Origin of the sequence: Candidatus Methanoperedens sp., from assembly GCA_012026795.1 — an archaeon.
Lineage (GTDB): Archaea > Halobacteriota > Methanosarcinia > Methanosarcinales > Methanoperedenaceae > Methanoperedens.
Window position 1 is genome coordinate 1 of the sequence record VEPM01000020.1, and the last position, 57671, is coordinate 57671.

At 41.2% G+C, this 57671-nt stretch carries 62 protein-coding genes; 37 read left to right on the plus strand and 25 right to left on the minus strand.

Annotation, left to right across the window (positions count from 1 at the left end):
• Positions 1-377 precede the first annotated feature (377 nt).
• On the plus strand, positions 378-1373 hold the full coding sequence (locus tag FIB07_10770) for a hypothetical protein (GenBank protein NJD53336.1): 996 nt from the start codon (positions 378-380) through the stop codon (positions 1371-1373).
• A gap of 164 nt (positions 1374-1537) precedes the next feature.
• Here the strand turns inward: FIB07_10770 and fabG are convergent, their stop codons facing one another.
• The gene (gene fabG / locus FIB07_10775; GenBank protein NJD53337.1) at positions 1538-2275 is read right to left on the minus strand and encodes a 3-oxoacyl-ACP reductase FabG; all 738 of its coding nucleotides are present in this window, start codon (positions 2273-2275) and stop codon (positions 1538-1540) included.
• 152 nt (positions 2276-2427) lie between these two features.
• Here fabG and FIB07_10780 point away from each other — a divergent pair, with 152 nt between their 5' ends.
• The 10 genes from FIB07_10780 (at position 2428) to FIB07_10825 (ending at position 10444) form a co-directional block, all read left to right on the plus strand.
• Positions 2428-2580: a lmo0937 family membrane protein gene (locus FIB07_10780; GenBank protein ID NJD53338.1), complete on the plus strand. Its 153-nt coding sequence runs from the start codon at positions 2428-2430 to the stop codon at positions 2578-2580.
• Positions 2581-2601: 21 nt separating this feature from the next.
• The gene (locus FIB07_10785; GenBank protein NJD53339.1) at positions 2602-2838 is read left to right on the plus strand and encodes a hypothetical protein; all 237 of its coding nucleotides are present in this window, start codon (positions 2602-2604) and stop codon (positions 2836-2838) included.
• Positions 2838-3122, plus strand: a complete 285-nt coding sequence (locus FIB07_10790) for a hypothetical protein (protein ID NJD53340.1) — start codon at positions 2838-2840, stop codon at positions 3120-3122. The genes FIB07_10785 and FIB07_10790 overlap by 1 nt, the downstream gene beginning before the upstream one ends.
• A 17-nt stretch (positions 3123-3139) precedes the next feature.
• Positions 3140-3373, plus strand: coding sequence for a hypothetical protein (locus FIB07_10795; GenBank protein NJD53341.1), 234 nt, complete (start codon positions 3140-3142; stop codon positions 3371-3373).
• Between the two features lie 9 nt (positions 3374-3382).
• Complete coding sequence (gene merA, locus FIB07_10800; GenBank protein ID NJD53342.1) at positions 3383-4774, plus strand: mercury(II) reductase; 1392 nt, start codon at positions 3383-3385, stop codon at positions 4772-4774.
• A 183-nt stretch (positions 4775-4957) separates the two neighbouring features.
• Positions 4958-6715, plus strand: a complete 1758-nt coding sequence (kaiC, locus tag FIB07_10805; GenBank protein ID NJD53343.1) for a circadian clock protein KaiC — start codon at positions 4958-4960, stop codon at positions 6713-6715.
• A complete protein-coding gene (locus FIB07_10810; protein NJD53344.1) occupies positions 6712-7020 on the plus strand; it encodes a circadian clock protein KaiB in 309 nt (102 codons plus the stop codon). The genes kaiC and FIB07_10810 overlap by 4 nt, the downstream gene beginning before the upstream one ends.
• A 46-nt stretch (positions 7021-7066) precedes the next feature.
• Positions 7067-7408 carry a thiol-disulfide isomerase gene (locus FIB07_10815; GenBank protein NJD53345.1) on the plus strand — a complete coding sequence of 114 codons (342 nt, stop codon included), beginning with the start codon at positions 7067-7069 and terminating at the stop codon, positions 7406-7408.
• A 4-nt stretch (positions 7409-7412) separates the two neighbouring features.
• On the plus strand, positions 7413-10028 hold the full coding sequence (locus tag FIB07_10820) for a PAS domain S-box protein (protein NJD53346.1): 2616 nt from the start codon (positions 7413-7415) through the stop codon (positions 10026-10028).
• A gap of 29 nt (positions 10029-10057) precedes the next feature.
• On the plus strand, positions 10058-10444 hold the full coding sequence (locus tag FIB07_10825) for a response regulator (protein ID NJD53347.1): 387 nt from the start codon (positions 10058-10060) through the stop codon (positions 10442-10444).
• Between the two features lie 10 nt (positions 10445-10454).
• On the opposite strand, the gene FIB07_10830 is transcribed toward FIB07_10825, so the two are convergent.
• Complete coding sequence (locus tag FIB07_10830; GenBank protein ID NJD53348.1) at positions 10455-11618, minus strand: PAS domain-containing sensor histidine kinase; 1164 nt, start codon at positions 11616-11618, stop codon at positions 10455-10457.
• A gap of 448 nt (positions 11619-12066) precedes the next feature.
• On the opposite strand from FIB07_10830, the gene FIB07_10835 reads away from it, so the two are divergent.
• The gene (locus FIB07_10835) at positions 12067-12249 is read left to right on the plus strand and encodes a hypothetical protein (protein ID NJD53349.1); all 183 of its coding nucleotides are present in this window, start codon (positions 12067-12069) and stop codon (positions 12247-12249) included.
• A gap of 19 nt (positions 12250-12268) precedes the next feature.
• On the opposite strand, the gene FIB07_10840 is transcribed toward FIB07_10835, so the two are convergent.
• From FIB07_10840 to FIB07_10850, 3 genes are all read right to left on the minus strand, one after another.
• Positions 12269-12850: a response regulator gene (locus FIB07_10840; GenBank protein NJD53350.1), complete on the minus strand. Its 582-nt coding sequence runs from the start codon at positions 12848-12850 to the stop codon at positions 12269-12271.
• A 188-nt stretch (positions 12851-13038) separates the two neighbouring features.
• The gene (locus tag FIB07_10845; protein NJD53351.1) at positions 13039-13218 is read right to left on the minus strand and encodes a CsbD family protein; all 180 of its coding nucleotides are present in this window, start codon (positions 13216-13218) and stop codon (positions 13039-13041) included.
• Positions 13219-13270: 52 nt separating this feature from the next.
• Positions 13271-13543, minus strand: a complete 273-nt coding sequence (locus tag FIB07_10850; GenBank protein ID NJD53352.1) for a hypothetical protein — start codon at positions 13541-13543, stop codon at positions 13271-13273.
• A gap of 340 nt (positions 13544-13883) precedes the next feature.
• On the opposite strand from FIB07_10850, the gene FIB07_10855 reads away from it, so the two are divergent.
• From FIB07_10855 to FIB07_10875, 5 genes are all read left to right on the plus strand, one after another.
• A complete protein-coding gene (locus tag FIB07_10855; protein NJD53353.1) occupies positions 13884-14273 on the plus strand; it encodes a winged helix-turn-helix transcriptional regulator in 390 nt (129 codons plus the stop codon).
• A gap of 545 nt (positions 14274-14818) precedes the next feature.
• A complete protein-coding gene (arsB, locus tag FIB07_10860; GenBank protein ID NJD53354.1) occupies positions 14819-15940 on the plus strand; it encodes an ACR3 family arsenite efflux transporter in 1122 nt (373 codons plus the stop codon).
• Positions 15941-15943: 3 nt separating this feature from the next.
• On the plus strand, positions 15944-16231 hold the full coding sequence (locus FIB07_10865) for a carboxymuconolactone decarboxylase family protein (protein ID NJD53355.1): 288 nt from the start codon (positions 15944-15946) through the stop codon (positions 16229-16231).
• A gap of 35 nt (positions 16232-16266) precedes the next feature.
• Positions 16267-16599 carry an arsenic metallochaperone ArsD family protein gene (locus tag FIB07_10870; GenBank protein NJD53356.1) on the plus strand — a complete coding sequence of 111 codons (333 nt, stop codon included), beginning with the start codon at positions 16267-16269 and terminating at the stop codon, positions 16597-16599.
• A 28-nt stretch (positions 16600-16627) separates the two neighbouring features.
• A complete protein-coding gene (locus tag FIB07_10875) occupies positions 16628-18535 on the plus strand; it encodes an arsenic-transporting ATPase (protein NJD53357.1) in 1908 nt (635 codons plus the stop codon).
• Here the strand turns inward: FIB07_10875 and mtrH are convergent.
• Genes mtrH through FIB07_10915 form a run of 8 tightly spaced genes read right to left on the minus strand, consistent with a single transcriptional unit; the run spans position 18492 to position 23454 of the window.
• Entirely contained in the window at positions 18492-19442 is a 951-nt protein-coding gene (gene mtrH, locus FIB07_10880) for a tetrahydromethanopterin S-methyltransferase subunit H (protein ID NJD53358.1), read from the minus strand. The genes FIB07_10875 and mtrH overlap by 44 nt on opposite strands.
• Positions 19443-19459: 17 nt before the next feature.
• Positions 19460-19729 (minus strand): tetrahydromethanopterin S-methyltransferase subunit G, encoded by a 270-nt coding sequence (locus FIB07_10885; GenBank protein NJD53359.1) that lies wholly within the window; start codon positions 19727-19729, stop codon positions 19460-19462.
• Positions 19730-19733: 4 nt separating this feature from the next.
• Positions 19734-19958 carry a tetrahydromethanopterin S-methyltransferase subunit F gene (locus FIB07_10890; protein ID NJD53360.1) on the minus strand — a complete coding sequence of 75 codons (225 nt, stop codon included), beginning with the start codon at positions 19956-19958 and terminating at the stop codon, positions 19734-19736.
• A gap of 1 nt (position 19959) precedes the next feature.
• Positions 19960-20685, minus strand: a complete 726-nt coding sequence (locus tag FIB07_10895; GenBank protein ID NJD53361.1) for a tetrahydromethanopterin S-methyltransferase subunit A — start codon at positions 20683-20685, stop codon at positions 19960-19962.
• Positions 20686-20997: a tetrahydromethanopterin S-methyltransferase subunit B gene (locus tag FIB07_10900; protein NJD53362.1), complete on the minus strand. Its 312-nt coding sequence runs from the start codon at positions 20995-20997 to the stop codon at positions 20686-20688.
• Positions 20998-20999: 2 nt separating this feature from the next.
• Positions 21000-21827 carry a tetrahydromethanopterin S-methyltransferase subunit C gene (locus FIB07_10905; protein ID NJD53363.1) on the minus strand — a complete coding sequence of 276 codons (828 nt, stop codon included), beginning with the start codon at positions 21825-21827 and terminating at the stop codon, positions 21000-21002.
• Positions 21824-22552: a tetrahydromethanopterin S-methyltransferase subunit D gene (locus tag FIB07_10910; GenBank protein NJD53364.1), complete on the minus strand. Its 729-nt coding sequence runs from the start codon at positions 22550-22552 to the stop codon at positions 21824-21826. The genes FIB07_10905 and FIB07_10910 overlap by 4 nt, the downstream gene beginning before the upstream one ends.
• Positions 22552-23454 carry a tetrahydromethanopterin S-methyltransferase subunit E gene (locus FIB07_10915; protein ID NJD53365.1) on the minus strand — a complete coding sequence of 301 codons (903 nt, stop codon included), beginning with the start codon at positions 23452-23454 and terminating at the stop codon, positions 22552-22554. Before FIB07_10915 ends, FIB07_10910 begins: the two co-directional genes overlap by 1 nt.
• A gap of 486 nt (positions 23455-23940) precedes the next feature.
• Here FIB07_10915 and FIB07_10920 point away from each other — a divergent pair, with 486 nt between their 5' ends.
• Entirely contained in the window at positions 23941-24471 is a 531-nt protein-coding gene (locus FIB07_10920; protein NJD53366.1) for a transcriptional regulator, read from the plus strand.
• 231 nt (positions 24472-24702) lie between these two features.
• On the opposite strand, the gene FIB07_10925 is transcribed toward FIB07_10920, so the two are convergent.
• From FIB07_10925 to FIB07_10940, 4 genes are all read right to left on the minus strand, one after another.
• Positions 24703-25551, minus strand: coding sequence for a DUF2099 family protein (locus FIB07_10925; protein ID NJD53367.1), 849 nt, complete (start codon positions 25549-25551; stop codon positions 24703-24705).
• A 128-nt stretch (positions 25552-25679) separates the two neighbouring features.
• Positions 25680-26927, minus strand: coding sequence for a peptide chain release factor 1 (prf1, locus tag FIB07_10930; protein NJD53368.1), 1248 nt, complete (start codon positions 26925-26927; stop codon positions 25680-25682).
• 147 nt (positions 26928-27074) lie between these two features.
• Positions 27075-27428 carry a DUF4870 domain-containing protein gene (locus tag FIB07_10935; GenBank protein ID NJD53369.1) on the minus strand — a complete coding sequence of 118 codons (354 nt, stop codon included), beginning with the start codon at positions 27426-27428 and terminating at the stop codon, positions 27075-27077.
• Positions 27429-27455: 27 nt separating this feature from the next.
• Positions 27456-27854, minus strand: coding sequence for a hypothetical protein (locus tag FIB07_10940; GenBank protein NJD53370.1), 399 nt, complete (start codon positions 27852-27854; stop codon positions 27456-27458).
• 254 nt (positions 27855-28108) lie between these two features.
• Here FIB07_10940 and FIB07_10945 point away from each other — a divergent pair, with 254 nt between their 5' ends.
• The 7 genes from FIB07_10945 (at position 28109) to FIB07_10975 (ending at position 33600) form a co-directional block, all read left to right on the plus strand.
• Positions 28109-28441, plus strand: a complete 333-nt coding sequence (locus FIB07_10945) for a hypothetical protein (protein NJD53371.1) — start codon at positions 28109-28111, stop codon at positions 28439-28441.
• 10 nt (positions 28442-28451) lie between these two features.
• On the plus strand, positions 28452-28655 hold the full coding sequence (locus FIB07_10950) for a hypothetical protein (protein ID NJD53372.1): 204 nt from the start codon (positions 28452-28454) through the stop codon (positions 28653-28655).
• Positions 28656-28723: 68 nt separating this feature from the next.
• Entirely contained in the window at positions 28724-29491 is a 768-nt protein-coding gene (locus FIB07_10955; GenBank protein NJD53373.1) for a circadian clock protein KaiC, read from the plus strand.
• A 16-nt stretch (positions 29492-29507) separates the two neighbouring features.
• Positions 29508-30665 (plus strand): acetylornithine transaminase, encoded by a 1158-nt coding sequence (locus FIB07_10960; GenBank protein NJD53374.1) that lies wholly within the window; start codon positions 29508-29510, stop codon positions 30663-30665.
• Complete coding sequence (locus FIB07_10965) at positions 30655-31797, plus strand: histidinol-phosphate transaminase (protein ID NJD53375.1); 1143 nt, start codon at positions 30655-30657, stop codon at positions 31795-31797. The genes FIB07_10960 and FIB07_10965 overlap by 11 nt, the downstream gene beginning before the upstream one ends.
• A 55-nt stretch (positions 31798-31852) precedes the next feature.
• Entirely contained in the window at positions 31853-33040 is a 1188-nt protein-coding gene (locus FIB07_10970; GenBank protein ID NJD53376.1) for an IS200/IS605 family element transposase accessory protein TnpB, read from the plus strand.
• Entirely contained in the window at positions 33037-33600 is a 564-nt protein-coding gene (locus FIB07_10975) for an AAA family ATPase (GenBank protein NJD53377.1), read from the plus strand. The genes FIB07_10970 and FIB07_10975 overlap by 4 nt, the downstream gene beginning before the upstream one ends.
• Positions 33601-33683: 83 nt before the next feature.
• Here the strand turns inward: FIB07_10975 and FIB07_10980 are convergent, their stop codons facing one another.
• Positions 33684-34202 (minus strand): nitroreductase family protein, encoded by a 519-nt coding sequence (locus FIB07_10980; protein ID NJD53378.1) that lies wholly within the window; start codon positions 34200-34202, stop codon positions 33684-33686.
• Positions 34203-34222: 20 nt separating this feature from the next.
• Between FIB07_10980 and FIB07_10985 the strand changes: the two genes are divergently transcribed.
• Positions 34223-35041 carry a methyltransferase domain-containing protein gene (locus FIB07_10985; GenBank protein ID NJD53379.1) on the plus strand — a complete coding sequence of 273 codons (819 nt, stop codon included), beginning with the start codon at positions 34223-34225 and terminating at the stop codon, positions 35039-35041.
• Here FIB07_10985 and FIB07_10990 read toward each other — a convergent pair.
• Positions 35022-36338, minus strand: a complete 1317-nt coding sequence (locus tag FIB07_10990; GenBank protein NJD53380.1) for a tetratricopeptide repeat protein — start codon at positions 36336-36338, stop codon at positions 35022-35024. The two genes, FIB07_10985 and FIB07_10990, sit on opposite strands and share 20 nt — an antisense overlap.
• Positions 36339-36465: 127 nt before the next feature.
• Here FIB07_10990 and FIB07_10995 point away from each other — a divergent pair, with 127 nt between their 5' ends.
• Positions 36466-37374, plus strand: a complete 909-nt coding sequence (locus FIB07_10995; GenBank protein ID NJD53381.1) for a DUF475 domain-containing protein — start codon at positions 36466-36468, stop codon at positions 37372-37374.
• Between the two features lie 26 nt (positions 37375-37400).
• Positions 37401-38603, plus strand: coding sequence for a nickel pincer cofactor biosynthesis protein LarC (gene larC / locus FIB07_11000; GenBank protein ID NJD53382.1), 1203 nt, complete (start codon positions 37401-37403; stop codon positions 38601-38603).
• Here larC and FIB07_11005 read toward each other — a convergent pair.
• The 5 genes from FIB07_11005 to FIB07_11025 all read right to left on the minus strand — a co-directional run bounded on the left by FIB07_11005 (position 38557) and on the right by FIB07_11025 (position 45770).
• Positions 38557-39357 carry a lipoate--protein ligase family protein gene (locus FIB07_11005; protein ID NJD53383.1) on the minus strand — a complete coding sequence of 267 codons (801 nt, stop codon included), beginning with the start codon at positions 39355-39357 and terminating at the stop codon, positions 38557-38559. The two genes, larC and FIB07_11005, sit on opposite strands and share 47 nt — an antisense overlap.
• Positions 39354-40154: a class I SAM-dependent methyltransferase gene (locus FIB07_11010; GenBank protein ID NJD53384.1), complete on the minus strand. Its 801-nt coding sequence runs from the start codon at positions 40152-40154 to the stop codon at positions 39354-39356. Before FIB07_11010 ends, FIB07_11005 begins: the two co-directional genes overlap by 4 nt.
• Before the next feature lie 106 nt (positions 40155-40260).
• On the minus strand, positions 40261-42330 hold the full coding sequence (locus tag FIB07_11015; GenBank protein NJD53385.1) for a PGF-CTERM sorting domain-containing protein: 2070 nt from the start codon (positions 42328-42330) through the stop codon (positions 40261-40263).
• Positions 42331-42717: 387 nt separating this feature from the next.
• Positions 42718-43887 carry a PGF-pre-PGF domain-containing protein gene (locus FIB07_11020; protein NJD53386.1) on the minus strand — a complete coding sequence of 390 codons (1170 nt, stop codon included), beginning with the start codon at positions 43885-43887 and terminating at the stop codon, positions 42718-42720.
• The gene (locus FIB07_11025; protein NJD53387.1) at positions 43884-45770 is read right to left on the minus strand and encodes a hypothetical protein; all 1887 of its coding nucleotides are present in this window, start codon (positions 45768-45770) and stop codon (positions 43884-43886) included. Before FIB07_11025 ends, FIB07_11020 begins: the two co-directional genes overlap by 4 nt.
• Before the next feature lie 599 nt (positions 45771-46369).
• On the opposite strand from FIB07_11025, the gene FIB07_11030 reads away from it, so the two are divergent.
• The 9 genes from FIB07_11030 to FIB07_11070 all read left to right on the plus strand — a co-directional run bounded on the left by FIB07_11030 (position 46370) and on the right by FIB07_11070 (position 56132).
• Complete coding sequence (locus FIB07_11030) at positions 46370-47806, plus strand: hypothetical protein (GenBank protein ID NJD53388.1); 1437 nt, start codon at positions 46370-46372, stop codon at positions 47804-47806.
• Between the two features lie 29 nt (positions 47807-47835).
• Positions 47836-48696, plus strand: a complete 861-nt coding sequence (locus FIB07_11035; GenBank protein NJD53389.1) for a hypothetical protein — start codon at positions 47836-47838, stop codon at positions 48694-48696.
• Positions 48697-48698: 2 nt separating this feature from the next.
• On the plus strand, positions 48699-49523 hold the full coding sequence (locus FIB07_11040) for a cytochrome b/b6 domain-containing protein (GenBank protein ID NJD53390.1): 825 nt from the start codon (positions 48699-48701) through the stop codon (positions 49521-49523).
• A 145-nt stretch (positions 49524-49668) separates the two neighbouring features.
• Complete coding sequence (locus tag FIB07_11045) at positions 49669-51111, plus strand: hypothetical protein (GenBank protein NJD53391.1); 1443 nt, start codon at positions 49669-49671, stop codon at positions 51109-51111.
• A 174-nt stretch (positions 51112-51285) separates the two neighbouring features.
• Positions 51286-51567 (plus strand): hypothetical protein, encoded by a 282-nt coding sequence (locus FIB07_11050; protein NJD53392.1) that lies wholly within the window; start codon positions 51286-51288, stop codon positions 51565-51567.
• A 31-nt stretch (positions 51568-51598) separates the two neighbouring features.
• Entirely contained in the window at positions 51599-53041 is a 1443-nt protein-coding gene (locus FIB07_11055) for a hypothetical protein (protein NJD53393.1), read from the plus strand.
• Positions 53042-53122: 81 nt separating this feature from the next.
• Positions 53123-53929, plus strand: coding sequence for a hypothetical protein (locus FIB07_11060; protein NJD53394.1), 807 nt, complete (start codon positions 53123-53125; stop codon positions 53927-53929).
• A 6-nt stretch (positions 53930-53935) separates the two neighbouring features.
• Positions 53936-54871, plus strand: coding sequence for a 4Fe-4S dicluster domain-containing protein (locus FIB07_11065; protein ID NJD53395.1), 936 nt, complete (start codon positions 53936-53938; stop codon positions 54869-54871).
• The gene (locus FIB07_11070) at positions 54864-56132 is read left to right on the plus strand and encodes a hypothetical protein (GenBank protein ID NJD53396.1); all 1269 of its coding nucleotides are present in this window, start codon (positions 54864-54866) and stop codon (positions 56130-56132) included. The genes FIB07_11065 and FIB07_11070 overlap by 8 nt, the downstream gene beginning before the upstream one ends.
• A gap of 81 nt (positions 56133-56213) precedes the next feature.
• Here the strand turns inward: FIB07_11070 and FIB07_11075 are convergent, their stop codons facing one another.
• Positions 56214-57533 carry an HlyC/CorC family transporter gene (locus FIB07_11075; protein NJD53397.1) on the minus strand — a complete coding sequence of 440 codons (1320 nt, stop codon included), beginning with the start codon at positions 57531-57533 and terminating at the stop codon, positions 56214-56216.
• Between the last annotated feature and the right edge of the window lie 138 nt (positions 57534-57671).

The window sequence follows — 57671 nt, forward strand, 5'->3', positions numbered from 1 at the left end:
GTTAGTTTCTCCATTGTGTTCTTATCCTAACAGATTGTTTGATTTAGACTGTCAAATTTCTCCATATTGTCCTGAGGGCTTTATACCCCAGCATTACTACCGACGCATACCCCAGTAGGATTACCCCAAACGGAAGGGGCAGCACGAGGCAATTTATGATGTAACTTCTTGTCACAAAGGATTTACAGGATCTACAGGATGGAAACTAATCCTGTCCATCCTGTAAATCCTGTCCCGAATTAATGTTCAGATATGCTCTGAGAGCTTGTCTGAATATTTTTTATTAACTGGAAGCTATGAATTGTTCTGTTTTAATATTTAGGAAAGCATTAAATATTAACGATGTGTTTTAAAACATCATAGAAGGAGATTTTTGATTGGAAGAAAAAAGTGGAAAATCCCATAGTTTTGAAGAAATTACTCTGGCAATAACAATACTAACTGGATTGTCATTTTTTTTATTTAAAATAGCTGATTATTTTAACAATAATATTGTTAGATATAGTCCAGACCTGCAACTAATGATTGGTTTTTTAGTGATAGGATTATTAATTGAGATGACGATAATATCTTCATTTTTAATATTAAAAGGACATGCAATATCTTTAGGAAAGAAAGAAGAATGTTCAATATATGGAACTAACTGGACGAAATGGCTGTTTAAATTATTTTTTAAAGGCTTAATCGGATTATCTGCCTTTTCATTTGCATTAGTACTTGTGATAGTTTTAAACAATGTATATAAAAATATCACTATACCTATTATAAATTATAATATTAGTACCATTATAACGTCTATTATAATTATTTTTATTCTATACCGACTATCAATTTCAATTGGTCTCAAAGGAAAAATTTGGAGTTCGATAAAGAAATTTTTTTATCTTTTTAAAGAATCAAAACATAAGGTACTCCTCTCAATAGTCTTTGTACTGTATACGATAGCTCCCATATATGTGTTAATGGGCTCTTATTCGATAGATGTTTTTCCACAATCAAACGTAAATGATGATATTCTAACATTTACAGTAAAAGAAACTGGACTACCTTATAACAATATTTATATATACCTATATAAACTCAATTCCAGTAGTGACTTTTTTTGGTTGGTCGATAATGTTACAATAAATAACACTAAAGAAGCTTTATCGAACAGGACATTCATGCTCGGAAAAAATTATGATGGTGTATGGTACTTAAACATTAATACATCAAAATTACAACATGGAAATTACCTGTTACATGCCGAAATAACAGATGATTTATTCAAAAGATTCTTAGGAGTAGGGATTTCTAAAAAACAAGATGATAAACTGTTCTATATTCCACCAAATGGCGTAAATAACTCTGTTAACTCTACACGAGCATCATAATGTTTCCGGTTCATTATAATAGGTCTCTATTTACTATACATCAAATTTTCAGACAAGCTTTGAGACAAGAAAAATAATACTTGCCTGACCTATCCGGTTACAGGCCGACTTTTCCATCAAGACTTCCTTTTTGCTATTTAGCTATCCTCTATTTTATATTACTTTTATATTACCAATCCGCCATCCACAGAAAGCACCGCTCCGTTTACAAAATTCGCATCATCCGAAGCAAGGTATAAATATGCATTCGCAATATCTTTTGGTTCACCAAGCCTTTTTAACGGTGTTTTCTCTTTCATCATGTCAAGGATCTTTTCAGGCACAGCCGATGTCATGGGAGTTGCAATAAATCCGGGGGCAACTGCATTTACCCGTATCCCTTTTTTTCCAAGTTCCTTTGCCAGGGTCTTTGTCATGCCAATCAAACCTGCTTTGGTTGCAGCATAATTGACCTGGCCGACATTGCCGTTTAATCCTACTATTGAGGATGTATTGATGATTACACCGGATCCCTGGTTCATCATGACTTCAACAACAGCCTGGATACAGTTGAATACTCCTTTAAGATTGATGTCAATAACCTTATCCCATTGTTGCTCTGTCATTTTTGATACGAAAGCATCCTGGACAATTCCTGCATTATTTATTAAAATGTCTATCCTGCCGTATTTTTCGAGAGTGGCTTTAGCCATCTGTTGTGTTTGTTCCCTGTCGGATACATCAAGTTTAACAAAAAACCCCTCTCCATTTTCCCTGATCCGGGCAGCAGTTTCTTCGCCACCTTTTTCATTGACATCGGCAACTACTACTTTTGCGCCTTCCTTTGCGAACAGGAGCGCGGTCTCTTTACCAATGCCGCTCCCTGCTCCTGTGATAATTACAACTTTATTTTCAAGTTTCATTTGTATTCACCTCTGAATCGCGGTTCTTTCTACTATATCCTGCTGTTATTGTGGGAAATATATATATAGCCAGGGCATCCGTTACATAATCATAAAATTAAGCAAAAAGATTATATACAGTGAGTACAAATATATCATTGGAGGTTAGTTGTATGGACTTATTAACGACAATAGTTGTAATTTTGTTGCTGCTGTGGCTGTTGGGATTTGGGTTCGGTTTTCTTGGTAGCTTAATCCATATATTGCTGGTGGCTGCTATTATTGTAATACTGATAAGAATCATCCAGGGACGCAATCCGGTATAATATTCGTTGGGAGGTTAATTTATGCAAGAAGAACAACAAGGACAAGAAGAAATAAAAGATATAAAACATCAGCTCGCTGAGCTGACTGCCAAATATGAAGACAAATATAATGAACTATCTGAATCAATAGGGAAAAAGGTCATGGAGAAAAAAGAATCTGCTGAAGCAAAAGTTAATGAAAATCCTCTTGCTTATATGGCAGGGGCATTCGTGGGCGGGGCTCTCGTAGGTTATCTGCTCGGCAGGGGAAAAGACTAGTGCAGCAAAGCATAACGGATTTTCTTTCCGGCCTTTCAAACTCGATAAGCCAGGGACTTATCGATCATGGTGGAATCGGCAATTCCATAGAAGAAGGCATAAAGAAATCCAAAAAAAAGTTATTTTTTACCGGGGTTGCGATCTCACTTGCAGCCACGGGGTTTTTCCTGACCTTCTGGGGGATTGCATCTGCAATTGATGCAATGTTCACTATGCGGGGCCTTGGTTTTGTATTAACAGGTCTAATCGGGATACTTGCCGGGGCGCTTGTATATAAGAAATAGAAAGAGAAGGTAATTTTATGAAAGAATTAGAACTAAAAGAGATGAAGCGTGCAATCCGCGAACTGACCGCCAGATTTGATGAACTGTCCAGATCAGTCGGAAAAATAATCAGGAAGCAACAAGAATTTACTGAAATGAAAGTTAATAAAAATCCCCTTGCTTATATGGCAGGAGCATTCGTGGGCGGGCTTATCGTGGGTCACCTGCTGGGCAGGGGAAAAGGTTCGTGCAGCAGACCGGATTTTTCATAACACCCACGTATGGAAAGATATGATCTGATCATCCTGGGCAGCGGCACTGCTGCTTTTGGGGCAGCGATAAAGGCTGTGGAGCTTGGAGCAAAGGTAGCGATGATCGAGAAAGGCACGATCGGCGGTACATGCGTCAATGTTGGTTGCATGCCAACCAAGCACCTTTTGCTCGTGGGAGAGCTCAATTACTACGGGAATCATGGTCATACAGGGCTGGATGTCAGTACCACCATTGACTTTGCGGGAATAATAAATGAAAAAAGAGAGATCATTGAATGTTTGAGGAATAACAGGTATATCAATGTTATCGACTCACTGGATATAACCCTGGTAAGAGGGAGGGCTGCTTTTGTTTCAAATAACGAAATAAAAGTGAACGGAAAGATTTTTCAGGCGGAAAAGTTCATCATAGCCACAGGCTCTTCACCGAACATTATTCCTGTAGAAGGAATTGAAAAGGTTGATTATCTCACCAATGTCGAAGCTATGGAGTTATCTGAACGTCCGGAATCAATGGTTATACTGGGCGGAAGGTCTGTTGGTCTGGAATTTGCCCAGATGTTTGCGCATTTCGGGACTAAAGTAACAGTATTGCAGAGAAATCCAAGGATAATACCCCGGGAAGAAGGTATAATCTCGGACTATCTCAAAGATTATCTTGAAGAAGAGGGAATAAATATACAAACAAATACAAGTTTAAAAAGCGTCAGGCAAGAGAAGGGCAGCATCGTGGTTACTGCTCTTTCTGGAAAAGATAACAGGGAATTCAAAGCTGAAAAACTCCTGGTAGCAACAGGAAGGATACCCAATACTAAAAGCCTGGGTCTGGAAAAAGCAGGTGTCGCCGTTGGGAAGAATGGCGCAGTAATCGTGGATGATGAGATGAAGACTTCTGCAATCAACATCTGGGCAGCAGGTGATGTCACAGGCGAACCCATGCTTGTGACTGCGGCTGGCAGGGGAGGCTCAATTGCTGCCCAGAATGCTATCGCAGGTAAAGGAAGAATGATAGACTTAAAATCTATGCCTCATGCTATATTCACCAATCCCCAGGTAGCAAGCGTTGGCCTGACAGAAAAGGGGGCGCAGGAGAAAGGCATACAATGCAGTTGCAGCACAATTCCGATGGAACTTGTACCTAAAGCGATCCTGGCAAAAGATACACGCGGACTTATAAAAATGGTTATCGATGAAAGAACAGAGCGCGTTCTTGGAGTCCATATACTGGCTTCGCTTGCAGCAGACATGATCCATGAAGGAGTGCTTGCTGTGAAATATGGGATGACTATTGATGATATTATGGATACTGTGCACGTTTTTCCAACAATGACCGAAGCAGTAAGACTTGTTGCAAAATCTTTTAGAAAGGACATCAGCAAGATCAGCAGCTGCGCGCAGTAGCAGGCTGGGAATTGGTATCATCGAAAATATATGGCCGCCATGTATAAATAAGACCATATTATTGATAATAACCTATCGAAAGTGAAAATCCAATTCATAATCGCGATATATTGAAAGTAGGAAACCTAATTTATAATCACGACATACATGGAAGCAGAAATTATTGTGAATGGGAGCCAGCCAATGACTAAAGAAAAAATTAATGTAAAGCTCATGCAGAACCTGCCAAAATGCCAGACAGGGATCAGGGGACTTGATGAAATAACTGATGGGGGATTACCAAAAGGGCGTCCATCTCTGGTATGCGGCAGTGCAGGATGCGGTAAAACATTGTTAGCGATGGAATTTCTTGTTCGCGGCGCAGTTCAATATAACGAACCCGGCATCTTCATGTCATTTGAGGAATCCCCTGAAGAACTTGCTCAGAATGTTGCATCTTTAGGGTTTGACCTGAACGACCTTGCAGCAAGGAAAAAGATATATCTTGACCACGTTCGCATCGAGCGAAGTGAAATCGAAGAGACAGGTGAATACGATCTCGAAGGGCTGTTCATCCGCCTCAATTACGCTATCGATTCAATCGGTGCAAAGCGGGTAGTGCTTGATACCATAGAATCGCTCTATGGCGGATTATCCAATGAGGGCATACTTCGCGCCGAGCTTCGAAGGTTATTCCGCTGGCTGAAAGAAAAAGGTGTTACTGCAATTGTTACAGGAGAAAGGGGCGAAGGTACCCTGACGCGGCACGGGCTGGAAGAATACGTCTCGGATTGCGTTATCCTTCTTGATAACAGGGTGGAAGGACAGATTACCACCCGGCGTTTGCGTGTCGTCAAATACCGCGGCTCAGTGCATGGCACAAACGAGTATCCATTCCTGATAGATGAAAAGGGGATTTCAGTGCTGCCTATTACATCAATCGGATTGCAGCACGATGTATCCACTGAACGGATATCTTCAGGCATCCCCCGCCTTGATACTATGCTCGCAGGAAAGGGATACTACCGCGGAAGCAGTATTCTCATTTCAGGTACGGCCGGGACAGGTAAAACAAGTGCTGCTGTCAGCTTTGTTGATGCCGCATGTAAGCGCAGTGAACGATGTCTCTATTTTGCATTTGAGGAAGCTCCGAACCAGATTATCCGCAATATGCGCTCAATAGGCATTGACCTTGAACCCTGGATAAAGAAAGGTCTTCTGGAAATTTACGCGGTGCGCCCCACGATTTACGGCCTGGAAATGCATCTTGTAAAGATGGCAAAGATGATTGATGAATTTAAGCCGGGAGTCGTTGTCATCGATCCGATTACAAATTTAATCGCTATAGGTAGTGAAAATGAGGTAAAATCAATGCTGGCGCGTCTTGTTGATTACCTGAAAGGGAAACAGGTCACGGCTCTCTTTACGAACCTGTCGCACGCCGGAGTTTCTCTTGAAATGGCAGAGTTCGGTATCTCATCCCTGATGGATACGTGGGTTTTGCTGCGGGATATTGAGATCGGGGGTGAACGTAACCGCGGATTATATATACTGAAGTCACGCGGCATGGCCCACTCCAACCAGATACGTGAATTCCTGTTGACCGATAAAGGTATAGACCTGGTAGATGTATATCTTGGTCCCTCAGGCGTGCTGACAGGTTCTGCGAGGGCCGCGGTTGAGGCACAGGACAAGATATCAGATCTTATGCGCAAAGAAGAAATTGAACTCAAAAAGCGTGAACTTGAGCGCCAGCGTAAAGCGATAGAAGTGCAAATCGCAGTACTTCGTACAGAGTTTGAAGGTAAGGAAGAAGAAGAAAAAATGCTTATCAAGAAAGAAAAACTGCAAGAAGAGACCCGGATAGAAGACCGCAAAGAAATGGCGCATATTCGCAAGGCGGATATTAATAAGGACGCAATGAGCCAACCGAAAAAAGCAGGCAGAAGGAATATCAAATGAATGATACAACCGAAACAGAACCTGAATCATGGGAACTCAGACTGTACGTAGCCGGACAGACGCCTAAATCGATAACAGCATTTAACAATCTTAAAAAATTATGTGAAGAGCATCTTGCTGGCAAATACAAAATCGAGATAATCGACCTGCTGAAAAACCCGCAACTTGCGCAGGGCGACCAGATCTTTGCCATCCCCACCCTTGTGCGAAAACTTCCCCAGCCTTTGAAGAAGATCATCGGGGACCTATCAAATACAGAGCGTGTCCTCGTAGGACTTGACCTGCGCCCGCTCAGAGAAAAGTGAAAATGGAACACATATACTTAAGAAGCTTACTGAATATCCAGGAATTATGGACAATGAAGAGATAAAATATACACAAAAGGAATTTGAGGAATCAATTGAAAAATTGGGGGAGGAAAAATATATCCTGCGTTTATATATTACCGGCATTACTCCAAAATCCACAAGTGCTATCCTGAATGTAAAAAAAATATGCGAAGAAAATCTCAAAGGCCACTATGAACTTGAGGTAATCGATATATACCAGCAGCCTGTTCTTGCTAAAGATGAGCAGATAATCGCAGCGCCAACACTTATCAAGAAACTTCCTCTTCCTTTGAGGAGACTTATCGGTGATATGTCAGATAAAGAACGCATCCTTGTAGGGCTGGATTTGCGCCCCAAGAAATAAGAATATGAAGAAAAATAAAACGAAAGAAGAACTTTTACGCGAAAACCAGGAGCTTGGGGCACGGCTTGAGGAGGCTGAAGAGACCCTGCGTGCCATCCGCAGCGGTGAGGTCGATGCACTGATCGTATCAACAAAAGAAGGCGACAGGGTTTTCACACTAAAAGGCGCTGAGAAGCCCTACCGTATCCTTATCGAGGAAATGAAGGAAGGTGCTGTTACACTGACAGAAGACGATACCATTCTTTATTGTAACATGGGTTTTGCAAAGATGTTCAAATCGTCTCTTGAAAAAATGATCGGCACCGCAATTTCACAATTTGTTTTGCCTGCCAGCAGGCCGATATTCGATGAACTGCTGCGCCGGGGCAAAAAAGGGGGCAGCAAAGGAGAAGTCACATTCCTGGCAGGGGATGGGACTACTGTGCCGGCGCATATCTCTATCAATGCCATGCAACTGAACGGGGTATCGACTGTTTACCTTGTTGCTACAGATATAACGGAACTCAAACGTGCTGAGGAGGCATTGCAAAAGGCACATGATGAATTGGAAATAAAAGTAGAGGAAAGAACCGCAGAGCTTGCAAACACTAATGAAGAATTGAAGGCTGAAATGGCCGAGCGCGAACGGGCGGAAGAGGCATTGCAGAAAAGCGAGCAGCTCTGGGCTACCACCCTGGCCAGTATCGGCGATGCTGTCATTTCAACTGATATCGAAGGCCGGATCACCTTCATGAACGCTGTGGCGGAAGAAGTGACCGGCTGGACACTGGCTGATGCAGCGACAAAACCAGTGAAGGAGATTTTCAACATTATCAACGAGTACACCCGTGCTGAAGTTGAAGACCCTGTCACCAGGGTGCTTCATGATGGGAACATTATCGGTCTTGCCAACCACACGATCCTTGTGAGAAAGGACGGGACTGAAATCCCGATCGATGACAGCGGCGCACCGATAAGATGCGGGGACGGCAGGATCATGGGAGTGGTACTGGTCTTTCGCGACATTACCTCGAGCAAGCAGTACGAGGAGGCGCTGCATAAAGCGCGCGATGAGTTAGAATTACGGGTACAGGAAAGGACAGCACAGCTAAAAGAAGCAAACAAAGCATTAGTAGAAAGTGAAGCAAGCTACCGGCGGCTTACTGAAAGCATTAACGACCTGTTCTATGCGATGGATAGGGATTTAAAATATACCTACTGGAATAAGGCATCTGAAGTTCTTACAGGGATTTCGGCAAAAGATGCTATTGGAAAATCCCTCTTTGAAATTTTCCCTGATATAAACAAGACAAAAATCGGGCAGTTCTATATTGAATCATTAAAAACACAGCAACCCGGACGTTTAGAGAGTGCGTTCAAGGTTAGGGATAAGAATCTTATCTTTGAAATTAATGTTTATCCAGCTGAGACCGGTCTCTCTGTTATTGCCAAGGATATCACTGAGAAGAAAATGCTTGAAGCGCAGCTATTACGCGCGCAGCGGATGGAGAGCATAGGCACTCTTGCAGGCGGCATAGCGCATGACCTTAACAATGTGCTGACGCCGATTATGCTATCGCTGCAACTGTTAAATGAAAAATCCAGAGATGGACAGGATCGGAAATTGCTTACAATGCTTGAGCAGAACTGCCAGCGCGGAGCTAATTTAATAAAGCAGGTTCTATCTTTTGCAAGAGGAGTAGAAGGTGAGCGCAATCCTCTTGCTGCAAAACACGTTATCAATGAGATCGAGAAGGTTGCTAAAGAGACATTCCCAAGAAATATCGATATCCAGGTGAATATACAGAAAGATCTCTTTACCATCTCAGGAGATGCCACACAATTGCACCAGGTTATAATGAATTTGTGCGTGAATGCCCGTGATGTTATGCCGGATGGCGGTATATTAAGCATCACAGCTTTGAATTTTTTCATTGATGAGAATTATGTCCGGATTCATAAAGAGGCAAAAGTCGGTTCTTACGTTATCATTTCAGTTTCAGATACCGGAGCTGGTATCCCTTCCAGGATAATGGATAGGATTTTTGAACCGTTTTTCACAACAAAGGAATTCGGTAAAGGGACCGGACTTGGCCTGTCAACAGCACTTGCAATTGTGAGGAGCCACAATGGATTTATAAATGTGTATAGTGAAGTTGGAAAAGGAACGACGTTTAAGGTATATCTGCCAGCGGTCAAAACCGAAGTTCAAGAAGTAGAAGAACAGAATAAATTATACATGGGGCATGGAGAGTTGATTCTCGTTGCTGAAGACGAAGGCTCAATCCGTGAAATTACTTCCTCGACATTGGAAATATATGGGTATAAAGTCATTACATCCAGGGATGGCGCGGAGGCTGTGGCAATGTATGCCCGGAACAAGGATAAAGTTAAAGTTGTTCTTATGGATATGATGATGCCTGTTATGGATGGTTATGCAAGCATCCGGGCGATTCACAAAATTAACCATGATGTTAAAGTTATTGCAGTTAGCGGATTAGCAGAGAAGGATAAAATTGCAAAAATCGGAAGTTCTCATGCAAAAGCCTTTTTACCAAAACCCTACACTACTGAAAGATTGCTAAGAACAATACACGATGTCATAAACATGGAACAGGATAGTAATGAAACCTTTAAATAATATAAAAGACAGACAAAACATGGGGGGGTATGCAGATCAAAATACTGGTTGTAGATGATGAGAGATGTATAGTCAACGCATTAAAGATCTCTCTTGAATCTGATAATTACAAAGTTATTGAAGCGTATACTGGCGACGGGGCTATCAGGAAGGTGAAAGGCGAAGCTCCTGACCTTATCTTATTAGACATTATGCTTCCTGACATGACGGGTTATGAGATATGTAATAAGTTCAGGAAAGATCCATCGACCAGGTCAATTCCGATCATTATGCTAACAGGAATGGGTGAGACAGGCAGGATTGCAGGCCTGGAATTGGGGGCGGACGATTATATCACAAAACCGTTTGACCTGAATGAACTTAAAGCAAAAATCCGCGTTGTACTGGAGTCGATAGAGAAAAGTATGGATAAATGAACGAGTCAGGCTATAACCTTTGCACTTTCTGACTATTTCCAGTAATCGGCAGCATAAAGATAAATTTACTCCCTTTACCATATATGCTCTCTACCCAGATTTTGCCCCCATGCAGTTCCACAAGGTTTTTTGTAATAGCAAGACCAAGACCCGTACCTTCGTATTTTCTGGACATTCCTGAATCAAGCTGCTCAAACTCCTGGAAGAGTCTTGGCACATCTTCTTCCTTGATTCCTATACCGGTATCAGAGACTGAGATTTTGACCATGTCCCCCTCTCTTTTTACTGACACTGTAACAATTCCTCCCTTTTGCTTGCTGAATTTTATCGCGTTGCTGAGAAGATTGAAAAATATTTGCTTAAGAGCCCGCCTGTCGGCCTTTATGGTATTCATTTCAGGGTCAAATTCTTTATTCAGGACTATATTATGCTCTGTGGCATTTTCTTTGATGAGGTTGAGTATCTCATTTACTGTGTCGGGCACAGATATTTCTTCTATGGCCATTTCCAGCTTTCCTGCATCCATTTTAGCCATATCGAGAATATTATTGATAAGAGTAAGCAAGTGCTTGCTGCTTTTTAGAATATTATCCACAAATAACTTCTGTTTTTCATTCAATTTGCCCTGTGTCATCCCCTGCAAAATTAGTGAATATCCGATGACAGATGTCAGGGGAGTCCTCAGTTCATGACTCATAATTGCCAGGAACTCCGATCTGGTTTTGTTTGCGAAGATGAGACGCTCATTCTCAGAACGCAACTCTTCCAATTTTTTGCGGTCTGCAATGTCCTCGATCGCAAGGAGAATCATATCTGTACCCGCCTGATTGAGCTTGCAGGCGTTGAGTAACATCACTTTTGGTCCTGTATCAGGAAACTCCATCTTAGCTTCAAAATCCCTGAACTGGCTATTCCTGGGAATAATATCTTCAAGTAATTCTCTAAGTCCGGGAATATTCCATATGCCGTTCCCAAGTTCATATAATGGTCTGCCCTCAGAATCTCCGGTCGGGATTTTGAACGTCTTATAAAAAACAGTATTTGCCATCTTCACCCGCTGTTGTGAATCGAGAATAACAATGGGTTCTCGTACTGTATCTATGATACACGAGATATCCGTGATGGATATACCTTGCAGGTTACCAATTTTAGTTTTTTTTTCTTTTCTGGTCATGTTTTAAAGAATTGTTATTACACTATATTGGTTTTCCAACTATATTATACCATAGTTTAAAAATAAACGATCGATTGGAAAGTTTTAAATAGCATCGGATTTATCAGTATATTGTTTGCAAAACAAGTAAACCCTGGGAGTGGGAATTCATCGTGCCTGCCTCCTGCTAAAATCTGGTGTGGAGGAGGCACAATCCCTATAACAAATCTCCTGGCGCACTGTAGTAAGCAATTATCTATAAGGAGGGTGAAGTGAATGAAATATTCCATAGGAGATATAGTGAAATTTAAGATCGGATCTGCTGAAACGCATAAAGGAGAAATCAAGTTCATAGAAGAAAATTCTAATGAAAGCACTTTGTATATAAACAGTTTTAGCGGGTGGGCATACAAAGTTCCTGAAAGAAAGGTCATGTCAAGATGCTGCTGATCAAGCAAATACGAATGACATGAAAATATCTGATATAAATGATAGCCGAGATGACAGCAATAATAATCTGGTGCTCGCGTTGAGGGAAGAAAGAGCTACACTTCTCAAAAACGGCCTCAGAGGTGATGAGATCGAATCATTGTACCTCAGTATCAATAGAATCGTTGTGGTTAATGTAAACTGGCAGGACCTGAAACCATAATAACATCAAAACATAATGTTTAATCTATATCAGTAGTCCGTTTTAACCTCATTTTTATTCTTGCTTCCAATTCCCTTGGGTCAAAGGGTTTTATCATATAATCATCTATGCCAAAATCTATTGCTTTAAGCTTATCATCTACATTGGCTTTGGCAGATAAAATTATTATTGGCAAATTTTTTGTAGAATCATGTTCTTTTAATTCTTTGCACACCATGTAGCCATCCATTTCAGGCATCATGATATCCAGGACCAGGATATCAGGTGACCTTGCAAAGACCATCCCCAGGGCTTCTTTTCCATTTGTGGCTTCCAGGATCTCATATTGATCACCTATAGAATACCGGATAATGTTAATAACATTTTTATCATCATCGGCAACGAGTATTTTGATTTTCTTTTCAACTGTTTCTTCTTCAGTTTTTAAAAACCAGATTTTTGTTGTGCCTATCTCTTCGCCATCAACCAGGTTTTTTTCTTTCATACCATCCAGGTATTTCAGGGCAGTTGCCTTGCTCATATTTACCCTTTTGACTATCTCAGTAGTTGTCAATTTTCCGTTTTTCAGTGCGTTAAGTAATTCTTTTTCCCGCCAGTGCATATTTTACCCTTCAGGTTTATTTTTGTTTAAATTTAAATAATCGTATATTGGCTTATGACTATTAATATTTGCGTGCAGAGACAAGAATGATCCCAGCAAGATTATGTGGCATAATTCAGGAAAAGTTAAAGAAAAAAATTAAATAAGATGTTTGAAGTTGTGAACCTCAAACACCTGCATACACCGTTTTAATCCTCAATGGCTTTTTTGACCTGACCGGCCTTTTCCTGAACTTTACCGACATTTTTTTCTACTTTGCCTTCGGCTTCCAGTTTGGGATTATCGGTGAGTTTCCCCGCAGTTTCCTTGATTCCGCCCTTTGCTCTGCGAACTTTACCTTTAATTTCTTCTTTTGTACCGCTGTTCATAGTATTCCTCCTTTAATTTACGATTTGATTGCATTTTGTTGCAATTGTAATTTTACTTTCTCTCCAGCATATCTCCGATATAGGTGCCTATAATGAACAATACTGCAAGGATTATAACTTCGATAAATACAATCACTCCTGCTAAACTGCCAAGCAGCAGAATCGCTCTGCCACCTAATAATCCAAGCACTACCATAATAGCGCCCAGAATTATTCCAATCACAACTCCTCTCTTTAATAATGCTGAGCGGTCTTCTTTGCCCGGCTTCATGTAGCCATAAATAATTCCGATTATAATTATTAATATCTCCAGTGTATATGCCATAATATCCCCCTGATTTTAAACACCATACGGATACTCTATGAGTCTTCCATTATTTTTTCCTGGAACATTGTTCCAATAAACATTTACATATATCCCACTCCTTACTTACTCATTTACATATATCCCACTCCTTACTTACTAACATTTAATATCATTACGTTTATACACATATACTTTGCGCATTGTACACCCTGGTAGACACGAGGTTAATTTTTTCGCAAGCGGAAAAGTTACTATAAGAGAGGTAAATGATATTGAAGAAGGAAAAAAGCTTGTCAACTCAATACTTGCTATGGTTGCATAAAAGCAACTGCTTAAAGAACAATAAGTTGCAATTAAAATGCAAAGAATCATGAATAATAAACATAAATGCCTGTGCGCTTCAAAAACCGCAAAATTTTGCTGCCCGACTGACAAAAAACTTCGTAAAGTCTGGCTCATGGATCTGGAAAAAGAACATGACCCGGTAAGGCAAACCTCAAAAGAAATTGTCAGGAAATTAAAGCTCCTCGCAAATTCCCACCGGATTGAGATCCTCCTGATGCTTGAGAAGCGAGAACATTGTATGGATGAGATGGCAAGAAAGTTGAAAACTCAAAAGTCTGCTGTTTCCTATCATATGGGGATGTTAGAGAAACACGGCTTGATCTGCAAAATAAAACGCTCTCGGTTTGCATTTTATTCACTTTCTCAAGAAGGGATGAAAACGGTATCTCTATTCCGAAACTGATTGTTCAAATTTTTTTGAAATCCTTATCAGGGTTTTATTAATAATATCTCCGTATAAAATACCACAATAGCACTCCAGGTATCCTGGAGCTCTGCGATAAGATCAAGGAGAAAAGAAAAATATGGAGATACAAAATATGATAATTTTATTAATTATTTCCAGTCTAATTATATTTGTGGATATTTATGGAAGTATATTAATCTTCCATTCCATGTGGTCACAAAATTCCAGCCCCTTCTTTGCACAACCGCAACATACTACAAAGCAGTTTTATATCATACTTCTTAATGTGGTTGCGATTCGTGCTCTGTTTCATGTAGCCTGGTTATTTTGGGACTATTGAACTTCCGATAAAACGCTCACGTTTTGCATTTTTTATTCACTTTCTCCCTAATGAGAACAGACGCTTTCCCTATTTCGAAACTGATTGTTCAAATTTTTTTGAAATCCTTATCATGGTTTTATTAATAATATCTCCGTATAAATACCACAATAGCATTCAAGGCAGGTCATATAATGAGGAAATCAAGTAAAAAGAGCTGAACATGAACGAAATAACAGGTAAAGGTAACCTGGGCATAGTAAGTAAATTCCTGACTTTATGGATTCTTCTTGCCATGGCAGCTGGCATAATTATAGGCGCTGCATATCCGCAGGTGGCCAAAATATTGGATACCATCCGTATCGAACAGGTCTCCCTGCCAATTGCTATTGGCCTTATCTGGATGATGTACCCGCCCCTTGCAGGTGTGAGATACGAAGAACTCTATAAAATGAAGCAGCAGGGAAAAGCCCTCACCGCTTCCATCATCCAGAACTGGATAATAGGACCTGTGCTGATGTTTGCTCTTGCCTGGATTTTTCTTCCTGACCTTCCTGAGTACAGGATAGGTTTGATCATAATCGGTCTTGCGCGATGCATCGCCATGGTTCTTGTCTGGAACCATCTGGCTGGCGGAGATAATGAATTATGCGCTGTCCTTGTCGCTGTGAACTCAATATTCCAGGTAGCGCTTTATTCGTTTCTGGCATACCTATTTGTAACTGTATTGTCATCATGGATCGGCGGTGCAGGAGCAGGCGCTGTAGTAGATATTTCCATATGGGAAGTCGCCAGAGCGGTATTCATCTACCTGGGGATTCCTTTTATCGCAGGCATAATAACCCGGTCTGTCCTTGTGAAAAAGAGAGGAAAGGACTGGTATGATAATGTATTTATGAAAACGCTTGGTCCCACTGCTTTGATTGGATTGCTCTTTACAATTATAGTTATGTTCTCTTTAAAGGGAGAGTACATCCTAAAACTTCCCATTGATGTTTTCAGGATAGCAGTCCCGATGCTTATTTATTTCATCCTGATGTTTAGCATCTCTTTTTTCATGTCGTACAGGCTGGGCTTTTCCTATGACAGATCCACAACCCTGGCATTCACATCAGCAAGCAACAATTTTGAACTTGCAATTGCAGTAGCTGTTGCGGTGTTCGGGATAGATTCAGGCGTAGCTTTTGCAGCCGTGGTGGGACCGCTGATTGAAGTGCCTGTTATGCTGGGACTGGTACATGTAGCAAGACGAGTAGGCTCGATATGGTTTGATCAGAATGGTTTTGTGATAAATAGAAAAATTACTGCTGATGTTACAGGAAACTTGAATATAAAGGAGGAATAAAATTTGTCATGGTTCAACGAGAAAACACCGGATGTTGCGAAAGCATTTTCTGAGTTGAGAAATTCTGTATTTAAAGAAGGTGCGCTTGATCTTCGCACAAAAGAACTCATATCTGTAACTGCTTCCGTGCTTATGAGATGTGAGCGCTGCACAGAAATACATGCAGACAGGGCGAAGAAACATGGTGCAACAGATGAAATGATAGCTGAAGCTGTGGCATGTGCAATGTTTGTGGCTGCAGGCTCCCAGTTATCGTGGAGCAATGTATATGAAAAAATCATGGGGGAATAAGAAGTAAATAATTTCAAAATTTTTGAGGTGTTGATCTGACAAAAATGAATTTGATCATATATGAAGGTGTGATGTGCTGCTCCACAGGCGTTTGCGGCCCGGAGCCAGATAAAGTACTGATAGATTTGAATCAGTCACTGAAAAAATTACAGGATGAATTCAAAGAGATGAACGTAATAAGGGCAAGCATGACTTTTAACCTGAAGTTGTTTTTTGAAAACGAGATGATTTCCCGACTGATCAAGGAAAATGGACCTGGTATACTCCCCATTACTACTATCAACGGCAAAATTGTTGCCAGACAGAAATACTTGACATATGCTGAACTGAAGAAAGAAGTCGAAAATTCCCAGAGCAGGATAGAATGAGTTGAAAATTCTGGAGAACATTCTATCCATGAAAAATAACGGTATCTATCAATTAATAGAGCCAGGAAAAAAAGGAGAGGCGAAATTCGTTTTTTTCAGCGGGAAAGGCGGAGTTGGGAAAAGCACGATGAGTTGCACTACTGCTGTGTGGCTTGCAAAAAAAGGTTATAAAACTTTGCTCGTTACCACAGACCCGGCTCCAAATCTCTCAGATATATTTACCCAGGAAATCGGGCATAAAATTACTTCCATTAATAATATTGAGAACCTGTTTGCAATCGAGATAAACCCCGATACAGCTTCCGAGGAATATAGAGAAAGAATTATTGCCCCGATGAGAGAAATTTTGGATGAAAATAATATACAGATAATAAACGAGCAACTGAACAGCCCCTGCGTTGAGGAAGTAGCAGCATTTGATAAATTCATAGAATTCATGGATGATCCCCAGTATGATGTTGTCATATTTGATACCGCACCGACCGGACATACGATCAGGCTTTTAGAACTTCCGGGGGGCTGGAGCACAACATTAGAAAAAAGCGCCTCAACCTGCATAGGGCCTGGCGCATCTTTACAGGGTGCAAAATCCAGATATGAAAAAGCGATATCATATCTTCAGAATGATGCCAAAACTTCCTTCATCTTTGTTCTGAAACCAGAGAGCTCCTCGCTTCTTGAAACACAGAGAAGTTCTGATGAATTATCTAAATTGGGAATTAAAATAAATTTCCTGATAATTAATGGAATACTTCCGGAAGAGGCGTGCACAGATGAATTTTTCAAAAAGAAGAAGGAGGATGAGAAGAAAATAGTGAAAAAAATCAATGAAACATTTCCTGCCATGCAGAAGTTATTTTATCTGCTCAGGGATTCTGAAGTTTCCGGTCTGGAATTGTTAGAAGCTGCAGGAAAATTTTTATATGAAGCTAAAATAGAGGATACCAAAATAGAGTTATTGAATGGGAAAGTCCGGGAATTTCAGGTGATGACTGATCAAAAAGAACTATATTATCTGCTCACCCCTTTGAATGGGACCAGATATATATTTTTCACAGGCAAAGGCGGTGTTGGGAAAAGCACGATTGCCTGCGCAGCTTCCCTGCATCTGGCGGAAAAAGGTTTTAGAACTTTAATACTCACAACAGATCCCGCATCTCATTTGCAGAATATTTTCGGACAGACGGTTGAGCATGAACCGACCAGGATTACAGGTGTGGATAATTTATATGCAGCAAGAATAGATCAGAAGAAAGCACTGGAAGAGTATAAAAAACGAATTCTGGACATAGTTAAGGATAATGACGGGGAAACAAAGAAATCTGTGGAAGAAGACCTGAGCTCTCCCTGCGCGCAAGAAATGGCTGCATTTGAAAGATTTATAAATTACTTTGAATTAAATGGATATGATATAATAATTTTTGACACAGCACCGACAGGGCATACCCTGCGATTATTAGAACTTCCTTCTGACTGGAAAGGATTTATCGACCTGGGGGATTTAACAAAGAAAGCATCTGATGAAACTAAGAATAAGTATGCTAATGTCATAGAAACAATGAGAAACAAAGAAAAAAGCACGTTTATTTTTGTGATGTATCCTGAATATACACCCATAATAGAAGCATGGAGGGCTTCTGAAGAATTGAAAAAGCAGGTTAAAATAGAAACCACACTGGTAGCAGTTAATTACTTACTGTCGCAGGATTCTGGGAATAATAAGTTCTTCAGCAATAGGAGAAAACAGCAAGAAAAGTATTTATCTGAAATACAGCAAAGATTCAAAACCCCAATGATTATAGTTCCTCTTCTTGAATGTGAGCCTGAAGGTATCGATAAATTAAGGGAGCTTGGAAGAACTGTCTTTTGTGGTAAAAAAAATCGGTGTAAATTTACACCAATTTCTTTATCGGATGGGATTCAGCCAGAACGCTAAGACCCAGGTCTTTTGCGGTTTCACCGAGCATGATATCTACCATTGCTACTGCGGGGAAAACCTTTTTTACGTTCTCGATTGGACCATACAGCAGGAAATTGGCTCCCATTATCTGTGCGACAAGGTTTGTGCCTATATCCACTGGCGGCCATGATTCGGTCTTTGCATCCGGATCTGTTTTCTTGTATTTCTTCATCCAGTCCCAGGCCGAAGCCATGTTGTGAAAACCTCCGCCTGCGGGTAAGCCTAATTTACCTTTTATGGCAAGTACCGACCTGATGGTAGCTCCGGAACCTGCACCGAGAGGTGTTGCTGCTACATCCACAAGGGGTCTTGTGATTCCTACTTCTTTTGCTACATCAAGCATACCTTTTGTCTGTCCCGTTCCTCCCTTCTCAAGGATTTCCAGTTTACCTTCAACGCTGGGGTTTGTGGCATTGAATGCGAGGATGATCGCTGATGTCAGCTTGCTGTCTTTGAGAGCTTTGATCTCTTCAGCGCCGATACTGGCATTTATGGAATTGTGTATTGCACGTTTCTCAACACCGATCTCCTTTGCGTACTTTGCTGCAACAGCCCTGACATGTCCGTCAGATGAATCCACAAGGAATGGTACATCATCGCATATATTTACGAACCAGTCAATATATTTCTTGATAGCTTCGGGTGTTTCACCCACAAGCTGGTTGAAATACGGATTTCCTGTCGTGTCTCCCATTACTTCCTGTGTATTCCACAGTTTCTCGGCTGCAGCTTTATCAAATACGCCATGGTCTTCATCAGTCACAATCTTATGTTTTAAATAAAACATCGTACTGACAAGTACTGTTGGGTATTCTCCAGGCTGTCCGCCCACTTTTGTTTTACCGAACTCAAATACTTCTTGTTTCTTATCAAATCTGAACATCTTGGCACCTCACTTACTTATTCTAATCCTAAAGCCTTCTTTACTGCATTTATCAATAACGGGTTTGAAAGCGCCGGTGAAAGAAGCAGTAACAGATATACCACTACAATCATGAGCGATGCGCAAATCCCGTACAGTATTCCTATGTCTCTTCCTATTTTTTTCCCATATCTCTGGTGTATCTCAGAATTTGTGAACTCGATCTTTTCATCTATTTCATCCAATTTCTGGAGGATATTCTTGTAGTCTTCCGGATCTACGATAACTATTGGGATTTTTTCTGCCATTTTTTCACCCCATCACTAAAGGAGGAACAAGCACTGCTATCATAACGATCACAAAACCGATCGAGATACCGATCACGCCTGTTGCGCCAACACCGGATTCAAGTTTCTGGTTCCGTGCAATAAGCTGGCCCCTGTATCTGATATCCGCTACCAGCGATTCTATGGCAACCATTGAAGGATTTAATACCATTGGTACGCCTTTTCCATATTCGTATTCTTTCTCTGCCACTTTAAACACCTCCGCCGAATATCAGTATTCCAAGAATGGTCAATCCAACAACAAGACCTATCATTATACCTTCGATCTTTCCTGCATAGATACCTGACATTAATTTATTCATATTTGCGATATCGATCGTCTGCTGTTGTATGCCCTTTATCCTTGCCTGGACAGTTGCGATCTCGGCGGACATTGGTTTGACTCCGCCAAGCTCCTCTGCCTCTTTCTTCTCGCCGACCTGGATTATCATCGGTTCGCCTGCAAAGGCTCCCGGATCTTTTGCTGCGAGTTCTTTGATCCTGGCAATAATCGCATTTTCGTCCTCGGTGCCGATCATTTCAACTATCTGGACCTGGGCCTGGAATCTCTTTATGGCATCATCAGGCAGGTTTTCAATGTAAGGGATAGCGCCTGTTGAACCTACGATCCTGTTGTCTTTGATCCCGTTCTTGTGAAGCATTATTATTGCTTCACCTGATATGTGACCTTTTACTTCGGCGCCTGTTACGAGAAGGAAACGTATGTTGGGGTTGGAAATAATGTTGGCAACAATTTTCTCGATACCCAGGTTTTCAGTCTTGTGCGGCCCTGTAATACATGCACCGGCTGCTATCTGCGGCGCGCCCTTGAGATGTGAGCCGCATGTGGTTACTGCTACGCAATTTTCCGGATTTCCCGCATCATATTCACCTTTGACAACAGGCCATCCTGCTGCCGGTTTCACTTTATTTGCCATTTATATCCCTCCAAGCTTCATCACTATGAGCAATAAAAAGGACACGATAAATCCTATTATTGCACCATAGAATGCATTTGTTATTATTCCTGCATTATAAGAAGCACTTTCTCTTCCAGGGAACATGCTCAATAATTTTGCTTTCGGATCAAGCTGGTTCATCATATCAGTGACGATTAAATCCAGTTCGTCAAGTTGTGTTTTCACTGCATCGAGTGAATATTCCACAACATCATCCCTTTCTGCTGCGATCACACCTGTTGTAGGATCAAGGATCAGGTGCATTTCCGGGACAACTCTTATATGGCTCATTTTTATGCCTCCGTCTTGGGGATCAATCCGGTTCCGACTACTGATGAAGCATCATGATAAACTTCATCCCAGAATTTCTTGTAAAACACTATCCAGAGGATTATTCCAATGAACAGGGTCAGAATTCCTGATGTACCGAGTGTCATGATTGCAGCTATTCCGATTATTGCCATTGTTATGGCTCCTGTTGAGCCTGCAAGATACAAAAGCCTCTTTTGCTTTTCATCAGGACCAAGACATGCATTGAAAGGATGCAGCATTGCAACAGCTCCGACCCAGAATACCGCAAGAATTACACCGTTATCGAAAACCAGTGTAACAATATTTGCAAACTCAAAATTTCCTGCTACTGCCGCGGAAAAGCCAATAATGATTATCGTTCCGGAAGCAGCGATCTCAGTCATGCAGCGGATCATCACAGGTATCTTCATCTTTATAACATGCTGTGCAAACCAGCCTATTATGAATCCGATAATAGATGCTGTTACCAGAGCCACTATCGGTCCGGCAAGGACAATAGTTTTTACAATTGCAAGGCCGAACATGGCAGCGATTATTCCCATTCCCATCGCAATTTGTCCGATTGACGGGACACCTGTTCCGAGGCCATATTTTGCAACGCGCCTTACTGCATCTGCACCCCACATGACAGCGCAAATGGCTCCAAGCGCCCCGAATGTGGGTGCTATTGTTCTGAGTAAGATTGCGGGATTTCCACCGATTTTATCTCCGGCAAATGGAAGTAAATAGGTAAGGTATATTCCAAGAAGCCCTCCGATTATCCCGAAAAGCAGTAATTGATTGGGTGATCTTTCTTTGATGTCGCTCATATTGACATTCCTCCAGCGATCAATACTGCAAGGAGTCCGCAAAGAATGCTCACGAAAAAGCTTGTTATAACGTCTTTCCCGACTACACGCCTGAACTTGGGATCGTGGACTCCTTCAATTGTTCCGCCCACACCGTATGATGGTATTACTGAATTAACATACATAACGCCCATTGTAAATACGCCTGCAACTGCAAATGCGCTTGTCAATGCTATCAATGGTTTATATAAGTCCATCAGGACGAAATAAATCAGCCCTCCTCCTGCACCGCCAAGCGCAGCTCCCACAACACCGCTGACAAAGCAGATAGTGGGAAGACCCTGGCCCTGTGTTCCCTTGGAGATGTAGGTGTCCTGCCTGTCACCGGTGATCGGGTCTTTTTTGACCTGTGCTGAGGCAAATGGCACTGCCACGCCATAAGCATATATCAAACTGCCGGCAAACATTGTGCTTGCAAGCATTACCATGGAGCCCATTGCTCCTGCTGCCATAACAAGGGGAATATTGGCCAGTGGTTCATAAGCATACATGTAACTTGCTGTTATCAGTCCTACAAGACCTGAGCCTGCCGCAAGTTCCACAGTCCCTGTTCCGATGCCTGTTGCCTGTGCCATTGCCGCAGGTGCGCCGCCTACCGGAATGAAGTGAACTGCAAGACAGATAAGAGTCCCGCTCAGGCCGATCAATAAAATATTAGTTAATAATGCCGGATCAATCGCTACCATTATGCTTTTGCCTCCTGTTCATTTTTTTCTTCCTTATATGGGCCATAAGCATGTCTTACGTTGAGTTCTACCAGCCTGTTCATCAATGTGAGAACTATAACAATGAATACTCCCACACCTATCGCTTTCCATGTATACCCGAAAATGGTTGTGGGCCAGCTTGAAAAGAAAACAGTAAGACCAAGAGCAATGCCTGTTGCAGGTCCTCCGAACTTGGCGCAGAACCAGACATTATCTATGCTGTTCCTCAGACCCGATTCGGCTTTCCTCACAATGCGTCCTGAAAGCGCGGTGTTAAGACCGCATCCGAATTCGCGGTTCTGGAATTCACGTTCTCCGCCATAATGCACATCGCCCACTGATGAGCCGATAGCGCCCACGGAAATTCCCCATATTAATGCAAGGAATGGAATAGTGAACGGATATCCGAGTATTTCAAACTGGATGTATGCAATAGCTACAAGGCAGAAATTCATAATGAAATTATGCCCGATGATCGAGGGGGTCGTATATCTCATGATATCCATATATAGCGGCTGCTTGAACCTCGTCTGGCTCGCAACTCTTCCTGCATATGAGGTTGTAGCGAAGATGCCCAATACGATCGCGCCGAAAAACGCTCCGATTACGATAGCAGTCAATGGATAGAATTGTTGGCTCAAAAGTACCGTTGTGGCAGTACCGCCGATCACTGCCGACATACCGTTGCTGATCGGTTCACCTGAAATCGCTTTGTTAAATATTCTGTGCAAAAATCCCATCTGGGGAGCTAATTGAACCTGGGAGTTCGGGTTGCTCTGCGAGCCTACATCGGATTCAAGATCCTCAAGGCATCCCGCTATAGTAGCAAGTGCTCCCATGAGTGCCAATATAGCCATACTCATGGTTAAGTCTAATACCATTTTATTGTGTCCTCCTATATTGAATTCAAATCACCATAAAAAACTATTATAAATTAGTTTTTTACGGAGTACCTTATTATACATTATAAATCTTTCCTTTTCGAATGATGATTTTTCCTGATCTGGAATAAAGGCGCAGTGCAATTTAGTCCAGGACTCAGAAAAATAGCATCAGGACTTTGAGTACAGCTTTTTAATGATTTGTGGACAAAAGTATTTATATAAAGTCTCTTATTCCGTTTCAGGAAAAGATTACATCTTTTCAGGATAAAATTATATATCGGATACAAAAACTTAAATACTGAAACTAATTTTACCGCTAATTATGACAGAGGGCAAACTGGCATATAGCGGGTGCATATCTCGATTCCACCCCACTATTTTATCCGAAGGAAAGGTGTGCAGCCACACCTCCTTCTCCTATTTATTTTGCATTTCCCGATTAAATCTTTTTATTTTATCCGGACTCTCAAAAAGTGATAAACAATGACCGCAGACGATTTAATAAAAGCAGCAATAGAATCAAATGACGCCTTTCTCAAAGAATTCCAGAGAATAATAAAAGATGAACTGCATATGAATGCATCGGAATTCATTGAAAAGTCAGGCATCCCGGCAAGCACCATATACAAGCTATTATCAGGCCACCGGGAATTGAATATCAATACCCTGAGGCAGATTATATCGATTTTGCGAAAAATGGAAGAGAAACCGGAAGAAAATGAAAAATCCGGTTTCATCGCTGTGATAGCAGCCCGCCCTGTCCTTGATCTTATCACTGAGAAGAAACTCAAGGTGGGAGATCAACTTCTTACCATAAGGGAATATTCTGCAACTTCAATGGAAGAAGCCATCGTAGCTGCAATAAAAGCTGAGAGAGACGGTGCAAAAGCAGTGGTCTGCGCACCAATAGTCAGTACTACTATTGAAAAAGTTCTGCGAATACCTGTATCTATAATCATGCCCAGGGAAAGCCTTTTTGAGGCAATTGAGCTTGCTGCCAGGAAAATGGGATGATCTGATTTCTTGTTTGTACTATTGCGAGGCATGTATACCTGACCCTCCAGCTACAGCAAAATGATTATAGTACTTTGTGAACACAATTAGACAATATAAGAATCAGTACATAGCGGGATAGAGAAGAGAGGTGCGCTCTTATTTGGTATTAGAACCTATCCGAAAAGTTAAATTCGGAAATATACTATTTATTGATTTTTCGGATAAGCACTTAATCACTCTATCTGTTGTCTAAATTAGCGGTCTGGGCTGCTTATGCTCAGGCAGCACAGGTAATTCTGTTGTAGTTGCAAGAATTGGTGAATCAATTTCCTTTGCTCTCTCAATGATCAGCTCTTTTCCCTTCTGTGTCAGTGCGAACATGGGAACAGAAGTGCCGGCCTGGAGGACAGGAAGTATAAGATGGCGCACCATATTTGAAGCGCAGCCCGTTATAATATCCATTTTCGCAATAAGCTCCTGCGCTTCCCTGAACTGGATACCTGTGAGGTGAGCCCCGATAAGGGTCAGGTCAATGTTTTTCTCTTCCTCTATCAAACGAAGTTTCAAAGCCTCTCCAGGAGAGACAACACTTACTGCAATATTCCTGTAACCCAGTTCGCATGCTTTTAGAAGACCGCCTGCCTGGTCTATCCTTGCATTCTGTTTATCAAGAACTATACCTCCCCGCGATTCGATCCCTGCAATAATTTGCGCTATCGGCTCGGTTTCAATAAGTCCTGACATCAAAGCACCCATGCCCTGTACCAGCGCAGGATTATCAGTGATCACAGTTCCCGCACCATCGCATACAGTGACAGTGGAATCGATAAGCCCGCGGGAAAGGGCGGTCATCATTATCTCACTTGCCCCGAAATTGACAAAAACCCCATAATCAAACCTTCTTTGCGGGGTGAACATCCCCAGTTCCCGGATTCTATATTCCATGTTCTTTATTGCTTCCCGGGATGTGAGCTTTGAAACATTTGAAAACTTACTGAAAACAGGACACCAGTCAGCAACAGGTTCACCTGCTTCCACAACTTTCCCATCCTTTATTACAACCCTTGTTTTCCCGAACAATTCCATAATATGCGGCATTTCAATCACCTGCGGACCTGTAAAGTTCATGCAATTCCGTGGCTTTTATTCTTGAGTTCTTCATCAGAAAGCTTCAACCTATTTTCCGCACATCTTAATATAACCTCCTGCCAAAATAAGAAAAAGTATTAGATGCCTGTCTTGAATCTCAATATCGCAGCTATCCCGCCAAATGCATTCAAAAGCTGGTTTCCTTCTTCGAAATCACTTGAAATAAAAGCGATGTTCGTCCCCATCTGGTCAGCAATATCTGACAACTCCTCTACGATATCTACGGATTCTGCAACCCTCAGGCTTGACCCGCATTTTGTACAATTACCCGGCTGGTATTCATCATCACCGAGCTTTTTCGTGATGGTTTTCTTTTCCTCGAAACCGCAATTGCCGCATTTTATTGTAAGGCGCACTTTTCGCAGTTCATCCGAAAGCAAAAGCGTCTCAACAGAACCCATCTGGAGGTTCTTGCGCACATGTTCCTCGCCATATGAAGCAAGCCCATTCTCACTCACAAGTTCCTTAAGGAATCGTTCCATGTACTTTTTTTCCTGGACGACTTCCACATTCTGCAAAGCATCGCCCAGCCTGTCGAAGAGTTCGGTAAGACCCGATTCATCAGTATTTGCCACGTCGAAAAGACCCAGTATTTTCTTCTGTATCTCATGATGCAGGTATGCCCCTGCCTCGAATTCTTCTTTAGTGGGCGATGGTCCGCCAATGAAAATTCCCTCGAAATCCTTCTGGTTGATCCCCAGATAGACCTCGCTTGCCGCATCCCCTATGCGTGTATAGAATTCATTGATCGCAATGAGCCGGAGCTGCTGGAACCTGTGGGAACTCTGGCCCCCTTTTCGCTGTTTGCCAGGGACATTAGAAGTAAGATGTGCCATCTCTTCAATATGTTTTCCTCTTAGAACTCCTATAGTAGCTTCACGCCTGTCAAGAACAAGGAGACCATAGGTTTTTTGCTCGTGCAGCATTTCCTCAAGCGGCGTAAGGAGGAAGGATGAATCACAATGGTATTTGTATGATACTATGGGTTCGGGCGGCTCGATTATGAAGGTCTGCATATCTGTTTTATTTGCGCCAATGTCCACGGCGCCGCAAAAAATGACAACCCCATTCTCAGGCGCTCTTGGTATGAGTTTAAGTCTTGAAAGCAGAGATTCAATGGCACCCTGCACATTCTGGCGTGTAACCCTGGATTTGATGTTCGACGCCTGGCCAAATTCTTCCCTGAGCTGGCTCGTTATATCCGATACCTGCTTGTCATGCGGGATATATAGTGAGATGAGTTCTGTACCCCTTCCGCGTTTACCGCGAAGTGCTTCAAGTGTTCTTTTAAATTCGTATTTTTTATGTGCGTCTGATTCGACCATTTTGGATTAAGCTCCTTCCATCCGATTGGAAGATGTGTTTCTTCAATATCTGCTATAATAGATAAATGTTGAGTCTTTTATTCAATAAAACATAATACACATAATGAAAAAAAGTCACTTATTAAAAAATAAAAAAAAGTATTGTTCTTACTGATATACTTGTTTCTCGGCAATATCACCGATCGCCGGTAATTTATATTTTTCTCCCTGGTATGCTTTATACATCAGGAATATAAAAACAATTAATCCCAGTATCCATACCAGAGGTATAAGTGCAAACAATATCCAGATAAAAGACGCTATTGCTGATAACATTGTGGCTACTACAACCAGAACGACAAAAGCAATTGCTGATTGCATAGCATGAAATCTTACAAATTTATTGTCTTTCTCTAATGCCAGTATTAAGATCGCAGATAGGATTCCTCCGAGATAGCACAGTACTCCTACTATGTTTCCTTTCACTACACCAGTGTCTTCTACAACTGTTTTTTCCAACATACTATTTCCTCCTTAAATTTCCGTTCCTTACTTAGGTTGCGATATGTCAAGTTTGTTTATTATTTTTCCAGATTTATCTTTAGTGACCATAACCATGTAACTGGAATCTTGACTGAAATACTGCTCCATAGACCCTTCGTCACCAACGTATTCTGACATGCAGACTTCCCTGCCTTCATAGTTGACAATTCCCTTTATTTCAAATGATCCTTGCTGCCCGGTAGCACCTGTCATCGTCATTTTTGTTCCTGTCTTACACCAGGCAGGCCCGGAACCTGAGCCCTGTGATACTTTTAAGTCTCCGCCCGGGGTACTGATGGTCTGCTCTTTTGTTGTACATCCTGCAAACGCTGTCAATAATATTATTGACAGAATGATGATGGCCTTTACGTTTTTACTTGTTTTAATGTTTTTATCTGTTGTCATATTTTCTTCCTCTTCAGATATTTGGGAGACTTGGGCAATCAACGGTTATTGAATGAATTACTATATTAAATTGTCGTTAATATAACATAATAAATATGTATATAATACTTGTTATAATCATGAGATGTGAAAGTAAAAATTATGTTAGCAAATTCTTATGCTATTGTAACTTATTACAACGGGATAATGGCAAAGGAGTTTATACGGGAAATCAAGGGACTTAAGTATATAAATATATGACTTAGAGGTAAAATATGGATGGAAGATTACTATATGGGTTATACGAACTATTTTTATTATTAATCATAATAGTATTGCCTATAATCACTTCTTTTATTATTTTCTATCGTATTTCAAAAAACAAAAGAGTTAGCGCCATCGGTTCAATAATTGGTATTATTGGGACTCTAGTAATCGGTTATGGAGCAGGGCTTTTTTTGGTAGTAATTAGATTAACAGGAGCATCAGACTTTCCGCTTGCCCCAATAATGATGTCTATTTCAATGATTATCGGAACCGTACTTATCGGGCTCGGGGTCGTTAAACTTTTCAATGGCAGTAAAATTCATATTGCATTAACGCATTAATAATGATAGAATGACCATATTAGACGGATACAAATCATTTTTCGATTCCGAAGATGACCCGAATCTTAAGGCTTCAAAGAAAAAGGATGGCATATTCTTTATTTTTCGCTCGATAGAGGCTTGGAAAGAAGAGAAATGCAAGGAAGAGGACATTCCGGTAAAAGAACTTGTTCTGAATGAATTTACAAAGAACAGGTTTATTGCACATCCCTGATTTCTGGTTATTTTTACAGTTAAATATTTATACTGTTAAATCATTGCATCTTAATTAGTGAGAAACTAATGGGCAAAGTAAAAACAGCTATCCCTGGCCTTGATGAATTAATCGAAGGTGGTTATGTCGAGTACGATGTTGTTCTTGTGACCGGGGGTCCCGGATCAGGGAAAACTACTTTCGGGGTACAATATCTTGTGGAGGGTGCAAGAAGTTTTAACGAACCCGGGGTACTTGTTTGTATGGAAGAAACCCCTTCAAGGATAATCCGGGATATGTGGAGATTTGGCTGGGAACTTGAGAAACTCATATCCCAGAAGAAGCTGAAAATAATTTATGCAAATCCTTTCACGTACACAAGATTCGTAAAAACACTGCAAGACACGCCAGGCAATGTTATTGCCGCAAGGAAAAACATCGGCGACCTATTTGAGCAAATCCAGATCGAGGTTGAAGCGATCCAGGCAAAAAGAATATTCATCGATTCGATAACATCTCTTAAAATATCCCCGGACCAGTCAGAAGTGAGGCATATGATATCAGAGTTTATCAAGAATCTTGAATTTCTCGATTGCACTACGGTTTTATCAAGTGAAATGCAGGGAGAGCAATCATTCAATGTTGAAGAATATCTTTGCTCAGGCGTCATAAGACTTCATGTGTTCAGGGTGGAAGGAAACAGGGTAAAAGCAATCGAAATATTAAAGATGAGAGGCGTCAAGCATGATGAAACTCTGCACCCATACGAGATCAGGGAAAAAGGCATTGTCGTTTATCCTGGTGAAACCGTAATGAACGATGAGATCAGCCTTTTTGATGCAGCTAGAAAAAAATGACCTGGAGAATAAACAGATGCACCTTAACTATGATGAAATCGTGAGCAAATATGAAAAATACATATTCCAGACATATACCCGCCAGCCCATAGCCATAAAGAGTGCAAAGGGCGCGCTGGTCACGGATGTTGATGGAAAAGAATACATTGATTGTGTGGCAGGGATCGCCGTAAATAATGTAGGACACTGCCACCCTGAAGTTGTTTCTGCCATAAAACAACAGGCTGAAAGGTTAATTCATGTCTCCAACCTGTATTTTACAGAGAATCAGGCCATTCTTGCCGAAGAACTTACCGGCATTTCAGGGATGGACCGTGTATTTTACTGCAATTCCGGCGCTGAAGCGGTAGAAGGCGCCCTGAAACTTGCCATGAAGTCCTCAGGCAAAAAAGAGTTCATAGCCACAGAACATGCGTTTCACGGACGCACCCGCGGTGCCCTGAGCGTCACGCATAAGGAAAAATACAGGAAACCATTTGAACCTCTCGGCCCCGCAGTTTTTGTCCCTTATAATAATGCCGATGCAATACGGTCTGCTATCAATGATAATACCGCAGGCGTAATACTTGAACCCATCCAGGGAGAAGGCGGAGTTATCATCCCGTCCGAAGGGTATCTTAAGGAAGTAAGGGAGATTTGCGATGAGAAGGGCGTTTTATTGATCCTTGATGAAGTACAGACGGGTTTTGGCAGGACTGGAAAATGGTTCGCAAAAGAGCATTCCGATATTACCCCGGATATAATGACAACTGCAAAAGCAATGGGAGGAGGATTCCCGATGGGTGCAATGCTTGCCCGCGAGGAGGTGGCTGCAAATTTTGTTCGCGGCGACCATGCTTCGACATTTGGCGGAGGAGCTTTAGCCTGTGCGGCAGCACTTGCAAATATCGATGTGATAAAAAAAGAAAAACTTGTGAAAAACTCGGAAGTCCTGGGAAATTATCTTGTTTCGAAACTTCGCAGGCTTAATAAGGATTACGTTCTGGAAATACGGGGCAAAGGACTGATGGTTGGCATGGAACTTACTCAAAAGTGCGAGGACATTGTTGCAAAAGCACGCGAAAAAGGTGTTCTTCTTAATTGCACATCAGAATCAGTCCTGCGTTTTGTCCCCCCTCTTACTATCACAAAACAGCAGCTTGATACGGTGGTGTCGGTGCTGGATGAGATTTGAAAAACTGGTCAGGCTGACTGTAAAGGATATCAAGGAGTACGTACCCGGAAAATCCATTGATGAGATAGCGAAAAAATACGGGCTTGATCCCGATACTATAATCAAACTGGGTTCAAATGAAAATCCTCTGGGGCCATCACCTCTTGCTGTTGCAGCCATAAAAGAAAAAGCACAGGGAGTTCACCTGTATCCCCAGGCTGATGCGCTTGAATTGAAGAAAGCCATTGGAGATTATACAGGGTATCCGGCCAGTAACATTGTTGTATCGGGGAATGGTATGGATGGGATTTTTGATACGATGATGAGACTATTCATGTCACCAGGCGCCGAATCAATAATACCCATACCAACTTTTTCCTATTATGAGATATCGACCCTTGCCAATGGTGGAAAACCTGTGTTCGTTGATAGGAACCCTGATTTTTCTATTTCCCCTGAAAAGGTCCTTGGTAAAATAAATGAGAATACATGTTTGATATTCCTCTGTTCTCCCAACAACCCATCCGGGAATTCCATACCTGAAAAGGATGTAAGGAAAATCCTTGATTCTACCGGTGCTATCGTGTTCATAGATGAAGCTTATGTTGAATTTGCCGGTAGTAGCATAACCGGGCTTGTCAGGGAATATGATAATCTTATTGTTGGCCGTACATTTTCAAAAGCGTTCGGGCTTGCAGGGATGCGCATGGGTTATGCAATTGTTCCGGAATGGATAGCAAGAGTTTATATGAAAGTAATGACACCGTTCTCAATGGATATTCTATCTGCTGCTGCGGGATCAGCCGCCCTTGGGGATAGGGAATATCTTAAAAAGAGCATCGAGACCGTGAAAAACGGGCGCATGCAGCTTTCAGGCGCACTGTCACTTTGCAAATGCAAAGTATATCCAAGCGATGCTAATTTTATTCTGGTAGATGTATCTCCCCGCAGCGCAGAAGAAGTTTCCGAATCCCTGTTGAGAAAAGGGATAATAATCCGGGACTGCACATCTTTCAGGGGTGCGGGTAAGTCCCTGATACGGATATCTGTGGGTACACAGATGCAGAATGAAAGAGTCATTGAAGCATTTCGCGAAATATTATCTCGTGGGTTCAACGGGCAGAGAAGACCCCTTGCGAAAGCGAGGGGATGAATCGTACCCTTTGCAAGTGTAATACCTATCCCGAAAAAAGTATTGTTCAGATAGCATGAAAAAATCATATCAATTCAGAATATATCCAACAAAAAATCAGGAAGTTAAACTGAATAGAACACTTTCTACATGCAGACACCTTTACAATAGTTCTCTTGAAGAACGAAGAAGAGAAGCTGAACTTAATGAATTGAAAAGAATATTTGGTGTAACTTCATGGGCAAAACCAGAATGGGTTAATTACTATGATCAGGCTAATAATCTGTCGGAGTCAAAAACAGATTACCAGAAAGAAGTATTCTCTCAGGTTCTACAGAATGTCCTGAAAAGAGTTGATAGAAGTTTTAAGAATTACTTCAATGGTTTTGGCTATCCTCGGTTTCAGGGAAGAAACAGATATAATAGTTTCACATATCCCCAATCAGGTTTTGGATTTAAAGATGGAAAACTTAATCTCTCGAAAATAGGAAATATCAAGATAATTCAACATAGAGATATTGAGGGTAAAATCAAGACCTGTACCATCAAGAAAGATATTGATCAATGGTATGTTACTTTTTCATGTGACATTGACATTCCCATTATACCTGTTAAGATCAAAACCAGAACAGGAATAGATGTTGGTCTTAAATCATTGATTACTCTAAGCAATGGTGAATCAATAGAACCGCCAAAGTTCTTAAGAAAATCTGAAAAAAGACTTGCAAGGGAACAGATACATCTTTCCAAGAAAAAGCTCAGATCAAAGAACAGGAACAAACAGAGAATCGTTGTAGCTAAAGTACATCGAAGAATCAGAAATCAAAGAAAAGATTTCAATCAGAAATTAAGTATAAATCTTGTCAATCAATATGATCATATTGTATTTGAGGATTTACAGATCAAGAACATGGTGAAGAATCATCATCTTGCTAAATCAATCTCAGATGCAGGTTGGTCACAATTGATCAGTTTAACAGAATCCAAAGCAGAATATGCTGGGAAAGTAGTTGAACGGGTTAATCCATATGGTACTTCTCAAACATGTATATGTGGATATAAAGTACCAAAAAAACTTTCAATGAGGACCCATAGATGTCCTAATTGTGGTTTAGCTGCTGATAGAGATCATGTATCAGCAAATATAATAGAAAGTAGAAGTAGTACCGTAGGAACTACGGGATTTAAAGCCTGTTTGAGCAGTCTCAATGGAGAAGCAATGAAACAGGAAGCCCCTTCCGAGAGGAGGGGTAGTTCACGATAATCGCTCTTACAGGTACACCGGGCACAGGAAAAACAACTGTCTGCGAAGTAATCAGGGAACATTCACAGTACAGGAAGCAATTCAGCATAATAGATGTTAATAAACTTGTTCTTGATGAAAAACTATACTCAGGAAAAGACGAAGCGCGGGATACTTATGAAGCTGATATGGATAAGCTGGAGGAACGGGTGAAACAGGAAATTGAAAAGAAGCAGGGCATGGATGTCATAATGGAAGGGCATCTTTCACATTATTTGCCAGCAGATGCTGTTATCGTGCTCCGGGCGCATCCTGTAGCCCTGCGAAAGCGCCTGGGAAAAAGGAAGAATTATTCATCCCGGAAAGTAAAGGAGAATGCTGACGCTGAGGCGCTGGATGTAATACTTGTGGAAGCGGCGCAAAGAAATCAGAATGTTTTTGAGATCGATACTACGAATATGAACCTGCTGGCAGTTGTAAGATCAGTTATCTCAATAATTGAGGGCATTAAACTGGGGAAAATACCTGAAGAATTCAGTCCCGGAAAGATAAATTGGATCGAACAGGTGGAGATGGGTTGAATCTCAGTCCTGAACTTCGAACAACCATTTCCATAAAAAATCTATCGGTCACTTTTAGCAAAAAATGACCGTTGGAGTTTAAATCACCATGTTTCCCGGTGAACAATCTTTTCCATCGCTATCCTTGGAGGCATAACTGGCTGCTCATCCGGATATCCAGCTGATATTATCGCAACAGGTAATGTTTTATCCGGTATTCCGAGAAGCTCGCTGACCGCATTTTCATCAAAAGCGCCGATCCAGCACGTGCCAAGGCCCATAGAGTAAGCCGTAAGAAGCATGTTCTCAATGCCCGCAGTAGCATCCTGTATCGCATAAAGTTCTCCCCTTGACCTGTATATCCGGGATGAGCGCTCAATATTTGCAATAACAACGATAACAACAGGCGCCTGCTCAATGAAAGACTGGCCAAGAGCCGCTTTTGTTAATTTTTGTTTTGTTATTTTGCTGGTAACTATTATGAAATCCCGTGCCTGCAGATTTCCCGCAGATGGCGCCATCTGCGCGGCTTTGAGCAATTCCTCGATTATCTCTTCTCCAACAGCAAGGTCTTTGAATTTCCTGACCGACCTTCTCCCTTTGATAACTTCCATAAACTCCATGATATTTCCTCAGGATTAGAATGAACATGTACACAAATTATTTATCTTTTACTACTGTGTCTCCTGCAATGGGAATTAAAGAAAACTCCATAAAGCAATTCGGGAAACAGGCGAAAGCTTACTCAAAAGGCAATATTTTCGTGGATGGTTTCCATCTTTCAAAAATAGTTGAAATTACAGGAATAAAAGAGAATCAAAGTGTTCTGGATGTAGCCACAGGCTCAGGATTTCTCGCACTTGAATTTGCAAAAAAAACAAAAAATGTCACAGGTTGTGATATTACGCGCAATATGCTGCTTCATGCAAGGGAAAAGCAGAAAGATCCAGGACCCAATGTTGATTTCCTGCTTTGCGATGTAGAATCATTGCCTTTTCCGGATGGTACATTCGATATCGTTTCATGCAGGTTCGCTTTCCATCATTTTCCTGATCCGGGAAAAGCTTTACTTGAAATGAGGCGTGTCTGCCGAAAGAGCATAGTGCTTGTGGATGGCGTCTCACCGGAAGACCCTGAAAAAAGCAAATTCCATAATGAAATTGAAAAGATGCGCGATCCGTCACATGTTCGAATTAATTCATTGAGTGAAATAAAAAAGATGTTCGAAGAAACAGGTACAGTTATCAAAGATATATCACACTGGGAAATCCCCCAGGATTTCGATGAATGGATAAGACGCGCGGGAACAGATGAAGAAACAATTAAAAAAATCAGGCGTCTGATGACTGGAAGCCTTGCCAATGACAGTACTGGCCTTCACGTAAAAATTGAACAAGGAGAACTGGGATTTACATATGATACTATCATTTTGATAGCAGATGCTATTTCTTTTTCTTCATAGATTTTTTTAGTGACTGAAGACAAAGTTCCAGCCCTTTTATTGCATTATTGCTTTGCGGATTTAATTCATAAGCCAGTTGAAAAGCCTTAAAAGAATCCTTTGGGTTTCCTTTTTTATAAAGAATATTGCCTTTATTAATTAAAAAGACATGATCATCTGGAGTTATCTCAAGCGCTTTTTCATAACAGGTCAGGGCTTCATCGATTTTTCCAAGCCTTGCAAGTGCAAGTCCTTTGTTATTCCATGCAATGCTATTTTGCGCATCTGTTCTGATTGATATATCAAAGTAATCAATGGCCTGGATATATTTTCGTTTTGAGAAATATGAATTTCCCTTAACAAGGTAATCCTTTGATTCAGCAGAGATTTCATGATCTGTGATTTCTCTTTTTACTGGAACCACAGGTTCGGATACCTCTGCGCATTTAGTTTGATTTTCATTTTCAAGTTTTTCAATAATAGGTTCATATAAGGGTTTAATTGGATTTTGAACCTTTATTGAGATTATATTTTCTAATTCATTCGATTTTTCATCTTTATTTTCAATAATATACTCGGATAAAGTTTTAAACTCCCCCCCAACAACTGAGGCTTCAGTTTGTCCGTGCTCAATATCCGTATAAACCTGCATTTCTTCAAGCAGTTTTTCTTCACCGGGTATGGATGAAGCTATCTTTTGTAAATCCGTTTGTTCACCATCCTTTCCCATTTTTGTGATGGCCAGCCCCTTATTACTCCATATTTTCTCAACTTTCGGGTTAATTTCAAGAGCTTTATCGTAAGATTCTAAAGCTTCGGGTAAACGATTGAGTTTAACGAGAGTTAATCCCCTGTTATTCCATACAGTCTCATCCCTGGAATTTGCCTTTATTGATCTATCATAAGCCTGAAGTGCTCCTTCAAAGTCCCCGCTTTCAAATAATATATCCCCTTTGAGGCACCATGCTCCGGCATCCAGAGGCTTCTTTTCAAGTATCTTATCATAACATTCTATAGCTTCTTTTGTCAGCCCGAGATGGGCAAGTGCGATACCTTTATTGTATATCACTTCTTCGTCATCCGGTTTAAGGTCAATTGCCTTATTATAACACGTTACAGCTTCTTCATATCTGGCAATACGTGCCATTGCAAGAGCCTTATTATTCCATACATCAGCCATTCCCGGATTTATTTCAAGTGCTTTATCATAGCACTGGATGGCTTCTTGATACATTCCGCTTTCGACAAGAGTATTGCCTTTATTGACCCAGACAAAAGCATCTGTGTATGCTTTATCCTCAGATATTTCTAGTACCATATATCAGTCTCTTATATATATTGAGTTAATTAATATTGCTTATCCTATTTAATGTTTGTTTACCTGGAGCAAAAATTTATCCGTAAAAGAGAGCTATTAACACTGAATCTAAAAGGCTGGGCACTAAATGGAAATATTCTCAATTATACTGGTTGTTGTAGGTCTCATTATATTTGAGACCATCAGCAGCATCGACAATGCTGTAATTAACGCTGAAGTTCTTTCAACGATGTCGCAAAGAGCCAGGAAATGGTTCTTATTTTATGGATTGTTTTTTGCGGTTTTTGTTGTGAGGGGAATGCTTCCCTGGTTAATCGTATGGGCAACAAGCCCGTCACTCGGACCTGTCGGTGCGCTTACTGCAACCTTTAGTAATGATCCTGTGATCGCAAAGGTAATCGAGGAATCATCACCTTTCCTGCTTGTAGGGGGAGGCATTTTTCTCATTTTCCTGTTCTTTCACTGGCTTTTCATTGAAGCTAAGAACTACGGCCTTCGCGGCGAGAGGTTTTTCCATAAACATGGTGTATGGTTCTTTGCTATAGTATCCATAATTCTCACAGTTGTAGTATGGTTCGCATTAAAGAAGAACCCGTTCATGGCCATGGGAGCCGTAGTTGGATCAACCGCGTTTTTCATTACTCATGGATTTAAACAGAATGCAGAGCTGCATGAAAAAGAACTCATTAGCGGAAGCAGCATGAGCGATTGGAGTAAGATACTGTACCTTGAGGTTATAGACGCAACATTCTCAATTGATGGGGTTGTGGGAGCATTTGCTTTCACATTGTCGGTTCCGCTTATCCTTATCGGGAACGGGATCGGGGCTTTTGTAGTCCGTGAGTTAACTGTCAGCAACATTGACAGGGTCAAAAGATATATTTACCTGAAAAACGGTGCAATGTACTCGATATTTTTCCTCGGGATCATAATGGTGCTTGACAGCTTCGGAGTTCACATACAAGAATGGGTTTCGCCAGTGATCACGATAAGTGTGATAGGTTATTTCTTCTATAAATCCAGACAGTGCTTATAAATCACAATGAGAATATAAGTTAAAAGATGAAAACTATCATTTTTGATCCTTTCTGCGGCGCATCGGGCGACATGACAATAGCTGCTCTTATCGATCTTGGGGCAGATTCAGAAAAAATCAAAACAGCAATGGAGCTTGCAGCCAATGTTGAGGTCAAAATATCCAGATCGGACAAGAAAGGGATCTCTGCCTGTTCAGTCGAGGTTTCAACTAAAAAAGAAGGAAGCTCTACATTATCGGAAATCATTGCCAGGATAAAAGCCCTGGATATTCCTTCTATTGTTATCGCGGATGCAATTTCAATCTTTAATATTCTTGGAAAAGCTGAAGCAAAGATACATGGAACAACTCTTGAAAAACTGCATTTTCATGAACTGGGGCAGGAAGATGCGATTGCGGATATTATAGGGGCATGTACTGCATTCCATAACCTGGGATTAAAAGATTATCGGATTTACTGCACACCTGTATCAGTTGGAATGGGATTTATTGAGTTCTCTCATGGGAAATTTCCCGTACCTGCGCCCGCCGCACTTGAGATTTTAAAAGAATATTCCCTGCCCTGGCAGACGGGGCCTGTAGACGGGGAATTGCTTACACCCACGGGAGCAGCCCTTCTTGCCCATTTTGTAAATGAGAAGGGAATAATCCCGGTGATAAAAGCGCACAAAATAAGCTATGGTGCAGGAAGCAAAGACCGTAATGTCCCAAACGTGCTGCGAATTATCGAAGGCGAGATAGATGACGCGCTTATTACGGATATGATCGAGATGCTTGAAACAAATGTGGATGATGTCACAGGCCAGGTGCTGGGGCATTTGATAGAAGAATTATTGACAGCAGGGGCAAGAGATGTCTCTATTATTCCCGCAACCATGAAAAAAGGGCGAAGCGGCCATATTATCCAGGTGATCTCAAAACCTGAGGATTCACCCGCCCTTGCAAGGAAGATCATCGAGGAAACAGGTTCTCTTGGCGTAAGGATAATACCAATAAAACACAGGTTGATCGCGCAAAGAGAAATGGATAAAGTTTCAGTTATTCTAAATGACAAAGAGTATGAAATCGCAGTGAAAATTGCCAGGGATTTGAGGGGTGTTTTGCTGAATATATCCGCAGAATTCGAGGATTGCAAGAGGGTTTCAAAGGAATCAGGTATTCCTGTAAGGGATGTTATCCGGCTCACTGAGGAAGAGGCAAGGAAGAAGTTTTCCTCAGCGCCCGTTTAATATCCATCCTGTATGTCCAGTTTTGGCTTTTATACTTCCCCAATAATTGATTTGCTGTATTGATCTCGTTTTCTGTTAGTATTCCCTGATATGTCCCTATGCCAAGCGCTGTTTCAAAACCTTCTCTCAAAGATTTTTTCACAATATCAATATCCGTTATTCCCATATCTTTCAGGGTTATCATCCCTTCACGCGCAGCGGCTACAGGGTAAAGGTTTTTGGTGGGATTCTTAAGTACCCTGTCCATAAGCCTGAAATCAAAATCCATAAGGAGACTTCCATTGACCAGCACTGCTCCGTCAAGACGTCCCTGTGCATTTCCTGAAATCTTTCGGCCTTTTGAATAAACAGCATTTCGTGAAGGTTCAATTTCACCTCTAATGCCAAGTGTAATCAAAGCGTTCACTACCCCTCCAAGTACTTTTTCATAAGCAGCCTGGATATCAGGAGGTATGATGTCGCCCTCTTTACCAATACAAGAGAAAAGTATCTGATTCTCATCGCAAAATCCGCATCCCCCTCCCAGGATTCTTCTTACTATCCCGATATTGTTTTCTATGCAATAAGCGGTATTTATTTCGTCTTCCACACATTGGTGATAACCAAGATATATTACCGGTGATCTCACGCGCCAGAAAAAGATAGTGTCCGGAGAAAGGCCAGAACCAACATGTTTTGCAATAGATTCAAACAGCGCTGCACTTTTAAAACCATCAATTTTATCAAGATCAATAAAACGCCATCTGTCTTTCAATTTTTCCTTCCTGAAATTATGAAAAACCCGTTATTACTTCTTAACCATTTCAACTGTGTCAAAAAAGACCTGAAATAGCCGATATCAGTATGAGGATATGACCCTATATATGAGATATTGTTCTTATCGAACCATCGGATCACTTCAATGACCGAATGATAACTTTCATAAGGATTAGCATACTTATCAGCCGCATAAGCCTGTTCATGGATATTTTTAAATTTTCGCCCATATATTGACCTTTCAACAAACGACATCCTCCGGTCAATATCTTCTCCTGCGTTCAGTTTTATCCACATCCTTTTTGCCCTGTGAAGAAAACGCCCATACCTGTTATATAAACCGATCGTTATTGTTCCTCCGGGTTTACAGAGATCTGCAAGCACCCGGAATCGCCCGTAAGGATCGTTTGTATGATGCAGCACCCCCATGCAGAAAATATGATCAAACCTGTTCAGGGTCTTAAAATCCATGATATCACATCTGTTGAAATCTATCTTTAGATTGAAATCCTGTGCAAGTTTTTTTCCCTTTGCAAGTGAGGAACAACTCAGGTCTATTGAGGTTACTTTTGCCCCGCAATATGCAAAGTAACAGGACTTTTCCCCTGTTCCGCAGCCGGCATCAAGAATTTCTTTTCCTGATAATGAAGATGGATCCAATCCTGCCGAGAAGAGTATTTTTGACATCACGTTGGCATGGAGTTTTTTTACAAGGTCGTTTTCATTGCGAATTGGAAGAGAGGGGTAGGGGTATTTCTCATACAATGAATTTACAGAGCATGCGATCTTGTCCATTAACCCAATGTTAGAATAAGAGGATTTATAGTTTGGCTCAATGGTTCAATAAAACACAACAAAAAAAAGAAAAGGGATTAGATTATAATCCCTTCGGATTTTAAATTTACTTTCTCTGTCTCAGTACGAGGTATGCTACTGCGAGCAAGCCTGCGACTGCGAATACTAACTCAAAGCCTGGCTCTGTTGGAGTTGTTGCGGCTGGTTTGGGAGTCTCTGCTACTCCTGTTTCAGCTGGTTTGGGTGTTGTCGGAACTACTGTGAGGGTTGCTGTCGCACCAGGTGTGGCTCTAACAGTTCCTCTTGGAGTTGTTACTGCCGTTCCTGTTGTAACTGTTGTTCCATTACCGACCACGTAGTCAATCTTGGGGTAGAATCTCAAGGTGGAGCTGTTGTCAGCTATCTTGAATTTAAGTTCGCCCATGAGGGTTGTTTCCGAGTTGCTGCTCAAACTGACTGAGTTCTTGTTGGTCATGTTGATGGTACCGGTTGTGCCGCGTACTTCAAACACGCCATATTGATCTGCGGATTTGATCTCTTTGGCAGTGCTTTCATCTATGAGCCATGCATATTTGAACTGTACCATATCAGAAGTTGCGCCTGAGAAGATATTATCAACATATACTGTGAACAGGAGCGCATCTGATTCGCCAAGGATTGTCTTTGTCTTATAGTAAACTGCTGGTTGTTTTCCGCTTGTTCCTGGTGCCTGAGCAATACCTTCATCAATTACGGCTCCATCTTTCTTTAATGTGAACCATGCCTGTCTCGGTGTTGTTCTTGCATCTATTGCATTGATGTTAATTTCATAACCTGCGCCAAGAGACCATGTTTCACCTGTTGTGAGTGTTCTCTTCTCTTCCTTGTCCATTTCTAACGCAAGTTTGGCGATCTTTGCAACATTAGTTGGGTTAACAGCTACCCATTTCTCAGCCTGCCAGCCAACAACGCTGTAATTTGTTGCTCTGACACCTGAAGTATTTGTTACATATAGACCTTCCTTCTCATATACTTTGAAGTCAACAGGTACTATTCCTGTTCTGTATCGAATTGTATCTTCTGGATTTGACCTGCCGGGTGCGGCCAAGAAATCTAACCGTTCTGTTGTCAGGTTATTTTTGAGGTCATAGTAGAAACCTGCAAATTTCTGGGAGTTCCATGAAGCAGCGGCTGTTCCATCGCCTTCATTCCATACAGCTCCTCTTACTTCATATGTTCCAGGGGCAGTATATTCCACAAATGGGTAGAATCTAAGGAAGCTTGAATTGTCAGCAACTCTAAATTTCAAATTTCCCATGAGGGTTGTGTCTGAGTTGCTGCTCAAGCTGACTGAGTTCTTGTTAGTCATGTTGATGGTACCGGTTGTGCCGCGTACTTCAAACACGCCATATTGATCTGCAGATTTGATCTCTTTGGCAGTGCTTTCATCTATGAGCCATGCATATTTGAACTGTACCATATCAGAAGTTGCGCCTGAGAAGATATTATCAACATATACTGTGAACAGGAGCGCATCTGATTCGCCAAGGATTGTCTTTGTCTTATAGTAAACTGCTGGTTGTTTTCCGCTTGTTCCTGGTGCCTGAGCAATACCTTCATCAATTACGGCTCCATCTTTCTTTAATGTGAACCATGCCTGTCTCGGTGTTGTTCTTGCATCTATTGCATTGATGTTAATTTCATAACCTGCGCCAAGAGACCATGTTTCACCTGTTGTGAGTGTTCTCTTCTCTTCCTTGTCCATTTCTAACGCAAGTTTGGCGATCTTTGCAACATTAGTTGGGTTAACAGCTACCCATTTCTCAGCCTGCCAGCCAACAACGCTGTAATTTGTTGCTCTGACACCTGAAGTATTTGTTACATATAGACCTTCCTTCTCATATACTTTGAAGTCAACAGGTACTATTCCTGTTCTGTATCGAATTGTATCTTCTGGATTTGACCTGTCGGGTGCGGCCAGGAAATCTAACCGTTCTGTTGTCAGGTTATTTTTGAGGTCATAGTAGAAACCTGCAAATTTCTGGGAATTCCATGAAGCATCTGTAAGGTTATCACCCTGATTCCATACAGACCCACGTACTTCAACTTTTGTTGCCTGTACTGCTGCACTTACAGGAAATGCTACTACTAATAGCATAAACACTGCTAATACAACAGCTAATATTTTTTTCGTCATTATTTCTTTACCTCCATATCATATATGGTTTAATTATTTTGTTCTCCTTCGAGATATGCCGATTTAACGGCAAGGAGTGATTGTTATCAAAGGCTGAATTTTCATTCAGCCGCCATCGCTAAACCGCCAATATCAGGACAGCCTGTTTAATGGCTATCATAAAAGGCGATTTCATCACCCTCTATTTAATCCCATCATGGATTACATCCGATTATAGTCAGTACCCTTTTAAATCTTTTGTGGTCAAAACATGCATGCATGGGCGCAATTGACGATTAAGACTTCACTTATTGTCGATTTAATTCCTTAAGAGAGATCATATATTCCTGGATTTGCAATATGAAAAAAATCCTGTTTCCCGCTATCCCTTTTGTCATACTGACGAAATTATTTCTTCTTAAGCGTTCTTATTTTATTAATCAGGATTGAACCTGTTACAATGCCCGCGAAGATAACAACCAATAGATAATTGTTTAAATTGGCCTGATCTTCCGGTTGAGTAATTGTGGTTTCAGGACGATTATTCATTTCCCCGGTTGATTTATTTCCTTTTATTGCAAAAAATGAAAAACCAATAGTACTGGATTCATACAGGATATTAATATTACTATTACTATACGTTCCGATCTTTCTTGTAGGTAAAGATTGCCATCCATCATCATATCGCATCATTTCAATAGAGTCGGGATTGATATTATTGGCTTCCATCCATTCAACAGGCACCCTGAATACTACTTCGGCATGTTTTATGTTATCTGGTGTAGCATATCCAAAATACCCTGCCCAGATATTGACATTCTTATAGACCAATCCGGAAGCGCTGGATTTTACAAGGGTAGAAGTGTTTTTTAATACTTCTACGGAAGTAGTTATTTCAGCTGGATTTGAATTACCTGTAATATTTATGAAAACTATTGGATTTGTTTGTTCCTTAAACCTGTAAGAAGTTGTGACATTCTTGTAAATATAAAGATCATATTTTTCTATGAGCTCAATGTTTGTATAGTTTTCACCCGAATTACCTCCTGCTCCGGAGACAGAACCGCCTGTTTCTTTTTCCTGCTTGACAGGTGTCGAAACAGGAGCCGGATAAACTTGATTTCCATCCGGGTCAACGACCCGGACATTTTCAAGATTGATCTGTGGACCATTTGTAGAATTAAGGGCAGTAAAATTGATAATAACAAAGGTCCCGGGAATTTGAACGTTTTTTTGTCCTATAATAGATACATAGATATTTACTGCCCTGCCAAGCGAATTATCTATTACACCGCCATTAAAAATTGTAGTCGCCCCATACTGTTTGAAGAGACTTCCTTCCGTGATGCTGTTTATCTTAAGTACGGATTTATCATACGATATATCAATCTGGGCACCTGCAATCGCTACACCCTGAGGATCAACTTTTACTCCAATATCAAAGGTCTGGCCAGCAGAAATATTGGACGGAAGCCTGTCAGGGTAAACAGCCGCAGCAATAGCAGTTGGAATAGCAGTTGATCCTGCAATAATGGCCATTAAGAAAAATAAAAAAATTTCATGGAAAACCAGTCTCATGTATTTTCTCCAAAGTGCTGGGCAGTAATTGTAATATCTGAAATATCAACAATCCCATCCATGTTAACATCATAATCCGGATATGGTGGATTGACCTTTTCAGTGAAATGCTGTCCGATTATTGTCAGGTCCCCAATATCAACTACTCCATTTTTATTAACATCATATCTTGGATATACATTATTTATGTAAACGGTTGTTATCCCCGTAACAGATACTGTCCCATCGCTCACTGATATTTCAATAGTATGGTTGCCTGAACTGGCATAGTTAGTTCTCCAGGAATAACTTGCTGTTGTACTCACCAGTTTATCATCCAGTTTAATTATGTAGCCAAGTGTGTCATTATCAGGATCGTTTGCTATAATGCTGATCGGAATAGTCTGTGTTTCGTTAAATGCTGAGCCATTGTACGGGAAAGAAGTAAATGTAGGCGGCCTATTGGCGTTATTGACCGTTATCATTATATTTTCAAAATCCGTCACACCGCCATCAGATACTTCAAAATGAATATCCGTATAATTACCCGATTGTGTGAAACCTGGTGTCCATAAAAAGGTCCTGTTTGCGGGGACAAACACAGCGCCAGATGGAAGATTTGTTGCGGAATATATAAGCGAATCTCCATTAGCGTCAGTTGCTGATAAAGTGAAAATAAGAGCCTGGCCTTCATCGATGGTTCTATTTCCAATTGTATCGAGTACTGGCGGACTGTTTATTAATACGCTCCCATTGGTCAGATTGAAAGCCACCGGATATCCGGCCTGGTCACTTATTATTATGTCTGAAATATTAACAACTGATGTTCCTGATGAACCAATTGCCATAAAGTCAATAGTAATGAACGTCCCTACAGTTGTAACATTATAAGGACCGAGGATGGACACATAAATATTGTTTACTCTTCCTGACGTATTATCTATTACACCGCCATTAAAGATCGTGTTTGCTCCGTTCTGTTTGAAGAGAGTTCCCTCCGTGACGCTATTCACCTTAAGGATCGATCCGTTATATGTAAGAGAAAGCTGTGCGCCTGAGATCGGATTACCCATTGGATCAATTGATATGTTAAGGCGCAAAGTCTGCCCCGGATTTACGATCTTGCTTGAAGGCGTTACGATAATATTTGAACGCTTATTCACAGTTATTGTGATATTCTCAAAATCCCTCAATGTTCCATCTGAAACTTCAAAATGTACATTCTGATAAATGCCGGATTGTGTGAAATCAGGCATCCAGCTAAAAGTCTTTGTGGCCGGGTTAAAAGTCGCCCCGGCTGGCAGGTTTGAAGCTGAGTATGTAAGAATATCCGACTCGTTATCAGTTGCAGATAAAGTGAAAGTAAGTGCCTGGCCTTCAACAATTTTCTTATCACCTATCCCCAGAAGTACTGGCGGGTTGTTAATGGTTATACTTCCGTTATATATTACTTGGGGAACAGGCTGGGCATCAGAATTGCTGATCTTAACATTTGAAAGATTTATTCCGGATGCACCTGACGAACCGATGGCTGTAGCATTAACAATGATGAATGTGCCAGGATTTGATACATTTGTCCTGCCAATTACTACACCAAAGACATTTATCACAGTACCCGTTGAATTATTTATAATGCCATTTGAAAAGAAAGTGTTTGCTCCATTCTGTTTGAATAAGTTCCCTTCAGTAATATTATTTATTCTGATCTTTGTCTGGTCAAACTCGATATTTAACTGCGCACCTGCAATTGCTGCTCCCTGCGGATCTATTGTTATATTCAAATTAAAAGTTCCTCCCTGGTTCGCGAGGTAATTTGCAGGAAATACTTTTACATCTGCAGCCATTGCCTGTCCATTTATTATTATCATTACGAATAATATCAGTCCGAATTTTATGTGTGTCATAATGATCGTGAGTAATGAACATGGGTATGAAGAATATGGCCATTAAAATCTCATGAAAAAATCAACCACAATCCCTCACAATGGCTTCAATAAGACATATTTAAAGAATAATGGGTCTCTTAAGACCAATATATGGAATTCATGCTTTTTTAATTCCAATATTTCAGTAATACAGGCTTCTTTAAATTATATAATACATATTATTTATTTACTGGTGTAATTATTCCATGAAAAACCGAATATGGCGGCTTACAGTATTTTCCTAACATTTTATTATCAAGTGATTATTTAATAATGTCAATATATAGATCATATTGAGGTGTTATGAAATATGCGAAATAAAACCAAATATATGATAGCTGCAATAGCTGCGGCAGCTTTTATGACAGCAGCTTATTATCTCCCGGCAGAAACATTCCTTGCTGCCTTTGCAGGAGGATTGTTCCTTATACCGGCATCTATCTTTGTGTATATGATGCAATCAGTGGCAAGAGCCTGATTCCATTAAAGATCCAGGCATAATAATGAAGCGGGAGGAAGAGGCACAAGGTCCTGTGTGAAACTTCATGCGGGATCTATTTTACATTTTAAGAGGGACCATGAACATTTCAAGACACATATCCATTGACGAGGAATATCTGAAAAAAATGGAAGCATATATAAAGAGACACAATGGGAACATGGGGGCTGCGTTAAGGGATATGATTTACCAGGCCGGAAAATACAATCAGGCTTTCAACTCATCGGCGGTAGATACTTCTTTGTTTAACTGGATGTTACAGGAGATAGATGACATATTGGTTCCCGGGGACGTTCTTGATAACCTGATCAACCCGATATTGATAAATTCGATGGAAAGACTTGAAGAAAACATAAACCGGAGGTTCACAGGACTTGAATGGGGAATAAACCTTCGTTTGAAATGCGATAATGACAATTTTCCAACAAAGGTACTTTTGACAATAAGAGGCACACCCCGGAAAATAAAATTTATTGCCGGATTAATGTCACAGTTCCTCGTGAAAAATTCACTCACCCGCTCACCGCTGGCAGTACAGTCAGTCGTTAATTTTAATGAGTGTATAAAAATTGAATTATCCCGGTCAGATAAAACAGAAGCAGAAGATAGTTTAATCACTTTTTTCGGAGGGTTAAACGGAATTTTGGGAACAGTAAAGGGCCATCCTGATTTCTGGAACCCGATTATCAAATGTCATAACCTCAGCAATTACAATATGGTCACAATCCACAGGAATTCTTTTGAAGATATACTTGCTAATGATATACCGGCAGGGGAAGTGACGATAGAATTTCTTGCAAAAAGACCAATTCGGGAAATACCTCTTAAAGATCTGCTCTGGCTCTTAAAGGAAGTTTATGAGAATTCAAGGATTGTTGACAGAGTGGAAATCGAAGATGATAAACTGGTCATTTTCCATAATTACAGGGCAAAACAAGCAGTAGATAAATTAAAAAAGATCGTTTTAACACTGCTGGAATCAAACGGCCACATGTACGACGGAAAATCAACAGAAAATATGATCGTATTGACACATAGGCCTGATGTCGGTTTAAAGATCAATGAATTAATTGATAATTTGAAAACAAGCAGCAATAGAGTTGACCGGGAATTATTGATGTTCATTACTTTCTTAAACGGCCTTAAGGACATTCCCGATATTCCTTTATCTCTTTCTGTTCTGGGAAGAAGACTTGGTAAATCCATAATGCAACAATATGAATTGGAAAATAACATCAAGGAATGGAACCTGGAAAAATTCAAAAATGCTTTTGAAACTATTGACTCAAAGCTTCACAGGGAAAGCGAATGGAAAACGGATGGGAAAAACCTGTATTATACTGTCAGGAAATGCAGCATTGCCCGGAATGATCCCGGTAAATGCATTTGCCACACTACAAGGGAGACATTTAAAGGCGCAATGGACTATGCCTTCAGTAATAAAGCAGAATTGGATGTTCAAAAATTATTATCTCATGGTGATAATTTTTGCGAGGTGGTATTACGAATTCAATAAAACCAGATTTCAACATAATAAAAAATCGGATGAGCAGGATAATAGTCCTGGCATTGATCGGTATTTTCTTTTTGACCGGGGCATCTGCACAGGATGAGAATACGGATATTTCCTGTTATCATTGCCATCCGGCACAGGTGAATGAATTCCGGGCAAGCATACATTTCAATAAAAATACTTGTGCGGACTGTCATGGCGGAGACATAAATATCAGTGGAAGTGTTGTTTCCATTAATGTGATGCATACGAACTTTACTGGAACGCCTTCACCTGTAAATGTCACGAACTTCTGTTCAAAATGTCATGGGAATGAAACCAGGGTATATGAAGACAGCATTCACTGGAAAAGACTGAAGGAAGGAAGAACATCAGCGTCGTGTACCGATTGTCACGGCATCCATAATATCCTTTCATCGAAAAACCCCAATTCTTCGACATACTCGGCAAATGTACCGGAGACATGTGCAACATGCCATGAAAACCAGACCAGAATGCAAGCTTTATATTATGGTATCAGGACAGACAGGTTTGACACTTACAAAAAATCTTTCCATTATAAGTCTTATGCAGGCGGCGGGAGGTTACTTGCAAGCTGTTCGGATTGTCATGAAAACCACGATACAAGGCAGGCAAGTGATCCGGAATCAGCAATAAATCCCGCGAATTTGCCGTCTACCTGCGGAAAAAACGGGTGTCATCCGGGTGCAAATAATGTATTTATTTATGGGGGTAAAGTCCATGAAGAGCAGTCTGTTTACCTGCTTTCCCTTGATGCAAAAAGGCTTGTAACGTATTTCTATATACTTATGATCCTTTTTGAACTTACCTTTACAATAGGGCTTATTTTCCTCGGGATTACATCAAATTTTGAAATAAGAAGGAGGCATTGATCATGGTAGAATTAAAATTCAAGAGGTTTACCCTGAACCAGCGCATACAGCATATAATATTTTTTACCTCATTTATCCTGCTTGCGTATACGGGTTTTCCTCTCAAGTTCCCCGAAGAATGGTGGTCAAGGTGGATGATAGAATCAGTAGGAGGATTCGATAACAGGACATTTATCCATCATTTTTCCGGCCTTGCAATGATAGGAGTGAGTATATATCATGTTGTTTACCATATACTTGAGAAACCCCGCTATGAAATACTGTTCAATCTTAAAGATCTCGAGGACTTCAAGCAGCAGGTACGGTATTTCCTGAGATATTCTGATGAGCATCCGAAATTCGGGAGATATACCTGGAAACAGAAATTCGAATATTTCGGGGCAGGATTCGGAGCAGTCATAATGGGTTTTACGGGATTATTGATGTGGCAGCCTTTTGAGGCCATGAAATATTTCCCGATAGGATTTGTGCAGATAGCGAACCTGTTTCATACATGGGAAGCTGTCCTTGCTTCCATTGCAATCTTTATAGGGCACTTCTATGATGAGCAGTTCGGGAAATTCCCAAATCTTGCATGGCTGACAGGGAATATTCCGGAAGAAGAAATGCGGCATGAGCATCCCCTGGAATATGAAGAAGCCATGAAAAGCCAGAAAATTGCAAATACGGAAAATAGGGAGCATAAGGAACACAAAAATATATTGATCGTGGGATTTGCGAAACTTGTGTTCACGATAATCTTCCTTACAATTTGCATCTGGATGGTGTGGATATCGTATAACGTTCTTATGGAAGCTGTTAAGACGTATGTCCTGAACGTGGTATAGCATGAAAGGTTTTCAAAAACGATTTTTTCTTTTTTATTGTCATTTTATGTCATAAAAAATCTTTAATGGACACAAAACCCGGATATCTTCGCAAATACTTTTTTAGGATTGTCATTTTATATGTTTAATAAAGGAGTGAGGAAAAATGAATATTACACGGCATATCTCACTTGAAGATGAATATATTGAGAAATTAAAACCCTATGCTGATAAGCATAACGGGAATTTCGGCGCAGCATTAAGGGATATGATCTGCCAGGCCGGGAAGTATGATACCAGGATCAATTCATCGGCAATAGACCATTCCTTATTTAACTGGATACTCGGGGAAATAGATGAAAAACTCCTTCCTTCTGAGATACTCAATGAATTCATAAATCCGGTAATGATGAATTCAATGGACAACCTGGAAAATTATCTTAACCGGAAATTCGGGGAACTTAAGTGGGGAATTTGCATCACATTAAGATCTGACAATGATATTTTCCCGGGTGAAGTATTGATGGAGATAAAAGGCGATAATCAGAAGATAAAGTTCATTACCAGCTTAATTGCCCAGTATATTGTCAAAAACTCACTTAAAATCATACCTCTTGAAGTCATGTCGGTCATTAATACTAATGAAGGTATAAAAGTAGAATTATCAGGTTCAAACTATAAAGATGCACTCCTTAGCCTTGAGACTTTTTTTGGAAAGACAGACGAGCTTATCAGGACTATAAAGACGCGCCCGGAATTCTGGAAATCCCTGTTCAACAGGCATCTTGTAAGTAATTATAATATGGTCACTGTCCACAGGAATTATTTTGAGGATCTGCTTGAGGGTAAAATACCCGCATGGGAGATCACAATAGAAAATATAGCAAAAAAACCCATACGGGAAATCCCTCTTACGGAAATGCTTCATTTAATAAAAGAGGTCTTTGAAACATCAAGGATAGTTAACAGGGTGGAAATCGATAAGGATACACTTGTTTTATTCCACAGCTACAGGGACAGGGCAGCTATTGAAAAACTAAGAAAAAGCGCTCATGCGCTCCTTGAGGCAAATGGCCATATGTACGATGCCAGGGCAACAGCCAACATCATAATACTGACCCACAGGTCTGACGTCGGGATAAAAATAAATGAGATCGTTAAGACTTTGAAAAACAGCAATACCAGGCTTGACCAGGAGCTTCTGGTATTTCTTGGATTCTTAAAAGGATTAAAGGACATTCCTGATATTCCCATATCTCTGACATCCCTGGGTCGAAGGACAGGCAAATCCTTAATGCAGGGGTATGAACAGGAAAAACTTATCAAGACATGGACACTGGATAACTTCCAGAAGGCATTACAGAATATAGATGCAAGACTCCACAGGGAAAGCGAATGGAAACTAGAAGGAACGGACCTGCTCTATACAATCAGGAAATGTAATATTGCAGGAAATGGAAATGAATTTGATAATTACGTCTGTCATACTATGAGGGAGACATTTAAGGGGGCTTTAAGTTACGCTTTTGGAAACAAAGCCCAGATGCATGCGAAACATTTACTGACACACGGAGATAATTACTGCGAGGTGATTATAAGGGTGCATTGACCTTATTTTTAAAAATAATCCTGTCATTTGCCATATCTTGTATTTATATGGCCATTCAATGCCATATCATGCCTCTTTTATGCCATATTATGTCTATCCATGTCTTTCCATGCTATCTTCCTGTCAAATATTCTTTTAACATTGGCATTAGATAATCATGATTGGGTGAAGCATATGTATAATTGGAAAAGGTATATTGCAGCCGGAATTGTCATAGGGACTGTCTATTTCCTGCCATCTGAAAGTTTTATAGCTTTCCTGACAGGATGGGTAATCCTCTTACCAATCGCAGCGGCTGTTTTCCTGGCAGTTGGACTGCGGGAATACATGAAAGACAGGAAGAACACGATCACGGTCTCAGTAAGAGCAAATGAGACCATGAACGCGCTTGCACGAAGAGAAGCAGAATTGAAACGGGAAAAAGAACTTCTCTATGAGCAATTTGGAAAAGTGTGAATGAAGCTCGGACCGGGAAAGCGGGGTAATTATGATCGTTACAAGACATATCTCTCTTGATAATGATTGCATAGAGAAAATGGAACCTTATGTTGAAAAACATAAAGGGAATTTTAGCGCTGCAATAAGAGAGATCATAGACCGGGCCGGGAAAAACAGTGAACTTGAGAATATTTCCACAATTGACAATACGCTGTTCAAATGGATGCTCAATGAAATCGATGGTTTGCTTGTCCCGGACAATGTAATGGATGATCTGATAAGTCCCATGCTTATAAATTCAATGGGAAAACTTGAAGACCATCTCAAGCACAAGTTCACAGAACTGGAATGGGATGTTGACCTTTCCCTGAAATACGATAGTGATGCATCTGCATCAGACGTATTGATAGAAGTCAAAGGTTCGCCCCAGAAAATAAAATTCGTTGCAAGGATGCTTGCCCAGTATCTTGTGAAAAACTCACCTGAGCATGCTCCGCTTGAGATAGCTTCGGTTTTTAATCTTGATGGAGGTATAAGAGTTGAACTATCAAAATCAAACAAGAAGGAAGGATATGACAGCCTTATAACCTCTTTTGGAGGTTTGAATGAAGTTATCCAGGCCATCAAAAGCCGCCCGGATTTTTGGAAATCAATAATCACCGGACATCTCCTGAGCAATTACAATATGGTAACTGTTCACAGGAACTACTTTGAGGATCTCCTTTCAGGCAAAGTTCCGATGGGTGAGATAACGATAGAAACTCTTGCCAAGAAACCAATCCAGGAAATTCCTCTTTGCGAAATGCTGTCCCTGGTTAAGGAAGTATATGAAACATCAAGAGTTGTGGACCGGGTGGAGGTTGACCGGGAGAACCTCATATTGTTCCATAATTACAGGAACAAAGAGGTAATAGACAAACTGAAAACAAGCATAGTCTCACTTCTGGAAGCGAATGGCCACCTGTATGATGCAAAGTCAACTGCAAATATGGTTGTGCTGACACACAGGCCGGATGTGGGAATCAGGATCAACGAGATAGTAAGCAACCTCAAGATCAGTAACAGCAGGGTTGACCAGGACCTGATAATGTTCATGGCTTTCTTAAAAGGGCTAAAGAACATTCCTGATATACCTGTATCTCTGACAGCCCTGGGGAGAAGGATAGGGGTATCCCTGATGCAGGAGTACGAAAAAGAGAACAATATAAAAGGCTGGGAATTCCAGAATTTCCGGAAAGCCCTTGAAATAATTGATTCTAAACTCCACAGGGAAAGCGAATGGAAACCGGATGGGAAAAATCTGCTCTATACAATCAAGAAATGCAATATTGTGACTGAAGGTAATTCAATCGATAAATATATCTGCCATACCATAAGGGAAACTTTCAAGGGGGCAGTGAACCACGCTTTTGGAAACAGGGCAGAACTTGATATCAGGAAATTACTGTCGCATGGAGACAATTGTTGTGAGGTGTTAATACGAGTACCATGAAAATAAAATCAGGAATTTTGGATAAAATCGGGATCGCAGAAGAAACAATACAAAAAATTAAACTATATAATAGGTGTTAAAATGAATACATTACTTGAATTCATAACGTTTGTCAAAGGGGTTGAATACCTGATTGTAATAGCGTTTTGCTTCGGGTTTATCGCCCTGTGGGTACTTGTAAACTCCAGGGATAGGATGAAAAGGCCAACAATAGTATCTTTCGTTATTCCCCTTGCACTGGTCTTTGGGGCCGGAGCAATCGTACTTACATCTTCAGATAATTCTGATGTTGCATCAGCCCCGGATATTTCAAACGTATCAGTGGCAATACAACCCGGTAATATCAAAGAGACCAGGCTTGCTTCAAATAGCGGGTGGCCAACAGTAAATAAATCCGAGTATCTTTCAATCAGATACGGGCCAGCGACTGAGTTTCATAAGATAATGAGTGAAAAGGTCAGTTGCACTACATGCCATCATAACAGCGGGGATGAGATCCATGCATGTAAGGATTGCCATGATAGCCCGACCAATCCGCATAATTCAACAAAACCGGGCCTGAAGGCTGCTTACCACGAGCGGTGCATATCCTGTCATCCTGAAGATTTCAATGGACCTGACAGCTGCACTAAATGCCACACAGGGGAGCTAAAAGCATCAGCCGTAGTTTCAGCTCCAATCCGTCCGCACCAGCTTACATGGGATACATGTAACAGGTGCCATCCGAAAGGGATACCAAATGGCGGCGTGGAGTCAAAGATCGTTTATCATGACAGCTGTCTTAAGTGCCATTCAACAGGAGTCGCAGGTGCGGCGTTAGTACCTGATGACCATGCAGGAAGAGCTGGCAATACGTGCCAAGGCTGTCATAAACCAGCCGGAGGATAAATTATGATAAACAGGAGAAACCTGCTTAAAATAGGTGGAACGGTTGTTGCAGCAAGTATCCTTGGCAGCGAAACCGTTCTTGGCTCACAGGATTTCGAAGGAAATCCCGACCGCCTGGGTATGCTTACCGATACAACAAGGTGCATCGGATGCCGCCGCTGTGAAGCTGCATGTAACAAGGCTAATAATCTTCCAGATGCGAAAACATCATTTGAAGATACTTCTGTTTTCGAAGAAAAGAGGAAACCTTACGTCGCAGATGTGCAGTCATATACAGTTGTCAACAGGTTCGAGGGTGAGGACGGAAAACCGGTATATCGCAAGATCCAGTGCATGCATTGCGATGAGCCGGCATGTGTTACAGCCTGCCCGGTAGCTGCACTGACAAAATCAAAAGAAGGACCCGTGGTATGGAATGAAAAGGTGTGTATCGGATGCCGTTATTGTATCACAGCATGTCCGTTCTATGTCCCGGCCTTTGAATATTCAAGCGCTTTTGAACCGAAAATCCAGAAATGTTTCTTGTGCAACCAGAGGATAAAAGACGGTCTCATTCCTGCCTGCGCTGAAGCATGCCCTGTTGAAGCCATACAGTTCGGAAAAAGGAAAGACCTGATGAAAATGGCAAAGCAGAGAATATGGGGGGAGCCTGATAAATATATCGACCACGTGTATGGTGAAACCGAAGCCGGAGGAACTGGCTGGTTGTATATTTCAAAACTGCCATTTGAGAAAATGGGGTTCCCCGAAAATATCGGGACAACATCATTTCCGAAACTGACAAAGGATTTCCTGGGTATGGTAAATCTAACGCTTGTCACATGGCCTGCACTGCTTGGAGGTTTTTATATGGCGACACATAAGAAACCGCATGAAGAACATGGGCAGGAGAATAAGAAGGAGAATGAGAAAAAACCTGAGGAGGATATAAAACATGAATGAATTTGGAAACGAAACTGTGGAAAGACATGTGTATCCCGAAAATGAACTGACAGGTGCGGAAATAATTTCTAACTGGTTCAGGGAGAAGATATTTTTGGGACTATCGTTCAAAGAATATATGAAGACGCTCATCACCCCTCTTAATATTGGTGCGGGTCTCATTGTCTTTGCGGGCCTATTCCTGATAGCAATGCGGTTTATTTACGGACTTGACCAGGTAACGGAAGCTTCGAATGAACAGCCCTGGGGACTATTCCTGACATGGGGATTATTCAGCGGAGTTCCATTCTCAGCATCAGGATTTGTAATCGGGACAGGAGTTTATATTTTCGGGGTCAAGAGATATCAGCCGATTGTCAAGAATGCGATCCTGCTGGGTTTCCTGGGATACCTGTTTGCAGTAATATTCCTTATGATAGACCTTGGCCGCCCGTGGAGAATATATTATCCTATGGCCATATCATTCGGGACTGCATCAGTAATGTTCCTTGTGGCCTGGCATGTAGCCCTGTATCTCTCGGTGCAGTTCTTTGAATTCAGCCCATCGATCCTGGCCTGGCTAAACCAGGGATACCTGCGAAAGATAGCTGTGAGCATGACACTGGGTCTTACAATATTTGGAGTAATGCTCTCTACACTGCACCAGTCGGCTCTTTCAGCCATGTTCCTCCTTGCGCCCGGTAAGGTGCATCCGCTATGGTATACATCATACCTGCCATGGCTTGCCCTCATTTCAGCAATAGGAGCTGCGATGGCCCTGATGATCGTGGTCAGTAAACTCACAACGATATACTTCAGGAACAGGGCATCGCCGGAATACCTTGGAAGCATTGATGATGTTACGATCGGTCTTGGGAAAGCCTCTTCGCTTGTCATGTTTACATACCTGGGAATGAGATTGATAAGCATTACACATGAAGGCGCATGGAAGTACCTCGATACGCCAACTGGTCACTGGTTTATGGTTGAGATATTTATCCTTGCGCTGGTCCCATTCCTGTATTATTACGGGGTAATGAAGAAGAACGTAAGACTTATCCAGGTAACAGGTGTTGTGACGATGATCGGAATAATCCTTAACAGGTTCAACCTGACATTGCTGACATTCAACTATCAACTTCCTAAAGGAGAACTCTTCTACTGGAAGGAAGTGCTGGTAGTAATATCAGTTATCATAATACAGATACTGGTTTACAGATGGATCGTCAACAGGATGCCTGTCCTTCGGGATCATCCCGATTATCCGAATGACGGGCATTAATTCAAGATGAAGCTGGGAAGGATAGGAGCCGGATAGGGTTGTTTGCTTGCATGCAGCCTTGTCCGGAATTATTTTTTTAATTTATTTGGTTTGTTGTGCAGAAGGAGCTTTTCGGGAAGGCATGACAAGTACCTTGTCTATCCGGTTTTTATCCATATCCACTACCTCAAAGCGTAATCCGTTCCATTCAAAATGGTTGCCTACAACAGGGATACGCCCCATATGCATCAGCACAAAGCCGCCCAATGTCTGATAGATGCCCTCTCCTGGCAGCTCTTTAATGCTGAATATCTTTTTGAAATCATCCACGAGCAACATTCCATCCAGAAGCCATGAGCCATCCTCGCGCTGCACAGCCAGTGGCTGCTCCAGTTCCTCTACTGATGGTATATCCCCGACGATCTGTTCCAGTATATCTTTTAGTGTTACCAATCCCTGGACACTGCCGTATTCATCGACCACGAGCGAGATATGTATGCCGGATTTCTTGAATAGTTCCAGAACTTTCAAAGCGTGCGTACTTTCGGGCACAAACAACGGGCGGCGCATGGATGCCCTCAGATCAGGAGTCTTGCCTGCCATGTTAAGATCCAGCATGTCCTTAATTTGCACTATGCCAAGAATATTATCAAGACTACCCTGACCTACCGGAAAGCGGGAATGACCGCTATCGGCTATTTTATGTCGTATTTCCTGGGACGAATCTTCGATATCAAGCCAGACTATCTCGGTACGTGGCGTCATCAATGCACCTGCACGCAGGTCACCCAGGCGAAATACCTGCTCTACCATATCCCTTTCTGCTTTTTCAAACGTTCCGGCTTTCATACCCTGCTCGATCAGGATATTAATCTCTTCCTCTGTTACAGGCGGTTCGGTAACCGGTCGTATGCCCAATATTCTGAGTACCGTATCTGTCGAAATGCTCAACAGATGAACCGCAGGCGCGGTTATCCTGGATAACATGCGCATAGGGACGGCCATAATACATGCTATCCGTTCCGGGTTATGTAATGCCATCCTTTTGGGCACAAGTTCACCAATAACCAAAGTAAGATATGTAATTCCAAGAACTACAGTACCCAGAGCAATGGCTTTGCTGTAGGGCGCAAATAAGGGTATAAAGACCAGGCGCGCAGACAGTTCCTCTGCTATGGTTGCTCCGCCTAATACGCCAGCCAGTATGCCTATAAGTGTGATGCCAATTTGGACCGTGGATAGCAAACGATTGGGTGAATCTGCAAGATCCAGCGCAACCTGTGCCTTTGCATTGCCTTCATTGACCCATTGCTGAAGCCGTGCCTTGCGTGCCGAAATAATGGCAATCTCGGACATGGAAAAAACACCATTGGCAATGGTAAGTAAAATGATGAGTATAATTTGAAACGTGATGTCTGGCATTGTTGTCTCTTATTAGCCTGATATTAAGATTAAGGTTAATGTCCACTAACCTGTGGGAATATAGATATAGGTATAGATATAGAATTCTCACCATACCTTTTTTCTATAGCTTCCAAACTTTCCATAGGAACCATATTT

Excerpts from the sequence above, each read along its gene's own strand:
- fabG (NJD53337.1), bottom strand. The coding sequence starts at position 2,275 with ATGAAACTTGAAAATAAAGTTGTAATTATCACAGGAGCAGGGAGCGGC.
- FIB07_10780 (NJD53338.1), top strand. The coding sequence starts at position 2,428 with ATGGACTTATTAACGACAATAGTTGTAATTTTGTTGCTGCTGTGGCTG.
- FIB07_10785 (NJD53339.1), top strand. The coding sequence starts at position 2,602 with ATGCAAGAAGAACAACAAGGACAAGAAGAAATAAAAGATATAAAACAT.
- FIB07_10795 (NJD53341.1), top strand. The coding sequence starts at position 3,140 with ATGAAAGAATTAGAACTAAAAGAGATGAAGCGTGCAATCCGCGAACTG.
- merA (NJD53342.1), top strand. The coding sequence starts at position 3,383 with ATGGAAAGATATGATCTGATCATCCTGGGCAGCGGCACTGCTGCTTTT.
- kaiC (NJD53343.1), top strand. The coding sequence starts at position 4,958 with ATGACTAAAGAAAAAATTAATGTAAAGCTCATGCAGAACCTGCCAAAA.
- FIB07_10810 (NJD53344.1), top strand. The coding sequence starts at position 6,712 with ATGAATGATACAACCGAAACAGAACCTGAATCATGGGAACTCAGACTG.
- FIB07_10815 (NJD53345.1), top strand. The coding sequence starts at position 7,067 with ATGGACAATGAAGAGATAAAATATACACAAAAGGAATTTGAGGAATCA.
- FIB07_10820 (NJD53346.1), top strand. The coding sequence starts at position 7,413 with ATGAAGAAAAATAAAACGAAAGAAGAACTTTTACGCGAAAACCAGGAG.
- FIB07_10825 (NJD53347.1), top strand. The coding sequence starts at position 10,058 with ATGCAGATCAAAATACTGGTTGTAGATGATGAGAGATGTATAGTCAAC.
- FIB07_10830 (NJD53348.1), bottom strand. The coding sequence starts at position 11,618 with ATGACCAGAAAAGAAAAAAAAACTAAAATTGGTAACCTGCAAGGTATA.
- FIB07_10835 (NJD53349.1), top strand. The coding sequence starts at position 12,067 with ATGAAAATATCTGATATAAATGATAGCCGAGATGACAGCAATAATAAT.
- FIB07_10840 (NJD53350.1), bottom strand. The coding sequence starts at position 12,850 with ATGCACTGGCGGGAAAAAGAATTACTTAACGCACTGAAAAACGGAAAA.
- FIB07_10845 (NJD53351.1), bottom strand. The coding sequence starts at position 13,218 with ATGAACAGCGGTACAAAAGAAGAAATTAAAGGTAAAGTTCGCAGAGCA.
- FIB07_10850 (NJD53352.1), bottom strand. The coding sequence starts at position 13,543 with ATGGCATATACACTGGAGATATTAATAATTATAATCGGAATTATTTAT.
- FIB07_10855 (NJD53353.1), top strand. The coding sequence starts at position 13,884 with ATGCAAAGAATCATGAATAATAAACATAAATGCCTGTGCGCTTCAAAA.
- arsB (NJD53354.1), top strand. The coding sequence starts at position 14,819 with ATGAACGAAATAACAGGTAAAGGTAACCTGGGCATAGTAAGTAAATTC.
- FIB07_10875 (NJD53357.1), top strand. The coding sequence starts at position 16,628 with ATGAAAAATAACGGTATCTATCAATTAATAGAGCCAGGAAAAAAAGGA.
- mtrH (NJD53358.1), bottom strand. The coding sequence starts at position 19,442 with ATGTTCAGATTTGATAAGAAACAAGAAGTATTTGAGTTCGGTAAAACA.
- FIB07_10885 (NJD53359.1), bottom strand. The coding sequence starts at position 19,729 with ATGGCAGAAAAAATCCCAATAGTTATCGTAGATCCGGAAGACTACAAG.
- FIB07_10895 (NJD53361.1), bottom strand. The coding sequence starts at position 20,685 with ATGGCAAATAAAGTGAAACCGGCAGCAGGATGGCCTGTTGTCAAAGGT.
- FIB07_10900 (NJD53362.1), bottom strand. The coding sequence starts at position 20,997 with ATGAGCCATATAAGAGTTGTCCCGGAAATGCACCTGATCCTTGATCCT.
- FIB07_10905 (NJD53363.1), bottom strand. The coding sequence starts at position 21,827 with ATGAGCGACATCAAAGAAAGATCACCCAATCAATTACTGCTTTTCGGG.
- FIB07_10910 (NJD53364.1), bottom strand. The coding sequence starts at position 22,552 with ATGGTAGCGATTGATCCGGCATTATTAACTAATATTTTATTGATCGGC.
- FIB07_10915 (NJD53365.1), bottom strand. The coding sequence starts at position 23,454 with ATGGTATTAGACTTAACCATGAGTATGGCTATATTGGCACTCATGGGA.
- FIB07_10920 (NJD53366.1), top strand. The coding sequence starts at position 23,941 with ATGACCGCAGACGATTTAATAAAAGCAGCAATAGAATCAAATGACGCC.
- FIB07_10925 (NJD53367.1), bottom strand. The coding sequence starts at position 25,551 with ATGCCGCATATTATGGAATTGTTCGGGAAAACAAGGGTTGTAATAAAG.
- prf1 (NJD53368.1), bottom strand. The coding sequence starts at position 26,927 with ATGGTCGAATCAGACGCACATAAAAAATACGAATTTAAAAGAACACTT.
- FIB07_10935 (NJD53369.1), bottom strand. The coding sequence starts at position 27,428 with ATGTTGGAAAAAACAGTTGTAGAAGACACTGGTGTAGTGAAAGGAAAC.
- FIB07_10940 (NJD53370.1), bottom strand. The coding sequence starts at position 27,854 with ATGACAACAGATAAAAACATTAAAACAAGTAAAAACGTAAAGGCCATC.
- FIB07_10945 (NJD53371.1), top strand. The coding sequence starts at position 28,109 with ATGGATGGAAGATTACTATATGGGTTATACGAACTATTTTTATTATTA.
- FIB07_10950 (NJD53372.1), top strand. The coding sequence starts at position 28,452 with ATGACCATATTAGACGGATACAAATCATTTTTCGATTCCGAAGATGAC.
- FIB07_10955 (NJD53373.1), top strand. The coding sequence starts at position 28,724 with ATGGGCAAAGTAAAAACAGCTATCCCTGGCCTTGATGAATTAATCGAA.
- FIB07_10960 (NJD53374.1), top strand. The coding sequence starts at position 29,508 with ATGCACCTTAACTATGATGAAATCGTGAGCAAATATGAAAAATACATA.
- FIB07_10965 (NJD53375.1), top strand. The coding sequence starts at position 30,655 with ATGAGATTTGAAAAACTGGTCAGGCTGACTGTAAAGGATATCAAGGAG.
- FIB07_10970 (NJD53376.1), top strand. The coding sequence starts at position 31,853 with ATGAAAAAATCATATCAATTCAGAATATATCCAACAAAAAATCAGGAA.
- FIB07_10980 (NJD53378.1), bottom strand. The coding sequence starts at position 34,202 with ATGGAGTTTATGGAAGTTATCAAAGGGAGAAGGTCGGTCAGGAAATTC.
- FIB07_10985 (NJD53379.1), top strand. The coding sequence starts at position 34,223 with ATGAACATGTACACAAATTATTTATCTTTTACTACTGTGTCTCCTGCA.
- FIB07_10990 (NJD53380.1), bottom strand. The coding sequence starts at position 36,338 with ATGGTACTAGAAATATCTGAGGATAAAGCATACACAGATGCTTTTGTC.
- FIB07_10995 (NJD53381.1), top strand. The coding sequence starts at position 36,466 with ATGGAAATATTCTCAATTATACTGGTTGTTGTAGGTCTCATTATATTT.
- larC (NJD53382.1), top strand. The coding sequence starts at position 37,401 with ATGAAAACTATCATTTTTGATCCTTTCTGCGGCGCATCGGGCGACATG.
- FIB07_11010 (NJD53384.1), bottom strand. The coding sequence starts at position 40,154 with ATGGACAAGATCGCATGCTCTGTAAATTCATTGTATGAGAAATACCCC.
- FIB07_11015 (NJD53385.1), bottom strand. The coding sequence starts at position 42,330 with ATGACGAAAAAAATATTAGCTGTTGTATTAGCAGTGTTTATGCTATTA.
- FIB07_11020 (NJD53386.1), bottom strand. The coding sequence starts at position 43,887 with ATGAGACTGGTTTTCCATGAAATTTTTTTATTTTTCTTAATGGCCATT.
- FIB07_11025 (NJD53387.1), bottom strand. The coding sequence starts at position 45,770 with ATGACACACATAAAATTCGGACTGATATTATTCGTAATGATAATAATA.
- FIB07_11030 (NJD53388.1), top strand. The coding sequence starts at position 46,370 with ATGAACATTTCAAGACACATATCCATTGACGAGGAATATCTGAAAAAA.
- FIB07_11035 (NJD53389.1), top strand. The coding sequence starts at position 47,836 with ATGAGCAGGATAATAGTCCTGGCATTGATCGGTATTTTCTTTTTGACC.
- FIB07_11040 (NJD53390.1), top strand. The coding sequence starts at position 48,699 with ATGGTAGAATTAAAATTCAAGAGGTTTACCCTGAACCAGCGCATACAG.
- FIB07_11045 (NJD53391.1), top strand. The coding sequence starts at position 49,669 with ATGAATATTACACGGCATATCTCACTTGAAGATGAATATATTGAGAAA.
- FIB07_11050 (NJD53392.1), top strand. The coding sequence starts at position 51,286 with ATGTATAATTGGAAAAGGTATATTGCAGCCGGAATTGTCATAGGGACT.
- FIB07_11055 (NJD53393.1), top strand. The coding sequence starts at position 51,599 with ATGATCGTTACAAGACATATCTCTCTTGATAATGATTGCATAGAGAAA.
- FIB07_11060 (NJD53394.1), top strand. The coding sequence starts at position 53,123 with ATGAATACATTACTTGAATTCATAACGTTTGTCAAAGGGGTTGAATAC.
- FIB07_11070 (NJD53396.1), top strand. The coding sequence starts at position 54,864 with ATGAATGAATTTGGAAACGAAACTGTGGAAAGACATGTGTATCCCGAA.
- FIB07_11075 (NJD53397.1), bottom strand. The coding sequence starts at position 57,533 with ATGCCAGACATCACGTTTCAAATTATACTCATCATTTTACTTACCATT.